Here is a 43,332-nt window from a genome sequence, read left to right as displayed (position 1 = left end):
ATGCATTAAATAGTAACAAGAAAGCTGATTAGATAGGCGATATTAGCCTATATTAGAAAATCTGTGAATAATTCAGGTTTAAAATAGCTCATTTTTCATTCCTCCAAAAGTAGATTATAAAAAACAATCTTTCACTTGATATCTTTTCTATACGTAATGTTAACGCTTTCAAATCAAGCGATCTAACTCAGTGATGGATCAATTTTTGATAAGTCAAATGTAATAATCTTCCGATATTAGTTACTATGGAACAAGCTACATGAGAGGATTAGTAAGAGAATGAGAGACATGCTATGAATGAAAACTATCTTCCACCATTCTCGCTACCAATTAGTAGACTTAGTAAAAGAGAGGTTCATTCAAAGTATAAAGTTAAATTAACAAAAGAGTCCATGCATGTTACCTCATCTTGACAGCAATTATTTGCTCTCTTTTTTATTAAATTAATTTATCACCTAGATTCTATAAATACCTACCTTAATATGGAAAAGCGAAGTTCCTCTAATTGTAATGTATCTGTCTGAAAACTAGTAATTTCAGTATCAGAAGATACATTGCCACTTCTAATTATTCCATTCACTTCTTTTTCAATACTTTCGTAACAAGAATATTGGGCCACTGTAAGTTTTAAGCCAGGAATTTCATTAAATATCATTCGTGACACTTCGAGATTGTTAGCAATGAGGAAAAATTGATCTACAGTAACAAGTAGTGCAAATTTTCCTAGTTCCAAATTATATGGAGGTTCGTCAAGGTCACTGCAAGTTAGCCATGAAATGTTCTCTTGTCGTTGTAATAGCACAGCTTCATATTTCTTCTCTCTTAAGTACTCTCTTAAAATAGCTAGCTTCAATTGAACATACTCTAGTCTTTTTGAAATAGGCACCACCATTTCCAAGTGTTTCCCTCTCTTTCTATGGAACGCTAATTTCACTCAGAAGAGTTCCTTACTTAAAATTTATAAAGCGATAAAAATTTTAAAAACCAAGTTATTTAGATTTTCTTTAAGTAGTAACCATATTATTTATACGTATTACTGCGAGTTGTGACTTTATAAAGAATTGATTTTTCAACCTTCTTTGATAAAGTCTTTTTTCTCCAACGGACATTTGTTAACAAAGCACTTAATAAGATAAGAATAATTCCCATTTTTTGAATTAGACCAATGTTTTCTTGAAAAAGAAAATAACTTAATAATACAGTTACGATCGGTTCAAAAATGCTTAACAAAGCTGCTTTTGAACTTCCAATTCGCTCTATCCCCATTGAAAAAGCAAGAATAGAGAAAAAGGTTGAAAAAAGTGCTATTCCTAATATAGGAAACCAACCTGAATAGTGAAAATCTAGTGAAAAATCTTGTCTAAACATTGAAAATATGAATAATGTAATTGCTGCAAAGCTTGTTACATAAGCAGCACTTAGAAAATGATTTATATGGCTTTGGATTTTTTCAGTTAAAATGATATAACCGGAATATATAATTGCACATCCAAATCCACATATCAATCCAATTATATTAATTTGACTAAAATCTGCACCGAGCATTAAGTAAAGCCCGATTATGGAAAGTAAAATAGCTGCTATTTGGAATTTTTTAAACAATTTTCTAGAAAACAAGCTATTTAAGATCACAACAAATACAAGATATAAATAATAAACTGACGATGCTAGTGAGACAGGCAATAAAGAAAATGATGTGAACAAGAGAATAGCCATCATGGCATAACCTCCAGTCCCCATAATGAATAGTATTGGAATTTGTTTGACCTGCAATCGACAAGGAATTTTTTTATAAAATATCAAAGCCCAAAATAATACAGCCGCTAGAAAAAATCTAAAAAATAATAGAGTGCCTATGCTAATATTTGCCGCATATGCGTATTTTGCGAGAATACCCATTACTCCAAAACATGAGGCAGAAAATAAAACAAGTAATGAGCCAAAAATATTTTTATTCATCGGGTATCACCATTCTTGGTTCTTTCCTTTTTAATGGTTAAAACATCCCTATAGATATAACTACATCATTGGAATATAGTGAAAAATTATTAATCCAGTTTACATTGTTAAGGTATCATATTATCATTTATGCTAACCTGATTTAGTACAGCTCTCATCATCGTAATACTGAAATTTATTTTTCAGTGATTAGGAGGAGTGAATTCTATTAATTAATTTGTGTAAAGTCATTATCTCTTTATCTAATTGACATCTCTTATCTAGTACATCTGGATCAGAAAGAGATTTTTCTTTCGCTAATTTGTATAGATCCATTCGATTGCTAATTATTCTTTTCTTTAATTCCAGTGCATTTTTCAATATCACTGATTTTTCCCCTATCTATATTTAACAAACTTTGCAATATTGTAAGCATCATATTGTTATAGCCTAGTACCAATAAATCAATCACTATTCTTTTAACAAATGCTTTTAAAAAAAGACACAGATTGATCACCGTCACCAAAGATTGAATACACCATAAAAATTGTTTAAGTGTACATTGTTAAGGGATAATCTGTGTCTGTATATCAAGGGAGAATTTTCTTTATTTTAAAGGCAAGTATAGATTAATCAACGTACAAGAAGCGATTGAATGTATGAAGCGGCTCCAGCCCGTTCTTACGTACGACAACTTGGTCCTCTGTACGAACGCCGCCGATTCCAGGAACAATTAGAGACAATTCATAGGCAAAAGTTTGTCCTTCTTGCAGAACATTAGCACAACCTGGCCCGATTTCTGGAATATCTTCTTCAGGATCCATACCTGTAGCATGGGCACCTGTACGGCCTTCACTCACTTCTACTAAGTACTCATCTACCCCGTGCTTTCTAAACGCTTCGCGAATAACTCGGTCAGCTTCAATTCCTGTCATACCGGCATAAATTTTTTGTAAACACTCTTCATACCCAAGAGAACAAGCTTCCATTAGACGTTTCGCTTCATCCGATACATTACCATAACAGATTGTACGAGCATTGTCGGAAGCGTAATCATTTACGCGAATTCCGTAGTCCATCATAACGAGTTCACCACGGCGGATCGGACGTTCAGTTGGACGTTTAAAGAGTACATCCGTATGTTCTCCCGCCTGAATCATGATGTCATAAGCAATGGCATGTCCACCATTTGCAAACATTGCTGCGTAAACCAAAGAAGTTGCTTCCAATTCGGTAATTCCTTCGCTGTCTCTTAATAGATCCATAAGCATTTGGATACCAGCATTACTTACACGCGCTGCACGCTTCATTGATGCGATTTCTGCTTCATTTTTCACAGATTTCAATTGCTCGATAATCGTAGAACGTTGTACATCTGCATCACCGAATGCATCATTAATCGGGAACCAGAACTCTAGATCCATGTACGTATAACCGCTAATACCAATTTTCTTTGGTTTGTCTTTTACAGCACGTTCTTTTAGGAATGGAGCCCATTCTGAACGAATTTCACGGATATCTCCTCCTAACACACACATTGCGGAACTGCCGTGTGCTGAAGGAATTTCACTGCTTGGAAGGAAGAAAACAGGGTCACGGTCAGGAACCAAGTACATTAACATCGGTTGCGGATAAACCCCGTCAATTGTACGGTAATTTACCAACCAGCGAATATTTGACATTCTGTAGCAATCTCCGAATACGATTAAAGCATCTAAACCTTCATCTACAATCTTTTGTTTCGCAATTTCAACGCGAGCTTTATACTCTTCATTCGTGATCGTTTCACCAGGTCCTTGGAACTCCCCATAACGGACTAATTTTTCAAATCTACTAGGTAACCATTTTAATGCTTTTTCTGAAATCATGTTTATATTCCCCTCTCAAATAGTAATTTTGAAATTTTTTCCTAATCTTATCTTACTACTAATCTATTAAATAGAATTCCATGTAGGCTCTCATTATAATCACCCAAACTATTTGGAATGTGACCAACGTCATCCAACATGGAACATATTCAATTAATCAACATACAAGAAGCGATTGAATGTATGAAGCGGCTCAAGCCCGTTCTTACGTACGACTACTTGATCCTCTGTACGAACGCCGCCGATTCCAGGAACAATTAGAGACAATTCATAAGCAAAAGTTTGTCCTTCTTCCAATACATTTGCACAGCCTGGTCCGATTTCCGGAATATCCTCTTCAGGGTCCATACCTGTCGCATGGGCACCTGTACGACCTTCACTTACTTCTACTAAGTACTGATCTACTTCATATTTTTTGAACGCTTCGCGAATAACTCGGTCAGCTTCAATTCCTGTCATGCCAGCATAAATTTTCTGTAAACACTCTTCATATCCTAGAGAACAAGCTTCCATTAGACGTTTCGCTTCATCCGATACATTTCCATAACAGATTGTACGAGCATTGTCGGAAGCGTAATCATTTACGCGAATTCCGTAGTCCATCATAACGAGTTCACCACGGCGGATCGGACGTTCAGTTGGACGTTTAAAGAGTACATCCGTATGTTCTCCCGCCTGAATCATGATGTCATAAGCAATGGCATGTCCACCATTTGCAAACATTGCTGCGTAAACCAAAGAAGTTGCTTCCAATTCGGTAATTCCTTCGCTGTCTCTTAATAGATCCATAAGCATTTGGATACCAGCATTACTTACACGCGCTGCACGCTTCATTGATGCGATTTCTGCTTCATTTTTCACAGATTTCAATTGCTCGATAATCGTAGAACGTTGTACATCTGCATCACCGAATGCATCATTAATCGGGAACCAGAACTCTAGATCCATGTACGTATAACCGCTAATACCAATTTTCTTTGGTTTGTCTTTTACAGCACGTTCTTTTAGGAATGGAGCCCATTCTGAACGAATTTCACGGATATCTCCTCCTAACACACACATTGCGGAACTGCCGTGTGCTGAAGGAATTTCACTGCTTGGAAGGAAGAAAACAGGGTCACGGTCAGGAACCAAGTACATTAACATCGGTTGCGGATAAACCCCGTCAATTGTACGGTAATTTACCAACCAGCGAATATTTGACATTCTGTAGCAATCTCCGAATACGATTAAAGCATCTAAACCTTCATCTACAATCTTTTGTTTCGCAATTTCAACACGAGCTTTATACTCTTCATTCGTGATCGTTTCACCAGGTCCTTGGAACTCTCCATAACGGATTAATTCTTCAAATCTACTAGGTAACCATTTTAACGCTGCTTCTGAAATCATGTTTATATTCCCCTTTCAAATTTTTATTATTAATCTGTAAACCCTGTCATTAATAAGGACAACAATTTTATTTAAAATCTGTATTAAGTGCCCAATCTGTGTAGGCTTCTACAGAATCTACATTCGTTTGATCAACAATTACTGTTGGTACATTTTGGACTTTATCAACGCTATATCCAAGAATTTTGGTCGTGAAAACGGATTTAATAAACTCACGACCCATATCAACTGGACCAACGCTAACTGTCGCTGTTAATTTTCCTTGACGGATGGACTCAAAACCTGATTTAAGACCGTCAGCTCCGATTACCATGATTCCTTCTTTTCCATCCCATAGCTTCAATCCACGTGCTTCTACAGCCTGTACTGCTCCAAGAGCCATTTCCTCATTTTCTCCATAGATTAGATCCACATCAGGATTAGCTTGGATTAGATTTTCTGCGGCCTGCATACCTTTGTCTCGAATATAATCACCACGTTGTTCACCAACAATTTCCATATCAGGATATTTCTCTATTGCCTCAAGGAATCCGTTTTTACGTGATGTTGACCAGTGGCCTGGTAATCCCCAAACCAATAAAATCTTTCCTTTTCCTTTAAGCTTTTCAGCTGCATATTGACCTACTAAATATCCAGCCTGATAATGGTTGTTATAGCTGATGACTGAAGTCGCTTTCAATTCTTCTTCATTCCACATTTCAGCTGGCATGTTGAACATAAAGATGGATGTTCCCTGTTTCATTGCTTTCTCGTAGACCGCATTCATGGAATCAAAATCACCTGCAGAACTAACTAATATGGCATCAAAACCTTTAGCGGTCCAGTTTTCAATTGTTGCAACTTGTGATTCCACTGATTGATGCTCACTCGGCGCAGACATTTCGAATACAATATCTACTCCGAATCGATCACTTATTTCATTCATCATGGTGTTGGCACCATGCTCAATAATATCGTAGAATTCAGAAGCTGCTGGAGGTGTAAAACCTATTTTAAGTGTTTTTCCTTCTGCTGCTTCTCTAACGAACTTCTCAAAATTTTCATCGCCCCATTGATAAGCGGTTCCGCTAGAAGTGCCTGCAGGTTTGGAAGCAGTATCATTTTTACTTTGACAACCTGTAATAATCAGAGATGTAATTAGGACCAAGATAATTACTAATTTCATACTCAATTTTTTAAAAGACATGTTTTTGGACCTCCTTAATTTTCCAAAACCTTATTTTTAGTACGTTCAGCTATTATGGCTGACCTCTGTCCCTCTGGAACCAGACTCTATTTCACCTCCTTTCAGGCAAGTCTATAAAGCACTCTCCTTTACAAATCTTTTTAGAATTAAGAACTTTTTTCTACAGACGTATTTACTGTTACTGCTATAAGGATAATTGCACCAATGACCATCGTTTCCCAGTACGGGTCTACGTTTAGTAGATTCAATGAATTATTAATTAATGATAAAATAATTGCCCCGAATGCTGTTCCAACAAGGCTTCCTTTACCGCCTGCTAAACTTGTTCCTCCGATGATAGCAGCAGCAATTGCTGTTAACTCGTAGTTCTTACCCATTTCTGGGTGAACAGTAGCGAGACGGGAAGCAAGGATAATCCCTACTATCGCAGCGATTAATCCTGATAAAGCATAGACCTTAATTCTCAGCAAATCTACTTTAATACCAGATATTCTCACCGCTTCCTCACTGCTTCCGAGCGCAAGAACGTGACGGCCAAACCGCATTTTCCGATAGATAAATAGAAGAACAATAAATGTGATTAACGCTAGTATTATAGGAAACTGTATATTCAAAATTCGTCCTTGGCCAAGAAAATCGAAACCACTTTTCATATAACTTCGGAATGGTATCGCCTCAGTCCAAACATAGAGGATGCCTCGTGCAACAACCATCATAGATAGTGTGGCAATAAAGGGAGATACTCCTAATTTTGTAATAACCAATCCATTCACGATCCCTATAATAAGACCGACACATAAACCTGCTGCAATAGCTAAGACAATGTTTACGTCGTTAAAAAGCAACCAAGCAGTCATACCACCTGAAATACCAATGATAGATCCAACAGATAAATCAATACCACCCGTCGAAAGAACAAATGTCATACCAAACGCCAATATCATGACGAACGCAGATTGCTGAAGCACGTTCATTAGATTGATGTAGCTAAAAAAATGTTCAGAGGCAAATGACATTACGATCATAATAATAGCTAAGAAAACGATAAGACCTATGATTTGTCGATCAATTCTCAGCATTCTATTAGGAATCGAAGATATGCTTGGTTGAGGATGTAAAATAGGTTCTTGCGTTTTATTTTCCAATTGCGTACCCTCCTTTATAAGTGGCTATTTATAAACGTTATGACTTCAATTAATTCGTTTTTGCAGATGTAAAACGCTCTGCGCCTACTGCCAACACGATGATTAAACCAGTGATGATCAAACGATAAAACTGATTAACCGCTAATAGATCTAATCCATTTGACACAAGTGCAAGTATAATTGCACCTCCAACTACGCCTACTACGTTTCCCTTTCCTCCAAACATACTGGTACCTCCAATAACAGCAGCAGCGATCGCATCTAATTCATAAGCATCGCCCATTAGCGGTTGTACTGAAGTAAGACGAGAGGTAAGCAAGATCCCAGCAACAGCTGCGAGTAAACCTGAGAGTGCATATACACGAATTTTGACACTATCAGTGGAAATACCCGAGAGATGTGATGCTTCTTTGTTAGATCCTACAGCTATAACTCGACGTCCAAAGCTGGTTGAATGAAATAAAAAGTGACATATAACAAAAATGATAAACGTTATAACAACAGCCATTGGTATTCCTAAAAAGCTTCCCTGTGCAAGAAACTTAAAACCAGGTGTGGCCAAGTCCCTAATAGGATTTTCAGATGTAATTAAAAATAATAATCCGCGTGCTATATAAAGCATTGCGAAGGTCGCCAAAAACGGTGATATACGAAGCTTTGTGATGATTAATCCGTTAAACGCACCGATTAATGCACCTAAGATCATTCCTGCCAATATTGCAATCCACATGTTTGTTCCACTCATCATCAGCCATCCCGTGACACCTCCACAGAGTCCTAGGACTGATCCCACCGATAGATCGATACCGCCCATCGATAGTACAAACATGGTACCAAATGCAACAATCATGACAAATACGGATTGCAAAAGCAAATTAGAAATATTTTCTATTGTCAAGAAGGTAGGAGATGACAAAGATAAAAAGATAAACATAACGATAAGAATAAATAAAACACCTATACCTTCACGTTTAAAAATTGATAGTGGATTTTTAGTATTCTTTGAAATAGTCATTTCATTAGAGTTAATCATCATGTATGACCTCCTGAAGCGTACATCATTATATTCTCTTCTGTGGCTTCTTCACGGGAAAACTCCTTTACAAATTCCCCTTTGTGTATAACATAGATGCGATCGCATAACCCCATCAGCTCGGGTAGTTCCGAAGAAACCAAGAGAACCCCTCCTCCATTTTGTACAAACTCTGATATGAGATTATACACTTCAACTTTAGCTCCAACATCAATACCTTGGGTTGGTTCGTCAAATATTAAGACCTTTGACTCTGTGAAGAGCCATTTTGCTAGAATAACTTTCTGCTGGTTCCCTCCACTCAAAAACCTCACCTTTTGATTAATAGTAGGCGTTTTAATTCTTAATCGCTGAACATAATCTTCAGCTATCTGCGATTCTTTCTTTTTCTTAAGCACAAGCTTATTTGCTATGATCCGATCCATCGCTGCCATCGTAATATTTTGGCTAACCGGCAGGTCTATTAACGCTCCATGCATTTTCCGATTCTCCGGAAGCAGTCCAATACCAGCTTTAATGGCATCTTTTGGGGATCTTATTTTGTGTGACTTTCCTTCCACTTCCACATTACCTGAATTGATCGGATCCGCACCTACAACAGCACGTACAGTCTCCGTTCGTCCTGATCCGGCAAGTCCAGCTATGCCTACAATTTCCCCTTTACGAAGATTGAAGTTGATATTTTTCAAAATACCTTGACGATTTAAATCGGTTACCCGCAAAACTTCTTCACCGAAAGGCACTTCCTTTTTTACAATATAATTGGACACTTCACGACCAACCATCATTGCTACGAGCTGATCAATCGTTGTATCGCTCTTATTTACTGTAGCCACATTTTTTCCGTCACGCATGACATGCATACGATCTGCCAGCAGGAACAACTCACGCAGGTGATGTGATACATAGATAATGGACACACCCTGCTCCTTCAAACTTCGAATGAAATCAAATAATACTTCCCTTTCATGATCCGCAAGCTGTGCAGTTGGCTCATCCATAATGACAACTGAAGCTTGAAAGGAAATTGCCTTGGCAATCTCGATTACACGATTTTTCAATGCACCAAGCTCTTTTACTGGGACATGAAGATCCTCTACAGTAGAAAAGAATTTTCGGTATAACTTCTCTGTCTCCTCATACATGGTTTTTTCGTCCATCTTCCGCAAACCTGGCTTAACGATTTCACGACCGAGGTATAGATTCTGAACAGCCGTTAATTCGGGTGCTAGTGTAGGCTCCTGAAAAATTGTACTTATACCAAGTTCCTGAGCATGCTTGGTATCTTTTATGTCAACAACTTCTCCATTTACTCGAATTTCTCCGCTAGTCTTTTGATATAACCCAGAGAGAATCTTAATAAGCGTTGATTTGCCTGCACCATTTTCTCCTACCAGCGCAAGCACTTCTCCTTTGCGTATATCAAGCGAAACACCTTCGAGTGCCTTGACACCAGGAAATTCCTTTGTTATTCCGGTCAAGGAAATAAGGACTTGATCGTCTTGAACTTCCATCTATTATTTTCACTCCTATCTAAAAATGGATTTTTTGCCCAAACACCATGATGCAAATTCTAATTCCCCCTATAAAACATATAGGAAAAGTCAATTATATAATTTGATGGATTTCTTTAATCACCCCCTATCGTTTTCTTAACTACTTCCTGAGTGATAAGACATTTACTATGACTAAAATATATCCCATAATGAAAGCCCTAACAAGGAGACGATATTTAGGTAGGGTAGATGATATTCAGATAAGTGTGAATAATAAAAAAACAAATCCCTATAACAGTTAAAGCGCTTACAAAACATCCTTTATAAACATGTAATTGATGGTTCAATATTCCAATTTCATTTTTGCTATTTTGCACCTCTAATTAAATAATCAACCCTTTGATCCCTAAAGTAGCCATATGTCGGGTCAAAAGGGCAATGTACAATCATAAATGTTTTAGCCAATTCGATTTTCATCTGGTAAATTTGATAAGCTCTGAAAACATAAAAAATAAAAAGGGATGCCCCACTCTAAGTGAGACATCCCTTTCATCAAAAATTATATCATCAACGGATAGAATTCTCCGTTTTAGTAACCCGTTTTATCTTTATAAAATGCTACATTCTCTTTCGTAATTAACGGAGCTTCTAACTCAATATATTCTGGAATAGGTTCCCCGGCTAACGTTTTAGCCGCTGCAACAATTCCCATAGGCATGACGATAGGATAAGCAACAGTCGCATCAATGTCGCCTGCTTCAATTGCTTTTAAAGCTGATTTTTGCCCATCCACACTTACTACCACAATTTCATTTTCTCTGCCAGCAGCTTTAATTGCTTTTATTGCCCCCATAGTCATCACGTCAGCATGTGAGACAACAGCATCAATTTTCCCTTTAGGCAAACGTTGCAGTATGTCTCCCATCTTTTGCTGAGCTTTTCCTTCCGAGAAATCAGCATTTACACTTTCTATGATTTGTATATCATTATAACCCTTAAAGGATTCTAAAATCCCTTTGTGTCTGTCAATAGTCGTGGTGGAGTCTTCTGAACCTTTTATTTCAATGACCTTCCCCTTCCCCTCTAACAAACTCACAATATGTTGCCCTGCTTTCCTGCCAACTTCAACATCGTCAGCTTTTATGAGAGTTAATACTTCTGCCGGTGTCCATCTATCTATTGTAATTATGGGAATACCTGCAGCTTTAGCGCGCTCTAAAGCAGGATTAACTGCATTTTTTCTAACTAAATCAATCACAATAACATCTACTTTTTTAGCAATAAAATCATCTACAATCGAGGATTGGATTTCAGGGTCATTATCTCCGTTCCCAATGATAAGTTCCATATTTGGAAAGTACTTTCTCGCCGCTTCTGCTCCCATTATTCTTGTCCCTAAACCATATGGAAAAAACCCTGATACAATAAGTCCAACCTTACCTTCAATAGATTCTCGAGGTGCTTGTAACGTTAGAGATTCCTGACACATATCGGCACAATACGAACCAAAGTTAATGGAGTCATCAGCATTTATTTCAGAGTTGTCATTAGCCATTTTTATGTCGCTCCCTTTATGTTTGGAATTCACCTCATCACTTTTTTCACTGCTTTCACATGCCGTGACTAAAATTACTGTAAAAACTAATAATAAAACCGCACTTACCTTAATTAATTTCATACTTTTTACTCCCTTATATTTAATCCCTAAAACATCCCAAAAATTAATTAGGAAAAATATAATTTTCCACTCACAAACTAAGAACCAGAGGATTTTCCCCCTTAGCCGAATAATGCAACCTTGTGGTAATGAGTAAATTAAAGTAGATTTAGAATAGCTTATAAGCATTTAACCTATCCATCAAAAAAACGGAAGGTATCGTCCGTTAATCATCCAGCTCTTTGTTATTATCCAAGTTAATTAGGCAATTCTAAAGGTTTTATCTTGTAAGTGTCACTAGAGATCGTTAGCAACTGTTTAAGTTATAGCATCACTTTATAACTTCGTTTTATATTTTTTCTTGAATTCAGAAGGTAGACTTCCCCATCTCTGCTTAAACAAACGGCTAAAATGCTTCGAATCTTGATATCCTACTAACTGTGAGATTTCAGTCACTTTTAAATCCTGTTCTTGAAGCAATTCTTTAGCTGTTTCTAAACGGAGATCTGTAATATAATCAAATACGGTTTTTCCCGTCTGTTTCTTAAAATAATGACAAAAATAAGTTGGGTTCATATAGACATAATCAGAAATGTCTTGAAGTGTAATTTTTTGGCTTAGATGTTCATTAATCCATTTTTTTGCCTTCATGATTGGAGTAAGTGCAGGGTCTTGTTGGATAACAAGTTGTTTTTTGTGAACTTGAATAAAAGTGTCCTTTACGCGTTTTTCTAGCTGATTCAAATTAGTCTCAGATTTAATTGCTTGTAATATATCACCTAAATCACTGTGGACAATTCCTGATTCTGTATCTTCTAGATATACTTTGAACATATAAATAATTAAGTATTCTAGTGAATATTGAATTTCCATAGGTGAACGCATCAATTTGATTCTCTTAAATAGATCGCTAAATTCCTTTTCTATCTTAGAAGTTTCAGATTTTCCAAGCATATTTGTAAGCTTGCTCGCAAACTCCTTCATGTTATTTGCAGCAAACCCATTATTTCCATTCGTGGCTTTCATTTCGTTAGTTAAGCGTGAGGAATAAATTTGATTTCCACCATAAATCATTCTCATCCGAATGAAAGAGTGTAATTGCTTCTTCATTTCAGGAAGGATAAATAAATCTTCAAATGGATTACTCTGTGCAATAGAAAAACTGAAAGGTGTATATTTATTTAGGCAGGATTTAAGTTTTCTAGTGAAAGTTTCTCCTTTTTCAAAGAAGTTATTTTCTTTACTCATACTAAAAAGAAGCACCCAAAAGTGAAATCCCCCCTCCCTCCACCACCATCCTAACTGTTGATGTTCTGAATCTTTAAATTCCATGATAACTTCATCGATGATATTTTCAGTCGCAAATGCAAAAGCTCCCCAGTCTTCATTAGAGTATTCACTTGTCCTAGAGGAAAATTCATCTACACTAACATAACACGCTTGATAAACGCCCTCTGGGAAATCTTTAATCCAATACATAGCAGCAATGTCTTCTGGTTCTGATGATATCGCTTCACTTAATAACTGTGTTTGTTTTGTCAAGGTAAGCTGATCCGATTGCTTTATTAAATCATTCCATTTATAAGTTTCAAGTCTTTTCTCTTCAATACGCTTTTCAACTTTTTGAAGAACCTCAAAAAATTGTTTACGGTCAATCGGTTTTAAAATGTAATCAAGTGCCCCCTCCCGAATAGCCGTTTGTAAAAATTGGAAATCGTCGTATCCGCTTACAATAATAGAAGAAAAATCGTTATCTCTGTTCATATTTTTCATTTCTTTTATAAGTGTTAGACCATCTATTTCAGGCATCTTGACATCCGTAATCAACAAGTCAATCTCAATCGTATGATCTTTTAAGAATTCTATTACTTCTATACCATCAGAGAATACACCAACAATGTCCCAATTGTCTCCAAATTTTTGTAATAAACGTTCAATTCCTGTACGAATTCTTACTTCGTCATCTACAATGATTGTTTTTATTTTATTCATTGAAATAACCCTCTTTTCTTTCGTATTTTTTCACCTCTTCATCCCCTTCTATAACAGGAAAACGGATCATAATAACGGTTCCATTTTCAGTTCCACTTTCGACAGTTAGCCCATATTCTTCTCCAAACAGCATAAAAATTCTACCATGTACGTTAATCATTCCGAATCCGGAATCCCGTCTACCAATAGGATCTGATTTTAATAGACTATTAATCTTTTCAAGTGTTTTGTCATCGATTCCAGCCCCGTCGTCTTCTACATATATCACTACATCCTTTGTTCCAGGTTGTATACCTGGGACTGTTCTTATATAAATCCTTATCGTAAGTGTTCCTCTTCTAGTTTCTAGACCATGCTTTATGCAATTTTCTATAATAGGCTGCAAAATGAACTTAGGTGAATATAATTGATTCAAATCTATTTCTGAAAGAATATGAAAACTCAATCGTTCCTCAAAACGGAATTGCTGGATAGTCAAGTAATTTTTAATATGTTCTACTTCCTTATTGAAAGGAACAATACGATTTTTATTACTTAATGAAAATCGCAGCATTCTACCTAGTAAAGTGACCATTTCAACAACTGTATCATCATCATTATCCTCAACAGCCATACTAATTGTTTCCAACGTATTGTACATAAAGTGCGGATTGATTTGTGATTGCAGAGCATATAATTCCGCTTGTTTTTGGCGTATTTCAATATGGAAATTTTCCTTTATGAGCTCTCTAATTTTGGATATCATTGAATTAAAACTATTAGCTAAAAGTCCAATCTCATCTTTCGAATCCACTTTAAGATCAACATCAAAATTACCCTTTTCCACATCTTTCATTAATTTGCTAAGCTTATAAATTGGACGACTTACACCCCATGCCAAAATAATAGAAATAATAACCGTTCCCAAGCCTATAATCACAAAAAACAAAATCGTAACATCCTTAATTACCTCTGCCTTACCAGTTAAATGTTTCATTGAAATGCGGTGAACCATTACCCAATCATATTTCTCCGATTCACTTACACTTACAAGTTGTTTTTCACCTTCCAAATATGAACGAAAACTTCCATTCATAGTTGGATAATTATCCAAGTCTTCAACCGTACCGATTCTTTCAGGATCGGTATGATAGATAACCTTCCCCTGCCCATTCATTATCCACATATCTGCTTTATTTTGATTATTAATTTCCTTAAAAATATCTTCAATAAATGACAAATTAACCGCAATCGCTAAAGTACCGATTTCCTTTCGATTTTCAAAATCTTCAATCCTCTCGGTCATTAAAAAAAAAGATGGTTTTCCCTTAAAACGGAGATCTACTTGATCCTGTAATACAATGGATTCATTTTCTTTAAAATCTGGTGTTTTCTCTAAACCTGAATAGGGGACTATACTACTTGAGAAGAATCGTTCTTTAGACCACAAAAACACACCTAACAATGGACTTTTATCTGTTAAATATGTAAGAGAAAGATAGCTATTAACTTTGTAATAATCAATTTGCAATGTTGATTGATTTGAATAGGAATCTTTTCTCAAAATGGATAACACTTGGTTTGAGTTATACAAAAGTTGAGGTAAATCTTCTAATTCAGACATTTGAATTTCCATATTTTTATTTGTCTGATCTAATATCTTTGGAATATTTTCTCCCACTTGTTCTTCAATTAATTTGGTATACTGGTGATAAGAAAAATAAACCAGAACCGTCATAGGTATTAATGTTAATAAAATATATGTAATAATTAATTTCATTCTTAGCTGATAATTTTTTGGTCTCCACCATTGCGAACCTGCTATTTTAGAAATCATATTGATTAATATTTTCCTTAGTAAATAATATAGGCTGTCCCATAATAACTTCATTATCTTCCACCCGTATATTTCCTATATTAGGAATTTCTTGTTGATCAGTTGGAAATTGTCCATTTAGATAATTTTTAGCTAACGCAACTGTGAGGTAGCCCAATTTTTTCGGACTCCATAGTGTAATGTCTTCTATTACCCCATCATTAATATAATTCCTCATGTCTTTAGGTGATGATAATCCTAAAACTTCGACATCATCTTTCCCTGATTCTAAAATAGCCTGTGTAATGGCAGGAGTTGCTAATGGACTCACACTAACTATTGCTGATAAATTAGGATATTTTTTTATTAGAAGTTTAGTATTTTTATATGAGTTTTCATAACTATCATAATTAACCATGATTTTCACCAATTTTAAGTTTGGATAGTATTTTTCCTGTTGGATTTTCATCGACTTAATCCATTCATTTGTATTTGAAGTGGAATAATTGTTGACTATGATCGCATATTCCCCTTTTTCATTTAAACGCGCGGCTAGGTTATCCATTAGATGAGATCCTAAGGTATCGGGATCTACGGTGTTAACAAAAAAATCCCTTCCTGTAGAATCCGTATCCGAATCCCATGTAATGACCTTAATTCCTTTTTCACGAGCTATATTTAATACAGGCAGCAGCTTAAACGGATCGGTTGCCGAAACAGCAATCAAATCAACATTTTTTTTAATCAAATCTTCAATCACTTTTATCTGCATTTGGTAATCGTCAACTGGCGGACCAGTAAATATCAGGTTAACACCTAATTTTTCGGCTGCTTCTTTGGCTCCTTCTTCTACAGAATCGTAATAAGAAGAGTTTCCTATAAATCTTGGAACTAATGCAACTGTGTAGGGATCTGTTTGAATATCCCGTTTTACTTGTGTATTAATTCTATCTTTCTCTTTATTCGTATATATAATCTCATTAGTGGAATCACTCGCTTCACAACCGCTTACAAACAATATTAAGGCAAATAGAATATGTACTAATTGCATAAGTTCCTCTCCTATTATTGCTTTCAATATGAACATTTTTTTATCGTTGATTACTAACTTTGTTTATAAGAATGAAAAAGCATAAAGCAAGGGTTTAATATAAAGAAATGAAGTAATTACCTTTAAATAAAAATAGTAATTATAAATAAAATAAAACAATATTTCTTGAATAATTACATTAAAAATCTTTTACATTTCAATTTGATAACGCTTACAAAATATCAAAATATAAATGATTCATAAATTTCCCTTCCTAATCTAAGATAGTTTTCTTAATGAAAAAGACAGAATGTTTAACTTTCAAACTATAATTCGTCATAATATTTATAATAATAAATAAATTATCATTTTTTGTCTAGTGGCATAAATAGGAAAAACAAAATAGGTCCAAAGAAATAAAAAAACTCTTTAGACCATAATAAATTTATTACTCAACTTTCGCAAACCAAATTAGGTAGGTAAGCCCTGATGTAGCTTGGTAGACCTGAATTCCATTTTGATAGTTGATTTTTAAGTAATTGTTGTGTTTGTTTATTCGTCTTCTTCAAGACATCTTGAGGAAGCTCGATTAATTGCTGCTATGCGACAAGCCCAATCAAGTTCATTTACTTCGTCACAAAGGTCATAAAATAAGCCACCTAATGTACGTTCATCGGTGTGGCAACGATTTTGGCTATAATTCGCATGAGTTTATCGTGGTGGACCGTATCGAAGAATCTTTCAAGGTCAATGTCCACTACCCAATCGTGTCCATCATTCAGAAATTCCAAGCTTTTTATAATTGCCATCTCACAACTTCTTTTTGGTCTAAAGTCGTAACTGAATTCACTGAACTGTTCTTCAAATATCGGACTGAGTACTTGATGAGTGGCTTGTTGAACTACTCTATCCACTACTGTTGGTATTCCGAATTTTTGATGTCCTTCTCCTAAAGGGAGAAATTTTCCATTATGATAATCTTTGAAGTGAATGTATTTAATGCGATTCGCATACTTTTTAATCACTTCTATCGGATCACCGCCGCCTGCTTCGATATGCGCTGTATCTGGACAAAGATTGATCGTCCTTAAATTGCTTTTCCTAAATTACCAGCTGCAACATTTGTATTAATTGCATTTAATAATCGGTACTGCGATACTTAGTAAATTGTTCGCTCTATAGCAACTTTTGCAGGTTTAACGTATTTTTCGTTCAAGCTAGAACGATTTGAAGAACCTGAAACTTTACCAATCTTTGACTCTACAACTTTCAATTGTTTAGTGAAAGAATCATATAAATTATTGATTTTAGTTATTTCTCCACTATTTATTGCTTGATTATATGATAATAATTGCGAGGTTAAAATATTACCTAGTTTAACAGCTTCATTATAAGCACTGTTGCTGGTATTAACTGTTGGTTTACTTGGTGTATTACTAGGAACCCTAACAATTTCTCCATTCCTATGATAGTGGTACTCACCATTATTTAGACCATATTGTGCACAGTTTGTACGGCAAGTATGGCCTCCATTGCTATCAAGACCACCAGGTGAAGCACTTGCTAGTGAAGGTGTTAATATCAGTGCTGAACCTAGAAGTAAAATATTAAATAAACTTTTTGTTCAGTTAATTAGCCCTCTTTATTAATAACCCATGTTATATATTTATTGTAATTCAATGGAAATACTAGTGGTTTAATTAGGCAATATGAAATAAGTCCTTTAGTTCCTGAGGCAACATGACTGAAAGCCTGTAAGCGAAGCTGGCCTGGATAAGGTGTCCAATTCGTAAAGGCTTGTGCCTCTGTTTCAAGGACAAGATAATTTTGCTGTTTCGTTGAACGAGCGACATCCCCGCCAAAGGAAATTTCCATTCCTGTTAAATCATCCTGTGATGGATGATAAATATCCACTCCGGTAATATCAAATGGTTCTGATGCAGTAAAATGGTTGACGTTCGGCTGAATTCCATATGAATAGCCTCGCCATTCAAAGTCAAAGTTTTGCGTAATAAATTGTCCTTCTCGGCGATATTCCTTGACAATATCAACCTGCCATGCGAGAAAATCGTCCACAAGCTTGCGCTGAAACTTAGAAAACTCTGCTCCTAAGCTGCCGTTAATTGTCCCAACAACCGAAGGCATATCCTCCCAAGCATGAACATCATTGCTCCAATATGCAAGTCCAAACTCCTTATTTAAAGCCTCTGTCGTTTTAAATTTCTCTTTTAAATACTTCACAAATTGATGCTGGACATTCGGTCCGCTCGTATCATAATGCTTCGTTTCATTATCGATTTGATAACCGATGATGGCTGGATGGTCTTTCACATTTTCCATCAGCTTTCGAATGATCCGCTCTGCATAAAATAAATAGGTCGGATTTGTAATATCCATAATTTGTCTTGCGCCATACTTTCCCTTGCCTTGCTTCGTGACAGCTAATACGTCTGGATGTTCTTTTACCATCCAAGTAGGCACCGCATAGGTCGGAGTGCCGACAATAACAGAAATTTCCGCTTTATGCATGGCATCTAGTACTCTATTAACAGATGTAAAATCAAAGACTCCGTTTTGCGGCTCATGGGTACTCCATGTTGATTCAGCGATGCGGACGACATTGATTCCTGCATCCTTCATCATTTGGATATCGGTTTCCAGCCGGTCATACGGCATATATTCGTCATAATAAGCGACACCATATAGTAATTGCTTCAACTTTCTCTCTTCCTTTCATCCATTACTTAATCGCACCATCAGCAATGCCTTCCAAAATATATTTTTGGAAAAAGGCATAGAAGACGATAACAGGCAATGCTGTTAATACCAATGCAGCCAGGATCTTCGGCCAGTCTGCAACATATTGGCCGAACAGCATATTAATCGATAGCATAAGAGTATAATTATTGACATCTGTCAGCATGATCAATGGCAAGAGGAAATCGTTCCAAAGCCAAAGCACATTCAATACCAATATGGTTGCCGTTATCGGTTTAAGCAATGGAAAAATAATTTTAATAAAGATTTGAAAATCGTTGCAGCCATCAATCTTCGCTGCTTCCTCCAGCTCTTTCGGAATCGATTTCACAAATCCGTGATAGAGAAACACAGCCATGTTTACACCCAGCCCAATATAAATGAGACCAAGACCATAAAGTGATCCTTGGAAGCCAAGAATTTTTGCCATTTGACTCAACGTAATCATGATCGAGTGAAAAGGTACGAGCATTGAGGCAATGAAAAGCGTAAAAATTAGTGCACTAAGTTTCCCTGATGTTCTAGCAAGCTTATAGCCGGCAAGTGACCCGCAAAATACAATCCCCGCAAGGCCAATTACGGTAACAATCAATGTATTAAAACCACTTCCTAATAGGTTTAACTCTGTAAAAACACCAAGATAGTTTTCTAGTGAAAGTGAATTGGGCATTGATAACACCGAGTTAAAGATTTCCCCTTTTGATTTAAAAGAATTGATCACGGCCATATAGATCGGAAAAAATGAAATAACCGCAAAAACAGTCAAGATTAGGTTAATGGAAAATGAAACGGCACGGTTCTCCCTCATGCTTCAACCTCCTTACGCTTTAAGATCGTTACTTGAATCAATGTAATAATCAATACAACGAGGAACAGAATCATTGCTTTTGCATTGGCATAGCCGAAACGGAAGTTATTAGAGAAGGCTTCCTCGTAAATATTTAAAGCCATTACTTGAGTTGAAGTCCCTGGACCGCCTTGTGTCAAAGCATAGACAACATCGAATACTTTAAACGCTCCATTTAAGGTTAAGAACGAACAAATGGTAATCGCATGCATAATCATTGGAATTACAACATGTCTTAATCGTTGAAAAACATTTGCACCATCAATCATTGAAGCTTCTTTTAATTGTTTTGGAACGCCTTGTAATGCTGCCATATAAATAACCATCATATAGCCAATTCCCTGCCAAAGCGAAACAATTAAAATTGAGTAAAATGATACCCTAGCATCCCCAATCCAGGACTGATCTAAAATCGAGAAGAGGGCTTGTTCTGAAAGTTCTGGAAAGACATTTGTAAAAATGAATGAGAACATTAATGAGCTAATGATTAAACTTATCATATTTGGCATAAAGAAAATCGTTCGAAAAAATCCTTTTGATTTCATTCGTGACTCTATTAATAAAGCTAAAAGCAATGCGGCAACATTTTGAATCACAAACATGAAAATCGTGTAACGCAACGTAAACCAAAAGGAATGTCTAAATGCTGGATCATCACTAAAGGCCTCAAAATAATTACTGAATCCAACAAAGTTGAACGTTGGATTTAATCCATTCCAGTCCGTAAAGCTATACACTCCTGCACCAATCGTTGGGATAAATAAAAACACGAAATAAAAAGCAAATGCCGGAAGGACAAATAAAATCAAACTTAAATGGTTGCTTTTTGTTTTAAGCTTTTTCTTCGTTGCCGCTTCCTTCATAGGTACATTTGGTACATTCAATTCTTTAACAGGCACTTGGTTTCATTCCTTTCATTCTATAATTCTTATAATGAAAGACAGTCTATAAAAAACTGTCTTTCACTATTTACGTATATCGTTTATTTATTCACTTTGTTATACTCCTGCCATGCCCGGTCTAATCCTTTAATAACATCTTCTTTAGAGGAATCGCCAGCATAGTAGCTTTGCAGTAATTTTTCAGAAGCAGATTTTACTGCTGCAGGAATAACCGGATCCTGATACACTTTTCCTTCTTCCACATATTTCGCCGAATCCTTTAACCAAGGGTAAGTTTCAAATGTATGAACTTCAGAAATCGGATTAAAGCCTAAGCTCTCATAAAATGCACTAGAATCTTGTTCATCTAAGATATAGTTCACAAAATCTTTCGCTACGTCTTTCACTTTGCTTACTTTTGAAACTGCTAGAGATGTAGATGTACTTAAATTAATGAGCGTAGCATTTGGATCATCATTAATCGGAAGTGCTGCAACACCGAAGTTGAACTTTTCATTTGTTGCAAGCATAGACTCGGCCATCCATGGTCCTTGAACCCACATAGCTGCTTCACCGCTCGCAAAGGCTGCAGCCCCCTGATCCTGACCAACTTCAAATGGACGGTCTGTTCCATGAGCATGAACAAGATCAATGATCTCAAACATGCCTTTTAAATCAGCAAATGAGCCTTCTCCAGTATTCATGCTGTCGATAAAACCTTTGTTTGTTGTACTTTCTAATGCACCAACCGTTAAAGGTAGGAACAGCTGTGGAATATAGGAATCTTTATAAGCACGAATGAATGGTGTAATTCCTTTATCTTCAAGTGTTTTTATAACCGCTTTCATTTCTGTGAGCGTTTTTGGTACTTCAATACCATTTTCTTCAAAAATATCTTTGTTATAAATAAATCCCCATTGTAGTGTTTCTAAAGGTACAGCAAGAACCTTGCCATCTCTTGTAACCGCTGGTGATACTGTGTCATAAAGATTTTCCACAAATGGTTCACCAGATAAATTCTCTAAATAACCTGCCTTATCATATACCGGGATATCATTGACCGCATGAAGGGCAAAAACATCCGGACTATCACCAGAAGCTAGACGTGTTTTTAATAACTGATCTGCTTCATTCACACTTGGCAATTCAAGCTTAACTGTTACATCTCGACCTTTTTCTTCTTTTTGTTTTTTAATAAACTGATCAATATATGTTTCGTATTGCTCCTTAAAACGAGGCTGTCCGATAAAGACCTTTAATTCTACCTTTTTCCCATCGCCTCCACCTGTATCACCAGATGAACTGCTGCTGCCGGGTGCAGTACACCCTGCAAGTAAACCTGCAAATAAAATGGAAACAAGAAATAATGTAAGCGCTTTTCTCATTTGGTAATCTCCCCTTTCTGTTTTAATCATAATCTGTTTGTATTGGTTATGAAATTGAAAATATTAACGCTTACATTTGGACTATTTTAAGTTTTCCGAATTGTTCCTGGAGATGTTCCAAAGTATTTTTTAAAAACGCGATAAAAATATGAAACATCTTCATATCCAACCATTTCGGCAATTGTCTTATATTGTAATGAAGTAGTCATGATTAGCTCTTTTGCCTTTTCCATCCGTTTTGTGATGATATACTCAGTCACATTGCAGCCATATCTTTTTTTAAAGGCTGTCGTTAAATATTCTTTGCTGACAAAAAAGGTTTTAGCGATCATTTCAAGTGATAAATTCGGTGACGCAGAATGATTATCAATATAGTCCTTAATATCTTCCAAGTTTATTTTGTTTTTCTGTTTCCTGATTTCATCAAATTTTATCATGATTTGTTTGCCGATATTTAATTGGTTTGTAAGCTCATCTTCAACCGTGATATTTGCATGGTGGCTCAATTGCTCCCAATCTAAACCGATATCCTCCATTCTAAGGTCATGTTCCTTCAAAGCTTCCTTAAGGAGAAATAAAAATTCTTGATGCAAGTGAAAAATTAGCAATTCATCTTTCTTTTGGGAATCATTTAATTTGCTAAGAAACCGCTCAATACTTTTAGAAAGCTCGGAAGCATTCAATTCCTTTAAGGAAAAAGCCAGAGTGTGATGAAAGGGTTGAATTAATTCTTCCAGTTCAGGATTTACTGTAAATAATGGGAAACCTATTTGCTGCTGTTTCCATTTTCTTTTTTCATACAAAGCTTTCTCTAATGCTTTATTTAGTTCTGTTCCATCGACAGGCTTTGGTAAATATTCAATCACACGTGATTTAATGGCTTGTCTAGTATAAACAAAGTCTTGATAACCGCTTAGAACGATGACCGGGATATGTGAAAAATCTTTTTCAAGTACTTCAAGCAGTCCAATTCCATCAATTCCCGGCATCTTCATATCTGTTATGATGAAATCAGGGCGTTTGCGTTTAATGGATTCAAGGGCTTCTTCCCCATTTGTTGCCTCTATTAGATGTGTGATGTCTAATGATTCGAAATCTATTAATGCTTTAACCGTTTCTCTAGTCCAGCTTTCATCGTCAACAAGTAAGATAGTATTCATATCAATTCACATCCCTTTGTATATACGGCATTCTTAAAATCACTCTTGTATAATCCGCTTCCTTACTGTATAGCTCAATCCCATAATCATTTCCGAAATAAAGCTTCAGTCTCGCATCTACATTTTTTAAGCCAATGCTTCGATTTTGTGGCCCCTCATCAATCAGCAGCTTTCTCCTAATCTCATCTAAAACATGTGCTGTCATTCCCACACCATTATCTTCAATGACAATTTCAATTTCATCAAATATTTTTTGAATATCAATTTTAATCCTGCCTTTTTCAATTTGTGACTCAAAGCCATGTTTAAAAGAGTTTTCTACAATCGGCTGCAGGGATAAAAGCGGAATAAGGCCATCATTGACAGCTTCATCAACAAATAAGTGAATCGAAATATTTTCACCAAATCTAACTTTTTGAATATATAAATAATTTTTCAAATGGCTAACCTCTTCACGGATAGGAACCAAGTCTCCACGCTTATTTGTGATATAACGAAACATGTTCGCAAGACGCTGTGTCATTTCATACATGTCTTTAGCTTGTTTTTTCAAAGCCATCCCGCTGATGACTTGCAGCGTATTATATAAAAAATGCGGATTAATTTGTGCTTGCAGGGCAAGAAATTGTGCATCGCGATTTTCCATTTCGCGTTTATAATCCTTTTCGATCAGTTCCCTGATTCGTTCTATCATTTCTTTATATTTTCTTTGAAGAATCCCTATTTCGTCTGTACGTCTATCGTTTATTTGAACGTTAAAGTTTGTATCTTCAACATGTTCCATTGTCTTAGAGAGTGCTACAATTGGTTTGGCCACTTGATTTGAGACGATAATCGATAATAAAACCGTTAAGAAGATCGATATAATAAGAATGACGAAACCAGATTGGCCAATATAAACCGCTCCTACCATCATCACTTCTTCTGGGACCACTTTTAATAAGATGATTTTTCCGTTCATCATTTCCTGAAAGAAATAATAATTCTTATCCTTCTTCAAGTAATGGCTTTCTTGTGAAGAAATGATTTCGTTGGAGATGTCCTTGCTGATCTCTCTATTCATATTGAGCTGATCCGGATTAAAGAGCAAATTCCCATGGGAATCAAGAAGCAATACGGACTCTTCTTCATTACTTTGCAGGTTTTCGGCTATATGATCCATAAATGAAAACACCACTTGTATTTCAAGTCTCCCAACCAGCTTTTGGTCCTCAAATCGATAGATATTACGCGATAATGAAAAACTTTCTGTAGCTGGATCGACATTGAAAATAGCGTCTTTCTTATTTTGATTCGATGGTGAGCTTACATCATTGCTTACATAAAAATCGTTCATTTCCACTTTGTATAAGCGATCATCCTCATAGGAAACAAGTGAGGCAGATAAAATATCATCATCCCCATTATATAAACCAAATAGTTTATCTTTTAGATAGGACTGTATATTAAAAGCATTAATCGTGCTTATATTATCAACAGTCGTAATGCTTGGCACCAGCTTTTCGTCCACAAGTGCTGAAAATAAAAAGTCATTATACCAGTACATTTGCTCTTCAATATAACTCTTCGAAAGTTCCATCCGGGAAAGATTGGAGCTAATTTCTGATGACTCAACGGTTCCTCTGGAAATATGAGTTGAGATCAGCATGAAGATTAAAAGCGGAACCATCATGACCAGAAGCAGGGTCCCCATTAACTTGTGCTTAATGCTTTCAATAACGTATTTGTTAAAATAATGCTTTACTCTGCCTCGAAATCTCATGATTCATCCTCCATTTGGATTTCCATCTGCTTTTTACTGATATTTTGATAATTATAAATCGTAAAATGATAGATAAAAAGACTATCTTTAAAAAAGATGGTTTCGTCTATTTAAAGATAGTCTTTTTTTCTAATTGATTAGCACGTGTCCATGCTGTCCGCTTCTTGCAGAAAATGCGGCGATGCATCAAAAAAAGAGGGGGCAATTATTGCGGAATATATTCAGCGAACAATGATCGAATGGTTACCCCGAAACAGTATCTAACATATAACCAAAGAAACACATAAAAACGGCTAACCGAAAGGTCAGCCGTTTTTTTCTATACCTATATTAAAGGGGCGGTGAACATTATTTCGCATGGTCACCTTTTAATAGATTGCTATCTGAAATTGGCAGGGCAATAATCTTTCCGCCAATTTGAACATGAACAGTATCATTAAATATAGCCTTAACAATTCCTTTTAAAGAAATAGTTGAATTAACAGCAATTGGTTTTGGAGTATCTGTTGCCATCTAATTTCACACCTTCCTAGCTAAATTAGTCTTTAATAATTTGATAGTTTTTGTGAGAAACGACAGTTAATGGTGTTTCAACATTTATTTCTTCTGCATCGGATTTGCTAATCTGTACGATGACACTTTCTTCTCTTACTTTTACTACTTCACCCAAAAGTACCAATCCATTCCGCTCAAAGCGGATCTTCTCTCCTTCTTTAGCTATGTTATTTTCATTCATCTTAGCCTTACACTCCATTTTCTTTTTTTCACTTTAAATGGATTCATTCAATAATTCATTGAACAATAAATCAAGTATTACACCAAACTGATAGCTATGTCAATAAATATGAACTTAAGTTCACGTTTTGCTTTTTTATGGTATAGTAGTACCGAGGTGATCCTATGTCTGAGCATGATGATGAACAGCTAGTTGGGGAATATCCTTACTTGCCAAAACAAAAACGGGCACAATTGAAACGACAGGCATTGCTTGAGAGCGGTCGTGCTCTGTTTACCCAGAAAGGATATGAGCAAACAAACGCAAAAGAAATCGCATTACATGCCGGTGTTGCAACTGGAACATTTTACAGGTATTTCACTGATAAACGGCAGCTGATGATGTCGCTGTTGGAAGATCAATTGGCGAAGCTGCTGCCTCCTGAACCGAGCTGGTCGAATGTTGATCCAGAAGCATTTTTTTCCACACTTTTAGAGCAGCATTACAATCGTCTTGAAGAATTAGGCCTGCACCGTGTATTACCTGAATTGTTGCTGAAGGATTCTCAATTAGCTGAGGTGATTTCTGAAGCTAGAAAAAAAATACATGCCAGAATATATTCAAGCTTGAAACATGCTAAAGAAAAAGGAATGGTATGGCAAGACCTAGATTTAGAGACCGTTTCATGGTCAATTATGGTGTTATCAGATCAAGTACCAGAAAAGCAAAAGGAAAGCGGCGGTCGAACAGACTACTATGAACTTGCTAAAGTCATATGCCGGCTAGTGTTCCCTCCAGAGGTATTGGAGAAATTAAAAAAGGAAAGTCGTGAAGCATAGTTTAGTAAAACATTTTAATAACATGTTTTAAAAAAGAAGAAGAACTATATAAGGATTATTATACCCCATCAGAACTTGTAAAGTCACGAATAAAAATGTGAAAAAAAGATGTTCTAGATGCTCTAATCAAGCACGAAGAGGCTGTCTTGAAATCAAGACAGCCTCTTCAATCGCTTAACCATTTATCTTCTTAAAAAACACCATTTGCCCTGGCTGAATTAGAGATAACAGCGGACAATCCTCAGGAATTACCCGGCCGATTACATTAACTCGTTCGTCGGCAGGAAGATCTCTTAAAGCGATTTGCACTTCACCGCGGTAGCGGCCGTAAAGATCATTATCCATTGTAATCGTGCCAAGCGTTCGCTCAACTGTATTGTCAGGAACAACCGCTTCTTCTGTTCTTGTATCCATTAACCGAAGTACATCTCTTGCAAAGTCAGGACGAGGACGATACTCGCCTTCTTGAAGCCGTGATGATTGAATCCGGATTGGAATCACTTTGTCCTGATCATATTTTACCAATTGTTCCAACAGCCCTTCACCAGGATCAGGATCGCCGACATACACATCAGCAATGCCCCAACGATAAAGCTCAACTGCAGCAACAAATGGATCTAGATAACGATGGCGTTCCAAAGTAGGCAATCCCTCAAACAGCGGTCCCCGCTTCTCCCCTCGACTAGGCACATACGCATACACTGGAATATTATAACGATTGAAGAGAGCGGTTTGCTTTTGAAAAAACATTTCATCAAGCCCTGTTTCACGACGGGGATAAAAGTTATGCCAAGCAATTAATCGATCGGCATCGATCCCCTTTGCTAATAATGAAATCAGATCATTTTCAAGGATGATGCTTGCATTAATCGCAAGCCGAAATTGCTTTGAGAGCTTTAGAATGGTTTCATCCTCAAAAAAATCATCAAGACGCAATCCTACAACACCAAGGGACGATAAATCTTCTAATGCTTGAATTCCCAGGTGTTTAGGTGTTTTCTTCGATACATCGGCATATACATCAACCCCGTAATCTCTTGCCACTTCAAGAAGTATTTTGGCTCTCTTAGCAAGATCACCTGTTTCTTCAGGAATGTGAAGCGAGGTAAATGCCCGCTTCACACCTTTCTTGCTCGCTTCTATTATCCGTTGTTCAGCTTTTGGATCATTTAAATAAAACGAGATACCGATCACTCAAATTCACCAGCCATCCGATCATTAAATCCAAATAGGAACGTAAAGATAAAGCCTGCTGCATATGCAATAACTAAGCCAATTAAATATAAGACGATCTGTTGGGCATGAACTAAGAATGTTAATGGTATTCCTGAAACACCTACAGCAACCGTTGCTACATTAAAGTAGGCCTGAAATGCACCGCCAACTCCTGCTCCTAGGCATGCTGTTAAAAACGGTCGACCTAGCGGCAACGTTACCCCGAAAATTAATGGTTCGCCAATTCCAAGGATCCCAGAAGGAAGGGAACCGCCAATTGCTCGTTTCAAACGTTTTTTCTTCGTTTTCATATAAATAGCAAATGCTGCACCAACTTGACCTGCACCACCCATTGCTAAAATCGGAAGCAATGGATCATCACCGATTGAGTTAATTAATTCCAAATGAACTGGTGTTAATCCTTGATGCAATCCAGTAACAACAAGAGGCAGGAAGGTTGCGCCTAACACAAATCCAGCGACAATGCCGCCCATATCCAAGACAGCCAGCAAGCCTTTTGTTAATCCGTCTGAAATTATTCCGCCAATTGGCATAAAGACAAGATAAGTTAAAATACCAGTAATGAGTAAAGCTATTGTTGGCGTAAGAATAATATCAAGTGACTGTGGTACAAACTTGCGAACACGCTTTTCTACCAAAGCAATAAAGATCGCCGCAAATAAAACCCCTATTAAACCGCCGCGACCAGGCAATAATTCTGTACCGAAAAGACTGATGCCTGCAACAGCAGGGTTTATAATTAAGATACCTGCTAAACCTCCAAGCGCCGGTGAACCGCCAAATTCCTTCGCTGCATTGATCCCCACTAAAATACCGAGATAGGCAAACAGGCCTCCTCCGATCGTTGACAAGATAATCGCCGTTTGTGATTCTGCCGGCAGCCAGCCCGCCTGAACAATCGCCTTTGTAATCCCAGTGATTAAACCAGACGCTACTAAAGCAGGGATAAGCGGGATAAAGATGCTCGCAATTTTCCGCAATAAAAGCTTAAATGGTGTCGCATTTTTTTCTTTTAGCTCTGATTTTTTCTGAGCGGCACGCTCTTTTAAATCGATGCCTCCTGAAGCATCTACCAACTTGCCAAACTCCTCTGTCACTTTCGCAACCTTCCCTGGGCCTAAAATAATTTGTAATGTTTCCTGTTCAACAAGTCCTAGCACACCATCTATCTTTTTGAGTGCTTCTTTATTAACCTTTGTTCCGTCAACTGGCGTTACACGAAGACGGGTCATGCAATGTGTATATGATGCAATGTTTTCAGCTCCACCAAGCTGTTCAAGTATTTTTTTTGCTAATAATTGATTTTCCCCAGACATTTTAAATCCCCCTTTTTTCCATTTCGGCAATCTTGCTGTTTTGAAAACGCTATTATTTTTCTGAAATAAAAGCCTGAAATCATTAGGTACAGGCAATTATTTATTCTTTTTTAAAAATTTTATCGCTTCTCTTGTTTTATCAATATATTGGACTGTATCATCATACTGCTTAGCCGCCATGCATAAAAACAGCAAATCGATGACATAGAGCTGGGCAAGCCGGGAAGAGGTGGCAGCACTTCGAAACGGCGCCTCGTTTGAGTATGATGTAAATAAATTAATTTCTGCCAAAGAAGAAACCGCTGACTGGCCATATTTCGTTAAGCTTATTGTTTTCACACTATTTTCTTTTGCCAGTGAAAGTACGTTAATGACCTCTTTTGTTTCTCCTGAAAAGGAAATGCCAAATACAACATCATCTTCATCTGCATTTGCAATTAATGTTGCAACAAGATGTGCATCTGTAAAGGCTGTTGAACCTTTATTAATTCGCAGAAACTTTTGCTGGGCATCCATCGCAATGATATGTGAAGCACCAATTCCAAAAAAATGAACGTTCTTTGCTTTAAGCAGCACATTTACTGCTTGCTCAAGCTCATAGTTGTTGATAAGCTCAGATGTGTCGCTCAAGCTTTGGATGCTGTTGCTTGTTGTCTTTTGAACAATCGATTGAATCGTTTCATCTGGCTCAATGTCCCGATACCCTTGTTCAACAGGCTTCACTAAATCTCCGGCAATCCTGACCTTTAACTCCTGAAACCCTTTTACACCAAGTGACTTGCATAAACGAATCACAGCTGCGCTGCTTGAACCAGCCAATGTCCCCAGCTCTCCAGCGGTACAATTCACTATCTCTTTTGGATGCTCTAAAATATAGTCAGCAATTTTCCGCTCAGATTCTGGAAGACTCGGTATTACATTTTTAATCATGTTTAATCCGCCTGATGCCATCTGTACTCTCCTTTAATTCTTACTAAGTTCAATTGCTGTTCTCACATATCCTTTCGCCTGTTCAAGCAGCTTTTTAGCTTCTTCGTACTCTCTTCCTGTTTTAATCATGACGATCGCTGTTTTTACTTCATTGTTTGCTAATTCCAGCGTTTCTTTCGCTTGTTCATACGAGACATTGGTAATTTTACGAATAATATTTGTGGCACGTTCCTTTAATTTAAAGTTACTCACATGCACATCAACCATTAAATTTTCATATGCCTTACCAAGCTTAATCATCGTCGTTGTTGAGATCATATTTAAAATCATTTTATGTGCGGTTGCAGCTTTTAATCTTGTTGAGCCTGTCAGTACTTCAGGACCAACAACAACTTCAATGCTAAGATCTGCCACCTGACTGATTGGTGAGTTTTCATTACAGGATAATGCCACAGCTTTAGCACCAACACTTCTTGCATATTTTAGGGCTCCAATTACATAAGGTGTACGACCGCTTGCCGCAATGCCAATGACTGTATCATTTGAACTTAACTGAATATCTCTTAAATCCTGCTCACCAAGTTCTTCCTTATCCTCAGCACCTTCAACCGCTTTCACAAATGCTTTTTCTCCACCAGCCATTATGCCTTGGACTAAGCTTGGGTCTGTACTAAATGTCGGCGGGCATTCAACCGCATCTAACACACCAAGTCTGCCGCTCGTACCAGCTCCAAGATAAATAAGACGGCCGCCATTTTTCAATGACTCAAAAGCAAAGTTTATCGCCGTTTCGACATCGGGAAGCACTTGCTGAACAGCCAAGGCCACTTTCTGATCCTCTTCATTCATCACTCTTAAAATTTCAGCCGTATCGGCAGTATCTATATGCATGGTTCGTTCGTTACGAGATTCTGTTGTCAATAAGGTGAGTTTTTGATCCATTGAATTGACCTCCAATTATCGTGTTGCAAAATCTACGTTCAGTATAGCGTGTTTGAAATTAAATTTCAACATATAAAATAAATTTTTAAAATTAAATTTTAGTTTTATAATAAAAATTTCCGTATCGCCTTTGCAACTCCAGCTTCACCATTCGTATCAGTTATCACATCTGCAGCCGATTTCACTTTTTCAGGAGCATTTCCCATCGCAATTCCCAATCCGGCAGCTTTAAGTAATTTCATATCATTATAATTATCTCCAATCGCAGCTACTTTTGATAAGGGAACACCTAATTGAGCGGCCAGCCTAGTAATTGACCCTGCTTTTGAAACACCGCTTGGTGATATTTCTAAATTTGCATAATTAAGGCTGGAGGAAACTTCATAATCGTTCGATTGCTCGGCAAGCTTCTTTGAAAATTCATAAAGTGAGTCTTCTTCATGAAAAACTGCAATTTTTGAGATGATCGGATTTTTTTTAAAATAATGATTAAAATCTGTCACCACTTGAACAGAGCATTGATCACGGTACTGTTGGCAAACCTCCGGGTTACCACCAGTCATTTGCAATGACAAAATGTTTTTTTCCCCCCATCTGTCATTCCAACGATTTTCTTCAGGTACAAGAATCGAATCCTCTTCATAAAAATGGGCATACGCCCCATGTGTAAGGCAAAAGTCAATAAATCCAGGCAAAGTTCTGTTTTCAAAATGGAATCTCTCTATAATGTTTCCACTATGTGATTGAATAACTGCACCATTTAACGCAACAATCGGGTCTGTAATCCCGATCGTTTCTGCAATCCATCTTGTCGATAGCGCCGTTCTTCCGCTGCAAATCACAACCTTACCTCCGTTTGCGCGATACTCCTGGATCGCCTCAACCGATTCTTGATCGATTTCATGTTCTTTGTTTAATAGCGTTCCATCTAGGTCAACAGCCAGTATCGAATACTCCATTATTAACACCTCAATAATTCATTTTGATTTTTTATTTTAATTATAATATAATATTATTAAAATATTATTTCAATTCTATTGTAAACTATCGATGCATAGATTGATTTTTTAATAGAAGAAATGCAAATTTAAACTATATGATAAAGGTGTGAAATAAATGATTACATCAGACATTAAATCGAAATTGATCGAAATCGTTGGTGCGGAAAACTTTGATGATTCCAAGGCCGGACGCCTTGTTTACTCTTATGATGCGACCCCGCAGTTTCAATCAATGCCAGATGGGGTCATTTCTCCGCGAACCACAAAAGAGATTTCTGAAATTGTGAAAATCTGCAATGAATATAAAATTCCGATCGTGCCTCGCGGTTCCGGCACAAATCTTTGTGCAGGCACATGTCCGACTGAAGGCGGACTTGTCATCTTGTTTAAGCATATGAACCACATTCTTGAAATAGATGAAGAAAACTTAACTGTTACGGTTCAGCCCGGTGTGATTACGCTCGATATGATTAATGAAGTAGAGGCACGCGGCTTATTCTATCCACCGGATCCAAGTTCAATGAAAATTTCAACCATTGGCGGGAACATTAACGAAAATTCCGGGGGCTTGCGCGGCTTAAAATACGGAGTGACGCGTGATTATGTCATCGCCCTTGAAATTGTGCTGGCAAACGGAGATATCATCCGCACAGGAGGAAAACTGGCAAAGGATGTAGCTGGATATGATTTAACGCGATTATTTGTCGGTTCTGAAGGGACTCTGGGGATCATTACAGAAGCTACTTTAAAATTAATCCCGATGCCGGAAACGAAAAAAACCATTCTTGCGTTATATCAGGATCTTGAAGCCGCAGCACGCTCTGTTTCAAAAATGATCGCTAGTAAAATCATCCCAACGACACTGGAATTTCTTGATCAGCCTACACTTCAGGTCGTGGAGGACTTTGCAAAAATTGGCTTGCCGACAAATGTCCAAGCCGTTCTCTTAATTGAACAAGATGGACCTTCTGAAGTAGTTGAACGAGATATAAAACGAATTTCTGAGGTTTGTGCTGCGGAACATGCCATTTCCGTTCAAGTGGCCGAATCAGAAGAACAGGCAATGGCGCTGCGAACCGCACGTCGTTCAGCCTTATCAGCGCTTGCTCGTTTAAAACCAACAACCATTCTGGAAGATGCAACTGTCCCGCGTTCAGAAATCGCGAAGATGGTACGTGCCATTAACGAAATCGCAAAAAAATACCAGGTTAACATTTGTACATTCGGACATGCAGGTGATGGAAACCTTCATCCAACATGCTTAACAGATTCACGAAACCATGATGAAATTGAACGTGTTGAAAAAGCATTCGCCGAGATCTTCGAAAAAGCAATCGAGCTTGGCGGAACCATTACAGGCGAGCATGGTGTCGGCGTGATGAAAGCCCCATACCTGGAACTAAAGCTTGGAAAAGAAGGAATCGCAGCGATGAAGGCGATCAAAACTGCCTTAGACCCAAACAATATTATGAACCCAGGGAAAGTTTTTGCCAAGGAATCTCGTAAACGGGTGGTGGTAACAAGATGACAACCTTAAAAGAACGTGAGACGATTCAACAACAATTTAAAGAACGCATGAATGAAGATGAGCTTCTAAATTGTATGCGCTGCGGCTTTTGTTTGCCATCTTGTCCGACTTACGTAGAATCAGGTTTTAAAGAATCCCATTCTCCACGGGGACGGATTGCCCTAATGAAGGCGGTAGCAGACGGACTGATTGAACCAGACGAAGATGTTGAACGTTCGTTGGAGCTTTGCCTTGGCTGCCGCGCATGTGAACCTGTTTGCCCATCTGGTGTCAATTACGGACATTTACTAGAGGAAGCAAGGGATATTATCAACCAAAATAAAAAACATTCACTGCCTGTCCGTGCCGTACGAAAGGCCGTCTTTGCAGGACTTTTTCCACATCAAAATCGAATGATGATGGCCACCGGGTTTTTAGGATTCTATCAGCGTTCAGGTTTACAAAGCATGATGAGAAAAACCCGCTTACTAAATCTTCTGCCTGATCATCTGGTGACAATGGAAAAAGTGCTTCCAAAAGTACCGACAATGAAGGAAATGAAAAATCGGCCTACCCATCTTCAAGCTGAAGGGACACGTAAAAAAAGAGTTGCCTTTTTCTCAGGTTGTTTAATGGATACGATGTTTTTAGAGACAAATAATGCAACGGTCAAACTACTACAAACAGCTGGCTGTGAAATCGTGATTCCGCAAAATCAAGCATGCTGCGGCGCACTTCACGGTCATAGCGGAGAAAAAGAACAAGCAAAGGAATTAGCAAAACGCAATATTCGAGCGTTTGAAGAACTTAACATTGATTATATTATTACCAATGCAGGCGGCTGTGGTGCATTCCTAATCGATTATGATCATTTATTAAAAAATGATCCAGAATGGAAGGAACGTGCCAAAGCTTTTGTTGACAAGCTGAAGGATGTTTCGGCTGTCCTAGTTGATCTGGAATTCCATAAACGAAACTTGAAGCTGCCCGCACAAGTTGTAACGTACCAGGATTCCTGCCATTTACGTAATGTGATGAAGACCTCCATTGAACCGCGGCTTCTGCTGCAAGCGATAAAAGGCATTGATTTTCAGGAAATGAAGGATGCCGACCGATGCTGCGGTTCAGCTGGAATCTACAACATTGTCGAATCGGAAATGTCCATGCAGATTTTAGATCATAAAATGGAACAAGCTAAAGCAACACATGCTACTACGATTGTTACTGCGAATCCAGGCTGCTTATTGCAAATGAAGCTCGGGATTGAACGTGAAGGACTGTCTGAGCGTGTGCGTGCCTTGCATATTGTGGATTTGTTATTGGAAGCTTTGCAGGATTCTCAGGAAGAGTAAGGGTTTTGCAGAGAATGTTAAGGATAGTGAGTTGAGGTTGATTGGAGGGGTAACCAACTTAAACGGAATTTAACGGATACCTCGCCTTTTTAATAAGTGCATTGGCACTATTCGGCGGGTTCTGCATTTTATCGGTGGCTTTTTAGCCCCCTTAATTTCCGCGAAACCCAATTAAACTGCGTATCTCACATTTTTGAAAGACACCTCATGACCAAAATTAAAGGGCTGCACCCACTCTTCCTAAGCGGCTGCAGCCCTTGCCTTTTATCTATCTTTTCGATAATACTTCTTGTTCATATTTCTTCACTTCTTCTAACCAAGCTTCTTTTACTGGTACACCCATTTGTTCGCAGTAGTAATCCCAGATCGCTCCGAATGGGTATGTTTTGAATTCTTCGATTAATGCTAGTCTTTCTGTAAAGTTGCCTTCTTCTTGCAGTTGTTTTAAGTGGTTATTTGGAACAAGCATTGCGTACAGCAAGGATTTAATCATATTGCGTGTTCCGATTGCCCATGCTGCAACACGGTTGATGCTTGCGTCGAAGAAATCTAGACCAATCATGACTTTGTCCAATGCATCGTTGCGAACGATTTCTAAAGCAATTTCTCTTAACTCGTCATCGAGTGTGACAACGTGGTCACTGTCCCAGCGTACCGGACGTGAAACGTGTAAGGCAAGCTTGTCGCTATATAATAGCATGGACGAAATTTTATTTGATACTGTTTCAGTTGGATGGAAGTGTCCAGTGTCCAACAGACATAATTTGTTATTTTTCAAGGCATAGCCTAAATAAAATTCATGTGAGCCAACAACATAGGATTCAGAGCCGATGCCGAACAATTTGCTTTCAACTGCATCGATATTGTATTGCTCATCAATTTGCTCTTTAAAAATTTTGTCCAAAGACTCTTTTAAACGTACTCTTGGTGTAAGGCGGTCGCTTGGGACATCTTTATAGCCATCAGGAATCCAGACATTCGTTAACGCTGGTGTACCTAATTCTTTTCCAAAATACTCACCAATTTTACGGCTGGCAATACAGTGGTTAATCCAGAACTCGCGAATTTCTTGATTCGGGTGTGATAATGTTAGGCCATCTGCTGCTTTTTCATGGGAGAATAGCGTTGGGTTAAAATCAAGGCCTAGTCCATTTTTCTTTGCCCAGTTTACCCAGTTTTCAAAATGCTTTGGTTCTAATTGATCTCGATCCACAGCTTCACCGTTTGTTTCAGCATAGATTGCATGTAAATTGACACGGTGTTTACCAGGGATAAGGGAAAGTGCCTTCTCTAAATCGCTTCTTAGTTCTTCAGGTGTTGTTGCTTTTCCAGGATAGTTACCTGTTACATCAATTCCTCCAGATAATTCACCTTTATTCACTTCAAAGCCGGCGATATCATCACCTTGCCAGCAATGAATCGAAATAGGCACCTGCTTTAATTGTTCGAATACTTCTTCAACGTTGATTCCCCATTTTTCGTATTCCTTTTTAGCTAATTCAAAACTTTCTTTTACTGACATTGCTCTCATCCTTTCACTAATAACGGTTTATAGGTTTTCACTTCAAAAGAATCTTTAATAATTGATCGTGCTTGGGTAATGTCTTCTATTTCTCCAAGGGCCATAAGCTGTGAGACAATATTGCCAATCGCTGTAGCTTCAACCGGTCCGGCTACGACCTCTTTATTCGTCACATCGGCAATAAGTTGATTTAACATTTCATTTTGGCAGCCCCCGCCTATGACATTTACTTTAGGGAATGTCTTTTCAAAGATTTCTTCAATTTCATTAATAGCTTGCTTATAGCTTTCAACTAAACTTTCATAGACGCATTTTGCGATTTGTCCCGGTGTTTGCGGTACCTGCTGATTCGTTTCTTCACAGTACTTCTGAATTTCCGCAACCATATTTTCAGGCTTTAAGAAACGGTCATCATCAACATTCACAATTGAGCTAAACTCCTTTTCCTCACGAGCGAAGTTAACTAATTCAGCGAATGAATATTGATCACTGTAATTGCGTTTCACCTCTTGAATCATCCAGAGTCCCATAATATTCTTTAAAAAACGGAAGCGGTAATCCATTCCGCCTTCATTTGTAAAATTGTATTCAAGAGCCTTAGGTACACAAATTGGGAAGCGGTTTTCCACTCCAATTAATGACCATGTACCAGAGCTGATATAAATCGTATCCCTTAATTCAGGTACGGAAATGACCGCTGACCCGGTATCGTGCGTTGCTGGCAGAACAACCTTCATATCAAATCCAACTTCACTTATAAGCTCTTCAGAAAGAGTGCCTAATACCGTTTTTGGCGGATGGATTTCTTGAAACATTTGATTATTTATTCCTAATTGATCCAAAATCTCATGATCCCATTTTTTTGTAAATGCATTCACCAGCTGTGTTGAGGTTGCATTTGTGTATTCATTTGCCTTTTTGCCGGTTAGTAAAAAGTTAAAGTATTCTGGTATCATGAGAAATGATTTCGCTTTTTCTAGTACCTCTGGCGACTTTTGCTTTAATGCATAAAGCTGATAGATTGTATTGAATTTTTGAAATTGAATACCTGTTTCTAAATAAAGCTTTTCCTTAGGAATGATTTTAAAAACTTCCTCCATCATCCCATCTGTGCGCGGGTCACGATAGGCGACTGCATCTGTTAATGGATGGTCGTTTTCATCTAGCAGCACAAAATCAACAGCCCAAGTGTCGATCCCTATGCTTTCTGGTTTTATGTCTAAATCATTGCATTTCTTAATTCCCGCTTTTATTTCATTGAATAGTTTTTCTACATCCCAACAATAATGCTCACCTTTCTGAACAATATTGTTTTCAAAGCGATGAATTTCATCTAATTTTAGCTTGCCATTTTCAAGATGCCCAAGAATCAATCTTCCACTTGAAGCTCCTATATCTACTGCTAAGCTGTATTTACTCATTTTTTTCACCCTCTTCATTGAAAACGCTTGCTTATTTATATAATAAAATAGTTTAGCCGTTTATCCAATATCGCCATTCAACCAATTTATTGTCCTTATTTGCACATTCACCTGATTTGTCGATTACCGACAAAAAAAGCCATATTTTCTTAGTTTAACTAGATGGAATATGGCTATTTGTGAAAATTATTTAATTGTCAGTTCTCTAAATTGTTTTGGTGTATATCCGTATTTGCTTTTAAATACTCGATAGAAGTAACTGATATTTTCATATCCAACCTGTTCAATAATCGAAGTGATTGATAAAGATGTATTTTCTAATAAATCCTTTGCAACACTTAATCTTTTTTCCTGCAGCAATTCTTTAAAGGTTAGATTCGTAGCCTTTTTGATTTGTTTACTTAAGGCATAGTGCGGCTGATTTAATTTTTCAGCTAACTGATATAAGGATGCGTCTTGATAGTGTTCTTCTACATATTTCAACGATTCAATAATGGTATGATGTTTATCAGCATCCTCTTTGTATTTCATCTTATCAGAATGCTTAATAAGTTCAACCATTAATAAGCCCATATATAATTTAATGGTTGATTCAGACATGAACGAGGGCTGCATGATTTCAACGATAATTTTCCCAACCAGCTCTTGGATACTCTCAATCTCTGATACAGCAAAATAAAGGTATTGCCCGTTTTGAGTATGATTAAAAAGACTGTTGATTAAAAAATTGCTGAGCAGGTTTTCGCTTGTTAAGTAGGAGAAGATAAACGAGAAAAATTCTGGCTTGATGATAAAATTGATGATAATATCCTCTTCACCACATGCCTCAAGCTCATGCTCAATATGTTGATTTAAAAACAGAAGATCGCCTTTTTTTAAGGTAAAACGTTCATTTCCGACCGTTTGCTTTAGCGTTCCATGATACACATAATTCAATTCGATATAATTATGTTTATGCTTTGGAAAGTCAACAAACCTTGTATGCTTTCGCACCATGATCATCGAATTATTATTAAGAAATTTCTCACTTTCAACAATAAAGTGATCCTGGCTTGTGTACAGTTCTTTTTTCACTTCTTTTTTTTGTTGAAGCATTAGCTTTTCTTCTTCAGTCAGTTGGAGTAATTCCTGTAAAAGATCAGAATTCACCTTAGATCCCTCATTTAAATTGGGCAAGCTTGTCATGCTGCCTGCCCGGATTTATTCTGCAACCTTAACAGTATTAACTTGGACACCCTTTTCCTCCAATGCCTTGCTGTATGAATCATCAATTTTGGAGTCAGTCAGTATAGAGCTAACCTGCCCGATGTTGGTGATATGAGCAAAGGTGCGAACACCAAACTTCGTAGAATCCGCCAATAGAATGGTTTGATCTGCTATTGACATCATTTGTCTTTTCAATAAAGCCTGCCATTCATTTGAATCGCTTATGCCGCCTTCCAGATGAACTCCTTTGCAAGAAATAAACGCCTTGTTTACATGGTACATATTTAATGATCTTTCTGCTAAAGGGCCTGCATATGAAAGGGATCTTGAAAGGAGCATCCCTCCGGTAGAGATTACTTTCACCTGCTCTTTTTTGCTGAGCTCAACCGCCACTTTAATAGAGTTTGTTATGACGGTTAATGGCAGATCAGGCATTTCCTTTGCCATATACCATGCGGATGTACTTGCATCTAAAACAATTTGATCCCCAGGCTGAATAAGCTTTACTGCTTCAAGTGCAATAGCTTTCTTTTCTGCTGCGTTCGTAATTTCTCTTTCGGTATAAGAAACCTCTGATTGCTCATCCTGTATACTTACGGCACCGCCATGACTGCGGCGAAGTAAATTTTCCTTTTCCAATTTTTCCAAATCACGTCTAATGGTTTCTTCGGTAACCTTAAAAAGCTTACTTAGCTCTGTTACTCTTACACTTAATTTTTCATTTACAACTTCAACGATTTTCCGATGTCTTTCTGCTACAAGCATTTTGAATGAATACCTCCAAGTTATACTTACAATGAGGAATGACGATAAGTGCCAGACCTTGTGCTTGTTGTCTATCATTTCATATTATCACATAGTCTGCAAATGTCGTATAGTCCTTATTAGACTTCCATATTAAGCGTTTTCATGGTCTGTGAAAAATTTTTTCTTACAGAAAAGGGTCAGACCCCTCAAACACATGATATATGGATTTTGACTAAAAGAAAATTCCGTATATTGGTGTTTGTCTAAAGGAGTCAGACCCTTTGGGATAACCTCTTGAACGTTTATCTATTATCTAGTAAACGCAGCTGGTACACCGCCGTCAACAGTTAGCATACAGCCCGTTGTACGATCTGATTTAGATGAAGCAAAGAATAAAATCGATTGAGCGATATCTTTTGGATAGATATTCACTAATAAAGTTGTACGTTTACGATAGTGCTCTTCTAGCTGATCTGGGTGAATTCCGTATGCTGCAGCACGTTCTTCTCTCCAGCTTGATCCCCAAATAGCTGAACCTTGAAGCACAGCATCTGGAAGTACAGAGTTTACGCGAATGCCAAATTCTCCGCCTTCTGCCGCAATACATCTTGCAAGATGAGTTTCCATCGCTTTAACAGAGCTGTAAGCTGCTGCATTTTTACCAGCATATACTGAGTTTTTCGAACCGATGAATACCATATTACCGCCAGTGCCTTGTGTTTTCATTTGCTTGAATGCTTCACGGGCAACTAAGAAATAACCAGTTCCAAGTACATTCATATTAAGATTCCATTCTTTTAAAGATGTTTCGTCAAATGGACTTGATGTTGCAAGACCTGCATTGTTAACAATAATGTCAACACCGCCGTATGTTAAGGCAGTTTGTTCAAATGCAGCTTGAACAGCCTCTTCACTTGTTACATCCATCTTCACAGCGAATGCACGGCCCTCACCATATTTTTCATTGATTTCTGCTGCAACTTTTTCTGCCCCTTCAAGATTAAGGTCAGCAATCACTACATGTGCGCCTTCTGCAACAAATTGACGGCAAGTTTCACTGCCGATACCGCCTGCACCACCTGTAACAAATGCTACCTGTCTTGAGAATTCAGCTTCAGCAGGAGCCAGAGATAATTTGTAAAGCTCTAATGGCCAGTATTCAACATTGAATGATTCATTTTCATTTAAAGAAACAAAGCTTCCTAGAGTCGTTGAACCCTTCATAACCGCAATTGCACGATGGTATAGAGCACCACTTACGTTAGCCATTGCTATGTTTTTACCAGTGTTCACCATTCCAATCCCAGGAATTAAAATAACACGTGGAGCTGTTTCAGAAATTTGGTCACCTTCATTTTTGTTTCTTTCAAAGTATGCTTTGTACTCTTCTTTAAAATTTGCAATTCCGGCTTTTACTTTTTCTATCAGAGTTGCAGCATCTTCAGATTGAGGATTCCAGTCAATGAATAATGGTGTCATTTTTGTATGAACTAAGTGATCAGGACATGCTGCTCCTACTTGTGATAATTCCGGAGCATTGTTGCTGTTTACAAATTGTAATACATCTTCAGCATCATCATAAGTTAAAAGCATTTTCTTTTCTTCGCTAACTGCACCGCGGATAACAGGCATAACTTGAGCTAAAACTTTTTTACGATCTTCTTCAGAAAGCGCTTCGTATTTTTGACCGCCAAATACGTTTTCTTCTATCACTTTAGCTTGAATATATTGTTCTGCCTCATTAATAACGGAAATTGTTTTTTCATAGCTTTCTTCAGCTGTTTCTCCCCAAACGACTAGTCCATGCTTTTCCATAAGCACAAGCTCTGCATTTGGATTGTTTTTGACACCTTCAGCGATCATTTTTGATAAAGTGAATCCTGGTCGAACATATGGAACCCATACGAAACGGTCACCGTAGATCTCTTCAGCAATTTGTCTGCCATTGTCTGCACAGCAAATGCTGATGATTGCATCTGGATGTGTGTGATCAACATGCTTAAATGGCAAGAATGCATGTAATAATGTTTCGATTGATGCACGGGGATGCTTGCTGTCGATCATACAGTGAGCAAGATATGCTACCATTTCCTCATCTGACATTTCGTCACGCTCGATTAATGGGCGAATATCTTCCATTCTTAAGCCAGTAAAATTGTGAGCCTTCATCGTTGCTAAGTCAGATCCGCTTCCTTTAACGTACATGACTTCTACATCACGGCCGCGGAAATCCTTTTCAATTGTTTTCATTGATGTATTGCCGCCGCCCCAGTTACAAACGGAACGGTCTGAACCTATTAGATTGGAGCGGTAAACTAACTCCTCTAACCCCGGTTGTAGTGCTGCAGCTTGTTCTTTATTCCATAAGCTTTGTACCATTTTTGTTTCCTCCTCTTTATTTCTGTTTCCTCTTTTTATATCTTGGTTTTATTATACTATATGTTTGTTTGTTTTTGAATATATTTTTTGTTTGTTTTTGAAATTATTTTATTTATCATTTACTAATAGATAAGTAGCCTTTATCGGACCATGTACACCAACAATTAAATTGAGTTCGATATCAGCACTATTGCTTGGACCGGTAATAAAGTCGATACAAGAAGAAATGTTTTTCCCCTCCTTGACTTGTTTAGAAATGAATGATGTTGCTTGTGTCATTCTTGGAACGAGCGTGCTTTTTGGAATTATCGCAATATACGTTTTAGGCAATAAGCTAACTGACCGGCCTTTATTTTCACTGCTGAATAAGACAACTGTGCCTGATTCAGCAAGGGTGATGTCACTATAGGTGATTCCTACATCCGCTTTTTCTGCCGCTTCAAGATTCTTTTCCTTAAGGGCAGGATCCCAAATATGAACATCAATACCTTCAGCAGGCCAATTTTTTTGAAGCTCATCCTCCAAATGAAACTCTTTATGACGGTCATCCTTCCAGGTTACAACGCTGCCAACTTCATATTGTTCAAAAACCTTGCGCAGGTTTTTGGTTAAATCATTTGAATTCGTTTCAATAAATTGTGTATGGATTACATCACAATGCTTTTTTAGAACCGTTACTAAGTCATCCTGTGAAGCATCCTTTAACACATCATATTGCGGGGTTGTTTTCCACTCAGGCTTAGTAACAGTTGATTTACGTCCGCGACCAAGCTTTGCTGCAACGGTATATAGAAATGATTCGCGATGATAGATTTGTCCCTGTGCCATTTCTATTCCCCACCTTTCTCTCTCTTTTTATACCAATCTCTAAATCTTTCCTTACTTGGCGCTGGAA

Annotated in this window: 35 protein-coding genes and 3 pseudogenes (1 of these 38 only partly in view); 3 read left to right on the top strand and 35 right to left on the bottom strand. The window is 37.4% G+C overall.

Features of this window, described 5'->3' with window-relative positions; translation table 11 throughout:
- Window positions 1-472: 472 nt before the first annotated feature.
- The 23 genes and pseudogenes from Q1B07_RS04480 to Q1B07_RS04365 form a co-directional block, all read right to left on the bottom strand.
- The gene (locus Q1B07_RS04480) at window positions 473-892 is read right to left on the bottom strand and encodes an aminopeptidase P family N-terminal domain-containing protein (RefSeq protein ID WP_299087559.1); all 420 of its coding nucleotides are present in this window, start codon (window positions 890-892) and stop codon (window positions 473-475) included.
- A gap of 128 nt (window positions 893-1,020) precedes the next feature.
- Window positions 1,021-1,959 carry a DMT family transporter gene (locus tag Q1B07_RS04475; protein WP_299087164.1) on the bottom strand — a complete coding sequence of 313 codons (939 nt, stop codon included), beginning with the start codon at window positions 1,957-1,959 and terminating at the stop codon, window positions 1,021-1,023.
- Between the two features lie 608 nt (window positions 1,960-2,567).
- Complete coding sequence (locus Q1B07_RS04465) at window positions 2,568-3,806, bottom strand: Xaa-Pro peptidase family protein (RefSeq protein WP_299087168.1); 1,239 nt, start codon at window positions 3,804-3,806, stop codon at window positions 2,568-2,570.
- A 153-nt stretch (window positions 3,807-3,959) separates the two neighbouring features.
- On the bottom strand, window positions 3,960-5,198 hold the full coding sequence (locus Q1B07_RS04460) for a Xaa-Pro peptidase family protein (RefSeq protein ID WP_299087170.1): 1,239 nt from the start codon (window positions 5,196-5,198) through the stop codon (window positions 3,960-3,962).
- Window positions 5,199-5,265: 67 nt separating this feature from the next.
- Entirely contained in the window at window positions 5,266-6,384 is a 1,119-nt protein-coding gene (locus Q1B07_RS04455) for a sugar ABC transporter substrate-binding protein (protein WP_299087172.1), read from the bottom strand.
- A 146-nt stretch (window positions 6,385-6,530) separates the two neighbouring features.
- A complete protein-coding gene (locus tag Q1B07_RS04450; protein WP_299087174.1) occupies window positions 6,531-7,529 on the bottom strand; it encodes an ABC transporter permease in 999 nt (332 codons plus the stop codon).
- 49 nt (window positions 7,530-7,578) lie between these two features.
- Window positions 7,579-8,565, bottom strand: a complete 987-nt coding sequence (locus Q1B07_RS04445) for an ABC transporter permease (RefSeq protein WP_299831984.1) — start codon at window positions 8,563-8,565, stop codon at window positions 7,579-7,581.
- Window positions 8,562-10,076, bottom strand: a complete 1,515-nt coding sequence (locus Q1B07_RS04440; RefSeq protein ID WP_299087177.1) for a sugar ABC transporter ATP-binding protein — start codon at window positions 10,074-10,076, stop codon at window positions 8,562-8,564. Before Q1B07_RS04440 ends, Q1B07_RS04445 begins: the two co-directional genes overlap by 4 nt.
- A 571-nt stretch (window positions 10,077-10,647) precedes the next feature.
- The gene (locus Q1B07_RS04435) at window positions 10,648-11,736 is read right to left on the bottom strand and encodes a substrate-binding domain-containing protein (RefSeq protein WP_299087179.1); all 1,089 of its coding nucleotides are present in this window, start codon (window positions 11,734-11,736) and stop codon (window positions 10,648-10,650) included.
- Window positions 11,737-12,051: 315 nt separating this feature from the next.
- The gene (locus tag Q1B07_RS04430) at window positions 12,052-13,707 is read right to left on the bottom strand and encodes a response regulator (protein WP_299087181.1); all 1,656 of its coding nucleotides are present in this window, start codon (window positions 13,705-13,707) and stop codon (window positions 12,052-12,054) included.
- Window positions 13,700-15,577 (bottom strand): sensor histidine kinase, encoded by a 1,878-nt coding sequence (locus tag Q1B07_RS04425; protein WP_299087183.1) that lies wholly within the window; start codon window positions 15,575-15,577, stop codon window positions 13,700-13,702. The genes Q1B07_RS04430 and Q1B07_RS04425 overlap by 8 nt, the downstream gene beginning before the upstream one ends.
- Window positions 15,513-16,553 carry an autoinducer 2 ABC transporter substrate-binding protein gene (locus Q1B07_RS04420; RefSeq protein ID WP_299087185.1) on the bottom strand — a complete coding sequence of 347 codons (1,041 nt, stop codon included), beginning with the start codon at window positions 16,551-16,553 and terminating at the stop codon, window positions 15,513-15,515. Before Q1B07_RS04420 ends, Q1B07_RS04425 begins: the two co-directional genes overlap by 65 nt.
- A 431-nt stretch (window positions 16,554-16,984) precedes the next feature.
- Window positions 16,985-17,225: pseudogene (locus Q1B07_RS04415) on the bottom strand (IS4 family transposase); the annotation flags it as partial.
- A pseudogene (locus Q1B07_RS04410) lies at window positions 17,225-17,470 on the bottom strand (reverse transcriptase domain-containing protein); the annotation flags it as partial. The pseudogenes Q1B07_RS04415 and Q1B07_RS04410, both read right to left, overlap by 1 nt.
- Window positions 17,471-17,691: 221 nt before the next feature.
- Window positions 17,692-18,114, bottom strand: a complete 423-nt coding sequence (locus tag Q1B07_RS04405) for a YHYH domain-containing protein (RefSeq protein ID WP_299087561.1) — start codon at window positions 18,112-18,114, stop codon at window positions 17,692-17,694.
- A 125-nt stretch (window positions 18,115-18,239) separates the two neighbouring features.
- Window positions 18,240-19,250: pseudogene (locus Q1B07_RS04400) on the bottom strand (beta-galactosidase); the annotation flags it as partial.
- A 22-nt stretch (window positions 19,251-19,272) separates the two neighbouring features.
- Window positions 19,273-20,097, bottom strand: coding sequence for a carbohydrate ABC transporter permease (locus tag Q1B07_RS04395; protein WP_299087187.1), 825 nt, complete (start codon window positions 20,095-20,097; stop codon window positions 19,273-19,275).
- Window positions 20,094-20,999, bottom strand: a complete 906-nt coding sequence (locus Q1B07_RS04390) for a carbohydrate ABC transporter permease (protein ID WP_299087563.1) — start codon at window positions 20,997-20,999, stop codon at window positions 20,094-20,096. The genes Q1B07_RS04395 and Q1B07_RS04390 overlap by 4 nt, the downstream gene beginning before the upstream one ends.
- Before the next feature lie 119 nt (window positions 21,000-21,118).
- Window positions 21,119-22,402: an extracellular solute-binding protein gene (locus Q1B07_RS04385; RefSeq protein ID WP_299087189.1), complete on the bottom strand. Its 1,284-nt coding sequence runs from the start codon at window positions 22,400-22,402 to the stop codon at window positions 21,119-21,121.
- Between the two features lie 86 nt (window positions 22,403-22,488).
- Window positions 22,489-23,562, bottom strand: a complete 1,074-nt coding sequence (locus tag Q1B07_RS04380; protein ID WP_299087191.1) for a response regulator — start codon at window positions 23,560-23,562, stop codon at window positions 22,489-22,491.
- Window position 23,563: 1 nt separating this feature from the next.
- The gene (locus tag Q1B07_RS04375; protein WP_299087193.1) at window positions 23,564-25,324 is read right to left on the bottom strand and encodes a sensor histidine kinase; all 1,761 of its coding nucleotides are present in this window, start codon (window positions 25,322-25,324) and stop codon (window positions 23,564-23,566) included.
- 348 nt (window positions 25,325-25,672) lie between these two features.
- Window positions 25,673-25,837, bottom strand: a complete 165-nt coding sequence (locus Q1B07_RS04370; protein WP_299087195.1) for a hypothetical protein — start codon at window positions 25,835-25,837, stop codon at window positions 25,673-25,675.
- A gap of 25 nt (window positions 25,838-25,862) precedes the next feature.
- Entirely contained in the window at window positions 25,863-26,078 is a 216-nt protein-coding gene (locus tag Q1B07_RS04365; protein ID WP_299831976.1) for a DUF2187 family protein, read from the bottom strand.
- 146 nt (window positions 26,079-26,224) lie between these two features.
- Here Q1B07_RS04365 and Q1B07_RS04360 point away from each other — a divergent pair, with 146 nt between their 5' ends.
- Window positions 26,225-26,878: a TetR/AcrR family transcriptional regulator gene (locus tag Q1B07_RS04360; protein ID WP_299087199.1), complete on the top strand. Its 654-nt coding sequence runs from the start codon at window positions 26,225-26,227 to the stop codon at window positions 26,876-26,878.
- A gap of 174 nt (window positions 26,879-27,052) precedes the next feature.
- On the opposite strand, the gene Q1B07_RS04355 is transcribed toward Q1B07_RS04360, so the two are convergent.
- The 5 genes from Q1B07_RS04355 to Q1B07_RS04335 all read right to left on the bottom strand — a co-directional run bounded on the left by Q1B07_RS04355 (window position 27,053) and on the right by Q1B07_RS04335 (window position 32,261).
- On the bottom strand, window positions 27,053-28,072 hold the full coding sequence (locus Q1B07_RS04355) for a MupG family TIM beta-alpha barrel fold protein (RefSeq protein WP_299087201.1): 1,020 nt from the start codon (window positions 28,070-28,072) through the stop codon (window positions 27,053-27,055).
- The gene (locus Q1B07_RS04350; protein ID WP_299087203.1) at window positions 28,069-29,430 is read right to left on the bottom strand and encodes a PTS transporter subunit EIIC; all 1,362 of its coding nucleotides are present in this window, start codon (window positions 29,428-29,430) and stop codon (window positions 28,069-28,071) included. Before Q1B07_RS04350 ends, Q1B07_RS04355 begins: the two co-directional genes overlap by 4 nt.
- A gap of 96 nt (window positions 29,431-29,526) precedes the next feature.
- Entirely contained in the window at window positions 29,527-30,381 is an 855-nt protein-coding gene (locus Q1B07_RS04345; protein WP_299087205.1) for a MurR/RpiR family transcriptional regulator, read from the bottom strand.
- Between the two features lie 12 nt (window positions 30,382-30,393).
- Window positions 30,394-31,302, bottom strand: coding sequence for an N-acetylmuramic acid 6-phosphate etherase (murQ, locus tag Q1B07_RS04340; RefSeq protein WP_299087206.1), 909 nt, complete (start codon window positions 31,300-31,302; stop codon window positions 30,394-30,396).
- 104 nt (window positions 31,303-31,406) lie between these two features.
- Complete coding sequence (locus Q1B07_RS04335; RefSeq protein WP_299087208.1) at window positions 31,407-32,261, bottom strand: Cof-type HAD-IIB family hydrolase; 855 nt, start codon at window positions 32,259-32,261, stop codon at window positions 31,407-31,409.
- 157 nt (window positions 32,262-32,418) lie between these two features.
- Between Q1B07_RS04335 and glcD the strand changes: the two genes are divergently transcribed.
- Window positions 32,419-33,831, top strand: coding sequence for a glycolate oxidase subunit GlcD (gene glcD, locus Q1B07_RS04330; RefSeq protein WP_299087210.1), 1,413 nt, complete (start codon window positions 32,419-32,421; stop codon window positions 33,829-33,831).
- Window positions 33,828-35,162 carry a (Fe-S)-binding protein gene (locus Q1B07_RS04325; protein WP_299087212.1) on the top strand — a complete coding sequence of 445 codons (1,335 nt, stop codon included), beginning with the start codon at window positions 33,828-33,830 and terminating at the stop codon, window positions 35,160-35,162. Before glcD ends, Q1B07_RS04325 begins: the two co-directional genes overlap by 4 nt.
- A gap of 268 nt (window positions 35,163-35,430) precedes the next feature.
- Here the strand turns inward: Q1B07_RS04325 and rhaA are convergent, their stop codons facing one another.
- The 7 genes from rhaA to Q1B07_RS04290 form a co-directional block, all read right to left on the bottom strand.
- Window positions 35,431-36,684, bottom strand: coding sequence for an L-rhamnose isomerase (gene rhaA, locus Q1B07_RS04320; RefSeq protein WP_299087214.1), 1,254 nt, complete (start codon window positions 36,682-36,684; stop codon window positions 35,431-35,433).
- Between the two features lie 5 nt (window positions 36,685-36,689).
- On the bottom strand, window positions 36,690-38,105 hold the full coding sequence (gene rhaB, locus Q1B07_RS04315; RefSeq protein ID WP_299087216.1) for a rhamnulokinase: 1,416 nt from the start codon (window positions 38,103-38,105) through the stop codon (window positions 36,690-36,692).
- Between the two features lie 186 nt (window positions 38,106-38,291).
- Window positions 38,292-39,254 (bottom strand): AraC family transcriptional regulator, encoded by a 963-nt coding sequence (locus Q1B07_RS04310; protein WP_299087218.1) that lies wholly within the window; start codon window positions 39,252-39,254, stop codon window positions 38,292-38,294.
- A 51-nt stretch (window positions 39,255-39,305) separates the two neighbouring features.
- Entirely contained in the window at window positions 39,306-40,076 is a 771-nt protein-coding gene (locus Q1B07_RS04305; RefSeq protein ID WP_299087220.1) for a DeoR/GlpR family DNA-binding transcription regulator, read from the bottom strand.
- A gap of 291 nt (window positions 40,077-40,367) precedes the next feature.
- Window positions 40,368-42,476 carry a bifunctional aldolase/short-chain dehydrogenase gene (locus Q1B07_RS04300; RefSeq protein WP_299087565.1) on the bottom strand — a complete coding sequence of 703 codons (2,109 nt, stop codon included), beginning with the start codon at window positions 42,474-42,476 and terminating at the stop codon, window positions 40,368-40,370.
- A gap of 69 nt (window positions 42,477-42,545) precedes the next feature.
- Window positions 42,546-43,265 (bottom strand): lactate utilization protein C, encoded by a 720-nt coding sequence (locus tag Q1B07_RS04295; protein WP_299087222.1) that lies wholly within the window; start codon window positions 43,263-43,265, stop codon window positions 42,546-42,548.
- 2 nt (window positions 43,266-43,267) lie between these two features.
- Window positions 43,268-43,332, bottom strand: the end of a protein-coding gene (locus Q1B07_RS04290; RefSeq protein WP_299087224.1) for a LutB/LldF family L-lactate oxidation iron-sulfur protein. It continues 1,360 nt past the right edge of the window; only the last 65 of its 1,425 coding nucleotides appear in the window; its start codon lies off the right edge, out of view — the gene reads right to left on this strand; it ends in the stop codon at window positions 43,268-43,270.

The organism is uncultured Metabacillus sp. (assembly GCF_947503125.1).
GTDB lineage: Bacteria > Bacillota > Bacilli > Bacillales > Bacillaceae > Metabacillus.
The sequence above is the reverse complement of the archived record's forward strand: the minus strand, read 5'-3'. Positions and strand labels throughout refer to the sequence as shown.

What these genes read in the sequence shown, in the direction of transcription:
- Q1B07_RS04480 (WP_299087559.1), bottom strand. Translation starts at nt 892, where the DNA reads ATGGTGGTGCCTATTTCAAAAAGACTAGAGTATGTTCAATTGAAGCTA.
- Q1B07_RS04475 (WP_299087164.1), bottom strand. Translation starts at nt 1,959, where the DNA reads ATGAATAAAAATATTTTTGGCTCATTACTTGTTTTATTTTCTGCCTCA.
- Q1B07_RS04465 (WP_299087168.1), bottom strand. Translation starts at nt 3,806, where the DNA reads ATGATTTCAGAAAAAGCATTAAAATGGTTACCTAGTAGATTTGAAAAA.
- Q1B07_RS04460 (WP_299087170.1), bottom strand. Translation starts at nt 5,198, where the DNA reads ATGATTTCAGAAGCAGCGTTAAAATGGTTACCTAGTAGATTTGAAGAA.
- Q1B07_RS04455 (WP_299087172.1), bottom strand. Translation starts at nt 6,384, where the DNA reads ATGTCTTTTAAAAAATTGAGTATGAAATTAGTAATTATCTTGGTCCTA.
- Q1B07_RS04445 (WP_299831984.1), bottom strand. Translation starts at nt 8,565, where the DNA reads ATGATGATTAACTCTAATGAAATGACTATTTCAAAGAATACTAAAAAT.
- Q1B07_RS04440 (WP_299087177.1), bottom strand. Translation starts at nt 10,076, where the DNA reads ATGGAAGTTCAAGACGATCAAGTCCTTATTTCCTTGACCGGAATAACA.
- Q1B07_RS04435 (WP_299087179.1), bottom strand. Translation starts at nt 11,736, where the DNA reads ATGAAATTAATTAAGGTAAGTGCGGTTTTATTATTAGTTTTTACAGTA.
- Q1B07_RS04430 (WP_299087181.1), bottom strand. Translation starts at nt 13,707, where the DNA reads ATGAATAAAATAAAAACAATCATTGTAGATGACGAAGTAAGAATTCGT.
- Q1B07_RS04425 (WP_299087183.1), bottom strand. Translation starts at nt 15,577, where the DNA reads ATGAAGTTATTATGGGACAGCCTATATTATTTACTAAGGAAAATATTA.
- Q1B07_RS04420 (WP_299087185.1), bottom strand. Translation starts at nt 16,553, where the DNA reads ATGCAATTAGTACATATTCTATTTGCCTTAATATTGTTTGTAAGCGGT.
- Q1B07_RS04395 (WP_299087187.1), bottom strand. Translation starts at nt 20,097, where the DNA reads ATGAGGGAGAACCGTGCCGTTTCATTTTCCATTAACCTAATCTTGACT.
- Q1B07_RS04390 (WP_299087563.1), bottom strand. Translation starts at nt 20,999, where the DNA reads ATGAAGGAAGCGGCAACGAAGAAAAAGCTTAAAACAAAAAGCAACCAT.
- Q1B07_RS04385 (WP_299087189.1), bottom strand. Translation starts at nt 22,402, where the DNA reads ATGAGAAAAGCGCTTACATTATTTCTTGTTTCCATTTTATTTGCAGGT.
- Q1B07_RS04380 (WP_299087191.1), bottom strand. Translation starts at nt 23,562, where the DNA reads ATGAATACTATCTTACTTGTTGACGATGAAAGCTGGACTAGAGAAACG.
- Q1B07_RS04375 (WP_299087193.1), bottom strand. Translation starts at nt 25,324, where the DNA reads ATGAGATTTCGAGGCAGAGTAAAGCATTATTTTAACAAATACGTTATT.
- Q1B07_RS04370 (WP_299087195.1), bottom strand. Translation starts at nt 25,837, where the DNA reads ATGGCAACAGATACTCCAAAACCAATTGCTGTTAATTCAACTATTTCT.
- Q1B07_RS04365 (WP_299831976.1), bottom strand. Translation starts at nt 26,078, where the DNA reads ATGGAGTGTAAGGCTAAGATGAATGAAAATAACATAGCTAAAGAAGGA.
- Q1B07_RS04360 (WP_299087199.1), top strand. Translation starts at nt 26,225, where the DNA reads ATGTCTGAGCATGATGATGAACAGCTAGTTGGGGAATATCCTTACTTG.
- Q1B07_RS04350 (WP_299087203.1), bottom strand. Translation starts at nt 29,430, where the DNA reads ATGTCTGGGGAAAATCAATTATTAGCAAAAAAAATACTTGAACAGCTT.
- Q1B07_RS04345 (WP_299087205.1), bottom strand. Translation starts at nt 30,381, where the DNA reads ATGGCATCAGGCGGATTAAACATGATTAAAAATGTAATACCGAGTCTT.
- murQ (WP_299087206.1), bottom strand. Translation starts at nt 31,302, where the DNA reads ATGGATCAAAAACTCACCTTATTGACAACAGAATCTCGTAACGAACGA.
- Q1B07_RS04335 (WP_299087208.1), bottom strand. Translation starts at nt 32,261, where the DNA reads ATGGAGTATTCGATACTGGCTGTTGACCTAGATGGAACGCTATTAAAC.
- glcD (WP_299087210.1), top strand. Translation starts at nt 32,419, where the DNA reads ATGATTACATCAGACATTAAATCGAAATTGATCGAAATCGTTGGTGCG.
- Q1B07_RS04325 (WP_299087212.1), top strand. Translation starts at nt 33,828, where the DNA reads ATGACAACCTTAAAAGAACGTGAGACGATTCAACAACAATTTAAAGAA.
- rhaA (WP_299087214.1), bottom strand. Translation starts at nt 36,684, where the DNA reads ATGTCAGTAAAAGAAAGTTTTGAATTAGCTAAAAAGGAATACGAAAAA.
- rhaB (WP_299087216.1), bottom strand. Translation starts at nt 38,105, where the DNA reads ATGAGTAAATACAGCTTAGCAGTAGATATAGGAGCTTCAAGTGGAAGA.
- Q1B07_RS04305 (WP_299087220.1), bottom strand. Translation starts at nt 40,076, where the DNA reads ATGCTTGTAGCAGAAAGACATCGGAAAATCGTTGAAGTTGTAAATGAA.
- Q1B07_RS04295 (WP_299087222.1), bottom strand. Translation starts at nt 43,265, where the DNA reads ATGGCACAGGGACAAATCTATCATCGCGAATCATTTCTATATACCGTT.